Here is a 57,671-nt window from a genome sequence, read left to right as displayed (position 1 = left end):
CCACTTTAAGATTGGCGGATTGTTTACTTTTACTTCTTGTTTGTTCTTCCAATACTCCTCTTCTTTTCCAACCGGCTCACGATTTTTTACGTTATCGATCAGCCACTGCTTCTTTGTTTTATCATAGGATAAAGAATACGTGTTCACCGCTTTAAAAGAGGTATCTTCAAATTCCTGGATATTGCGGTACTTTACTTTATTGTTATAAGCGATGAGAGCCGTTACGTCAGCTGACCAGCGTCCGTCGAAATAATGGACAGAAAAGTCATCCATATTTACGACCGCCCCCGCATATTGGGCATGAATTTCATCAATATACCCTTGCACCGCTTCAAAGCTCTCCTGCAGCATGAAAGACCCTTCGAGAATCTCATCTGTTACATTAGTCAGTTTCGTTTTGTTAAAGCCTGATGTTTGATAGACGGCTATATCGTTGTTAAAGACATCCATCGCTTTCATAACATCTGCTTGAATCGCTTTATCAGCGCTTGCCAAAGCATTGCTGTCAACTACTACACTGACTTCGGAACTGCCCCATACTTCCTTTTTCTCTTTCTTCTCGAACGTACCAAGATCATTCATGAGCTTCACTTTTAAATCGTATGTTCCCGGCATAACAGGTCCATACTCATTGTTCTTTTGCTTTTTAATGGCTTGTTCCGACTTGCCAGCAGCTAAACTAACATGGTCGTCCTCATTTTGTCCTGTTATTTTAATAACAGCCGTCTTTACCTTTAGCTTATATTCTGGGAACATGCCCCACTTTTTTCCGGCTTCTGTTAAGGTCACTTGTTGAGTAGTAGTCGTATAGTCATCCTTTTTTATTTGCTCCTCAAGCCCCTCTTTAATGACGTCGTAACTGCTGCTATTTTCCTTTAAGTACGTAATGAGCGCTTGAACAGATGTTTTGTTGACGACAGCCTGCTTATGATCCGTTACGATCCGACCTTGCAGCAAGGAAGGATCATCATTAGCCACCGCTTCTTTTAACGTTTCGACAGTTTTTTCTGGTGCGCTTGCCTGCTTTAAGGCAAAAAACACACCGCCAATTGCCAGAAGCAGGATAACAGCTGGAATCACAATAAAGCTTTTTTTATTCATAGCTTTCTCCCCTATCTAGTAAGCTCTTCCTTCAGCGAACGCCTGCACAAGATAGTCAGAGTAATGATCTGCATTATTTACTGTCCATTTTCCGTCTTTTTTGATCATGCTAATTTCTGCTCCATTTTGGCTTTTTACTACTTCCAGAGATTGAACGACTGTATCAAACTTTGAAAGAGCGTATTGCTTTTCTTTCTCTGTATCATAGCCGCCCGTATTTTCCCGATATTCTTTTTGGAAACTATAGAGCTTATCGTAAAGATTGTCTGTTGAAACCGTAGAATAATCAAGCTTCACAACTGCTTTATCCCCTGCTTTAGCCATTGTTTTTGCCTCTATTTCCGCTTTCTCTCCTAAAACAGATTTGTAACTGCTATAATACTTTTCAATATCAGCATCCGTCACCATATCTGGCAGAGAAATATCTAACTCTTTCTTAAATTCGCCTTTAGCTGTTTGTTGAACTGCTTCTTTATCTGCTGTTACTAATTTCTCATAGTCGCTATTTTCTTTCCCGAAGTAAATCACGTCAATATAAGCGGTTAATGCTTTTGCAGGGTCTTGAATTTCTTCAAAACTTTCTGCATATTTCTTTGTGTCTAATACGAGTAAAATCTCATCCGCTTTTTCTCCCGGTTCTGACAAACTTGGAGTGACGCCAATTTCATACTTTTTATCTTTTTCAACGTTGAAATAAAAAGGAAGTGTTTTTACTTTGCCAGCGCCAATATCGCTGCTTCCTCCGTCTTTCAAGTCGATCCCTCTCGTATAAACACTCTTTTCTGGGCTTAATTGTTCATCCCCATCATATAAATAGACGCCATCATACGGAGATACATTAATCGTAGATTTAGAATCATTTTTTACTTTCAAATCGACAGCGAGCAATCCTGCTTCTCCGTCTTCAGATTCTCCGTCGTCTCCTGCTAGTATGTATTCTGCTTTCTCGATAGAAACTTCGGCTACTTTATTTTTGCCTGATTCTCCGCTTGTTTCTTTTGCATCGGATTCCCCACAAGCGGCTAGCCCAAGCATCATAGAAAGCATGAGTGCTAATACACCAATTTTCTTATTCATCATCGTTCTCCCCTCTACATAAGTTGCATAAGTTGTTTTTTCCTGGTATTTCTTCTCCTCTTTCCATGATAAATAATCATTCTAAATAGAACAAGATGGAATAGATAGTAATTATTTCCTGTTTTAATATGTAATTTTCGGGACATAAAGACCTATTTAATTCCAATAAAAAAAGCCTTAAAAGAGCATAAAAGCTCTTTTAAAGCTCATGATTTTTCTATTAAATAATTTGTCTTCCTTGTTGGGACAAAGCGAATAAAATACCGTGCTGCAAACTACGGAAACAATTAAATGAAGATAAGTTTGAATCAGATGAAGCAATGGCAATCCCCATCTCAGGGGATATACCAACAAGAATGGTTTCCGTTCCGATCAGCGAAGCACCTGCACTCAGCTTGCCAATAAAGTCTACTGTTATCTCGCTGACTTCTGCATCCAATCCTGTTAAATCAAGCACTAGGTATTGAGCCTTATGTTTCGGAAGATTAGTTAGTGTTTTCTCAATTAACTCTTGTGAACGCGCTTCATCATATTTGCCAAGCAGCGGCACAACAACGATGTCTTCTAACACTGGAATAATTGGAGAAGAAATCTCTTTGACTAACTCATTTAACTCTTTTGTTCTTTCTTCCACAACCGTTTCGAGCTTTTGAATCTCTTCTGCTTCTTTTCTTCTTGCTAGCGTATGGATGTTTTGATCCATAGAGTGCTCGGCCGGAAAAAACTCAAACTCACATGCCTCATCGCCTTTAATCTCGCTTTTTATGATACGATATGCCATATGTCTATCAAACAGACCGGATAGAATCCCCGCAAAGTGACCTGGTATAAAGCAGCCCGATTCCGTTTTTCCTTGCTCTACATTCATTCTATATTCCCAGCTATTCTTAATTTGGATAGTGGCAAGCTGTTCCTCTTCACATAAGCGGCTAACCGTAATTTGCCCCCAGCCTGCTGAAGCATATGTAATCGGCAGTACTTCTGCAACCTGCTCAATCGTTAACTTTATTTGCTTGAAATAATCGCTCACAACGAGGCCTTGGCGAAAACCAGCTGCTTCTAGAACGACCTCTGCTGCTTCTTCTCCAGATACTTCTTCAATTGTGTCGAAAAACACTTTCATTGCGCTCGTGATCCAAAAAAGAACAGCCTCTCCGCCGCTATAACTAAAAATCCCCTTTTCAGTATCCCACTGGAAATCAATGCCGCCCACATCAATCTGGGACTTTGTCACATGATCCTGTTTCATTCGTGAAGTCTCCTTTCAATCTCTCGGTTATAAATGAAAAGTTGTTTTTTAGATTTTTTACACCGTATTATATCATCGGTTATACATGTGACGCTCTCTTGAAGGTTCGTGGAAATTACTGTTACCTTGCCACTATTGTTATTTTAACATTCAAGAAAGATTCACTTTCATGCTGCCTCTTCAATTATAAAGCATTCTTGTATACATACAACTCTCCCCTCTCCTTCTACTGTCTATATAAGAAAAGTTTTCATTTTTTCCAGGGATGTAAAGGTTTTGTAAATTTATCATTATTCAATAGCTTTATCATAAAGACCATACTACAATCAGACATAGTTTTCGATATCGATTTCCGTAATCAATGAAATAACAGAAAGAGGTGACACCCTATGGAAGAAAAAGTATTAAGAAAATTATTTTTGGGCTTTATTCATATTCATATTTTACATCATGCTAAGGAACAGCCCATTTTTGGAGCGTGGATGGTAGAGGAATTAAGAGATCATGGCTATTCAATCAGCCCTGGAACTCTTTACCCTATCTTGCATTCAATGGAGCGGGAAGGGCTCTTAAGCCGTGAAGATCAGCTCGCTGAAGGGAAAATCCGCAAATACTATACGACAACCGAAAAAGGAGAAAGCATATTAGTCGAGGCTCGAAAAAAAGCTTATGAACTTTTTAAAGAAATTAAAGACTAATAGAGAGGAGTTTGATCCATTGAAGCGAATGAATAAAAAAATTGGAATGAACAAACTGCTGGAAATCTTGCTGATTTCCACTCGGCTTGGTTTAACATCTTTCGGAGGCCCCGTTGCCCATTTAGGTTATTTTCATGACGAGTATGTGCGTCGAAAAAAGTGGCTCAGTGAGAAGGATTACGCTGATTTAGTAGCCTTGTGTCAATTCCTGCCCGGTCCTGCAAGCAGTCAAGTCGGTATTGGCATTGGAGTCATGCGTGCAGGCATGCTTGGAGGCATTCTCGCTTTCATTGGCTTTACCCTTCCTTCCGCTCTTGCTTTAGTCATATTCGCTCTTATCTTGCAAGGTTTAGAACTTGGGCATATCGGCTGGATCCATGGTTTAAAGTTGGTTGCCGTAGCCATTGTTGCTCACGCTATCGCTGGAATGGCCGGAAAGCTGGCACCGGATTTATACCGGAAGGGCATTGTATTATTCGCCTTGATAGCTTCATTGCTTTGGCAAACCGCTTTTACACAAGTTCTCATTATTTTAATTGGCGGACTTGTTGGCTACCTTTTATATAAACAGTCAAGCAACGAGCAGCTGTTGCCGCTTTCCTTTCCAATATCCCGAGCATTTGGAGCAGCCTGCTTAGCAGTATTTTTCGGCTTGCTTATCGCTTTACCGCTGTTAAGAGAAGGTGTCTCCTGGAACTGGCTAGCCATGACAGACAGCTTTTATCGAGCGGGATCGTTAGTATTTGGCGGCGGGCATGTTGTTCTGCCTTTACTTGAAAGAGAATTTGTATCTGGAGGATGGTTAAGTACGGAACAATTCCTCGCTGGCTATGGAGCGACACAGGCGGTTCCCGGACCACTGTTTACTTTTGCTGCCTACATCGGCGCGGTCATCAGCGGCTGGAAAGGCGGCCTGCTTGCGACATTTGCGATTTTCCTGCCGGCTTTTCTTCTGATTTTAGGAACTTTGCCATTTTGGGATGCTCTTCGTCGCAACAAACATGTTCAAGGAGCCTTGATGGGCATTAACGCTGCGGTCGTTGGTATTTTGATTGCCGCTTTCTATGATCCGATCTGGACAAGCTCTATATTAAAACCGATTGACTTTGCCTTTGCAGCCATTCTGTTCAGCATGCTGATGTACTGGAAACTGCCTCCGTGGATAGTTGTGCTGACGGGTGCAATTGGAGGACTCCTCTTGCCTGTTATTCCTAGTTAATTCTTATTTTTTAAAAAGGGGGATTGTGGAAATGGGGGAACAATTTATAAAAGACTATAAGGAAAATGAGGAATTGCGGAACAGCTTCTTTCAACTTGCTCACTCTGTGTTCGGCTTAAACTTGCAAAACTGGCATGAAAAAGGATACTGGGGCAGCCGCTATATTCCATTCTCTTATGTCGCAGACAATCAAATTGTCGCCAATGTATCTGTCAATATCTTGAATACCATAATAGAAGGACAGAAAAAGAAGGCCATTCAAATTGGCACTGTGATGACTCATCCCGATTACCGCAATCAAGGCCTTTCAGCAAAATTAATGAATCAGATTTTATACGAATACGAGGATCAATGCGATTTCATGTATTTATTTGCTAATGAAACTGTACTGGACTATTATCCGAAATTCGGTTTTTCCCCAATAAATGATTACCATTTTTCTATGGAATGGCTCTCATCGAGGCAAAATCCGGTTTCTATGAAGCAGCTCGATGGGACAAACTCTGAAGACTTAAGCTTTATTTATCAATTTGCTGCAGCACGTGTGCCCGTTTCGCAAACTTTTGGGACTGTACAAGCAGAGGATTTGTTTATGTTTCATTGTATAAACGTCTTCCCGGAATATATTTATTACCTGCCTGAGGAAGACATGATCGCTATTTTCGAAAAGCAAGAGCAGCAATTGAAAATCTATGACTTGATCAGTAAAAAAACAATCAATATAGAAGAAACAATAAGCAAGCTAGCAGATGAGCATACAACCGAGGTCTCTTTTTACTTCACTCCTGACCTGGAAGCTAGCAAGCTGCGTAAACAGCTTTACACGACCAATGATCAACTGTTTATCCGTGCTAAAGACAATTTATCACTTCCAGCAGCCTTTCAGCATCCCATCACCTCGCAAGCTTGATGTTCGTTTGCAGCTGTTCAACGCTCCAGATGCTTTGCTCACGTTCGCGATCCGTTGTTTATCATTCTGGACACTTTATTCACGAATAATCGCTTATCTTCTAAAAAGCAAAAAAGCCCGATTGCGGGCTTTTTTGCTTGTTTTAATTCTTCTTTTTTCGGTTCTTTATTTTCATTAAGCTTTCGTAAACAATCGGCACAATCAGCAACGTTAATAGTGTGGAGCTTGTTAATCCGCCGATAACGGTAACACCGAGTCCCTTAGAGATTAACCCGCTTCCTTCAAGTCCAACAGCAAGCGGTGCCAGGGCGCCAATTGTCGCGATGGCTGTCATCAGAATTGGGCGAAGGCGTGTTCCGCCAGCTTCCAATAACGCTTCCCGTGTAGACAATCCTTCCTGTTCCTTGTGAATAACACGGTCAATGAGTACAATGGCGTTTGTGACAACAATTCCAATTAGCATCAACGCACCGATCATGGCAGACACACTCAGTGTTTCACCAGCGACTAACAAGCCAACAAGCCCGCCGATAATGGTAAATGGAAGCGAGAACAAGATGGCAAATGGAGCAAGTCCCCCGCCAAATGTAATCACAAGAATTAAGTACACGATCGCAATAGCGGCAAGCATGGCAAGACCCAGCTGTTTAAATGACTCAGCGATGTCTTCTGTCACACCGCCCATGGAAACCTCCACATTGGACGGCAGTTTGATTTCATCTACTTCTTTTTGGACAGCCGCCGATACTTTTGCTACGTCTTTCGTCGTAATTTCCCCGCTGACCTGCGCATAAATACGGCCATTACGACGGGTAATCGTATCAGAAGTGCTGCCTTCTTTTACTTTTGCTATTTCCTTGATCGGCACTTCCATTCCAAGTGGTGATTGAACCGTCTTCTTCGTTAAGTCATTAATAGTCTGATAATCTTCTTTTTCTGACCCAACATACACATTTACTTCTTTTCCGTTTTCTTTAATCGTTGTTAAGACTTGATTTTGTCCTGCTCCAGAAAGCTCCATTCCCACTTGAGCTGCTGTTAAACCAAGCTGGCTCAATTTTTCCTGATCGATAGCGAGTGTATATTCCTCATACGTATCAGCTAAGCTCGTTTTTACGTTAGTTAACGATTTATTTTCTTGAAGAACCTTCTCCAGCTTAGCAACGACTGGCTCAATATCTTTTGTTTCTTCACCATATACGAGCAGTGTCAAGGCATTGCTTGACCCCATGCCTGAGAAGTCCTGGCTAGCCCATTCTCCCTTGGACGTTAACTCTTGCAGATCATCAATGACAGCTTCTTTTTCTTTATCGAACCCTTTCGTATCAGGATCATATTCAATAAAGAACATCGCTGAATTGGAATCTCCCGGATTCATCGGATTTTCTCCGCCGACGGAAAATTGGTACGTTTTCACGCCATCACGGTCCTTCAGCATATCTTCTGCCTTTCCGGCGACCGCTTCTACGTCTGCAAGTGTCTGTCCAGGCTCTGGTTTATACGTTGCCACTACCATTTTTTCTTCCTCAGATGGCAGGAAGCTGACACCAATTACTGGTACGAGCGCCAAACTGCCGACTAACAACAAGATGGCGATGACTGATGTAATAATTTTGTGATTCAACGACCAATTCAGCACTTTTTTATAAAAAGCAGCTAATCTGCCTGGCTTTTCTTCTTTGTGATGAAGGCCATTAGCCAGTTCTTTCTTAAATAACGAATGGGCCATCATCGGTACAATTGTAATCGCAATTAATAAAGAAGCAAGCAAGGCAAACACGATCGTTAAGGCAAATGGCAGGAACATTTCTCCAACCGGTCCCTTTACCAGACCAAGCGGCAGGAAAACCGCGATCGTGACAATCGTTGAGGAAGAAATAGGGATGAACATTTGCTTCGTAGCTGCGACAATCAGTTCTTTGCCGCTGAGCTTTTCGTTTTTCAAAGACATCCGGCGGAAAATATTTTCAATGACAACAATGGAATCGTCAATGACCCGGCCAATAGCGACTGTCATGGCACCAAGCGTCATCATATTCAACGTAATATCCATTTGCTTCAACAGTAAAATGGCAATTAACAGTGACAATGGAATCGAAACGACCGAGATCACGGTTGTACGGAAGTTACGCAAGAACAGCAAAATAATAATGACCGCAAAAATGGCCCCGAATATCGCCTTGCTTAGCATGGTTTCTACTGATTGCTCAATTGGTTTTCCCTGATCAAAAATTGGCGTTACTTTCAGGCCATCGATCTCTTTTTCCAAGTCAGCCATTTTATCTTTTACGGCATTCACCACATCTACTGTATTGGCATCTGCTGATTTGACAATTTGCATTCCAATGGATGTTTCACCATTCGTTTTAGAAATCGAATCCGCTTTGCCAGTTAATTTAATGCTGGCGATATCCTGCAATTCAACGGTTGGAATCGCTATTGCTGCTGGCGTTGGATTAGCCATCATAGCTTGTGTTTGTCCACCGGCAGCTGGCATGGCTGGAATTTTAAGTGTTTTCAAATCTTTAAGACTCGTAATCTCTCCATCCACTACAACAGATTTTTCCGTGTCTTTAAATGTGTAAAGGCCGAGCGGCATAGTAACGGTGGAACCTTTAATAATATTTTTAACTGTTTCTTCATCAAGTCCGTACTTTTTCATTTTCTCGTCGTCAAACTTAATATCTACCTCGTACACTTGACGGCCTGAAACCTGAACGGCTGAGACCCCTTCAATGCCTTCAATTTCTGGTAAAATCGTATTTTCCACAGTTTTCGTCAGCTCTGCTAATGACTGCTTGCTATTAGAAATGCTTAAAGACATGATTGGAAAAGCATTGATGCTAAGACGAGATACGTCGGGATCACCCGCACCATCCGGTAAATCTATTTTACTTAATTCTTCTTTCACTTCAGTCTGTGCTTTTTCCATATCTTTATCGAAATTGTATTCAATTTGCACCGAGGAAGCATTTTGAAAAGAAGAAGAACTTACATTTGCCACTCCATCCATGTTCTGGACTCTTTTTTCAATGGGCTCCGATATTTTTTCGGCTACCTGCTCTGGTGTAGCTCCAGGATAAATGGTTGTAACGGAAACGAGCGGCGTGTTAATATCCGGAATTGTCTCCAGCTTCATATTTGTGCCGGCGTATAAACCGGCAACTGCCACGATGATCGTCATTAACCAGACAGCGAACTTATTTTTTAAAGAAAATTGAATGATTTTCTGCATGCACATTCTCCTTCTATTGCCATATTGACTCCATGCCCTTTCACACTATATAATTTGACTGTTTAAATGTAACTGACCAGTCAGTCAGAAGTCAATTGCTTTTACCATTTTTTTATAAAAGTTGAGAAAAGTTTTACAAAGTCGTGAAAATAGGCATAAATAGGATAGAATGCAAACGTTTATCGACCGCCTAAATAATAGTGAAAGAGGGAGCGCATTGAAGGAGAAAGAAAAATTAGTGATTGAAACGGCTATTAAGCTCTTTGCTGCGAAAGGATTTGCCTCTACTTCCATTCAAGAAATTGCGGAGGAAGCTGGCATATCGAAAGGAGCTTTTTATTTATACTTTAAATCTAAAGATGAGCTGCTATATTCCACCCTTCAATATTACTTTGATATTATCGAAAAAAGACTTTCTCTATACGAAGATCAAAAATTACTGCCTCGAGAGAAATTTGTATATCAATTAAAAGAATTAATTGAGACTTTAAGTGAACATAAAGAATTTATCATTATGCAAGCACGTGAACAGGCCATTCCTTTAAATGACGAAGTGAAAGAACTGCTCTTCCGCATGCATATGGAATCACACAAGTTTTATCGTGATAGCTTGCTGGACATCTATGGAAAACAAATCAAACCGTTCGTTTGGGATTTATCAACGATGCTTGATGGAATCTTCCATTCTTATATGAAGGTAATCTTAGTTGACAGTGACTTTGATTCTCGTGACATTGCTGAGTATATTATGAAGAGAATGGATAACCTGGCAGCTGGTCTTTCAAATGATTCGCCCCTGCTTTCCGAACAAAAAGTAGCTGACCTATTACACAAAACAAAGGCCCTCTTCTTACAAGGCAACAGTACGATCTATACCATTTTACATGCCATGAAAAAAGAGTTGGAGAACATGGAAAATCCGACTAGTCTAAATACGTCGTTAGAAGTGCTCATGGAGGAAGCCGTAAAAGAAAATCCGCGAATTCCGGTTATTCAAGGCATGCTTTCAAATTTTAAAGACATACCAGCATTTGAACCGTATCGTCAGGAAATTGCAGCCTTATATAAATTCAACTTGTGAACCAATCAATATACTGTAGCAATCACTTGATATAACTCTTTTAAAGCAGGGATTTATTAAATATTTCAATATAAGTTATGAATACACTGCTCCGGGTTTAAAGAAAAAGCCAGTTGGGAATGATATTGGCGAAGGAGGAGTGAAATGAGAAAATTCAGTTACTTATTTATCATGATGATTTTTATGTTGTTATTAGCAGCCGGATGCGGTTCTAAGAAAGAGGCTGAGCCAGCTTCAACGAATACGGATGAACCAAAGCAGCAAGTAACTTCAGAAGGGGAGAAAGAAGCGGCTGAGGAAAAAGAAGAAGAAAAGCCGGCTGACCTTTCCAGTGGTCTTGAAGAAGTGTCTATTGCTCTACAAGAACTGCAAGGCAATGTAGATACGGTGCCGCAAAATGCTGATCAGTTAAAAACTACCGGCAAAAAAGTAGAAGAAAAATGGGATGCCATTGAAGAGCAAGTTGAAGAAAAATATCCAGATGACTATAAAAACATTGAAGATAGCTTGTACCCTCTGATTGATGAGACTAAAAAGGACAAGCCTGATGCTGAAAAGATGACACCGTTAATTAAGGATACGCTAGAGAAAATTAATGCTTTTAAAGGAAAAGTATCATCTGCTTCTTAATCAGAATAAAGCCTGTTCAAGCATGTTCATGCTGGTCCAGGCTTTATTTTTTCATTTTGAGGCTTGTTCTGCAGCTTGAACAACAGCTTCTGCATCATACAATGCACCGTCTAAGTTTATGATATAGTCGGGCTTCGGCTTGCCGAGATTCACCTTATGACCAGCAATATGAGCATCGCTCTTTTCCCAGCGCTTCCAATCGTCCTCGGACTGCCAGCGAATCATTACAACCACTTTTCTTCACCGCGGCGCACTTTTTTACCATAACTGTACGATCGACAAATCCAGGATGCTTTTCAACGATTCCCTCGCCACTAAAACGCTCTACTACATGCCTGGCATTTCCTTCAGTTGTTTTGATCGTTCTCATCTGGACAAACATATTTATCATCTCCAATTAAAATAATCTTTTTTGTTTTAATTGATAATGATTTTCATTTATATCGTTTCAACTTTCCGCTCTTGAACAGAAGGAATGTATACCATTCAATTTCTCCAGCCAAAAGTTTTTACGTGTTTACTTTTTCTCTTTCTCAAGCAAAGCGGTGAACAATCTGCCAAACCTTCCAAGAGAGAAATTATGATGCTTATATTTGTTATATTGCTCTTTTACAAAATCTAAAAATTTAGGAGAAACTGGCTTGGAAGCAATCAATGGGTAGTAGAGTCTATAAGCCTCCTTTAAATGCTCCCATCGTTGATCGTTTCCCGGCTTTACATATTCCGAGACATCAATCAGCTTAATGCTATCTTCTTGCAAAATAATATTTTTCAAATGAATATCTCGTGGATTTAAGCCAGCAACTCTCGCCTCCTCTATAGCTTTATCCACTTGTTCGATCACTTCAGGAGAAATATAAGTGCCTGTTACTAGACAATCATAGAGGTTCATTCCCGATTCAAAGCTAATTACAATAAATTTGCTCCCCGCCCCGTAGAAAACAGGGAAATAGCTAGAATCAGCGAGTTTCTCATAGGCCCGTACTTCGTTGACTTTCTTTTGTTCTTTTCCTTCTGCATATACTTTAAATGCATAGCTTGGGCTAAAGGAGTGGACAAACACCGCAGCATCCGTTCCTATTCCTACACATTGTAATTCCTCAGGCACAGATCCAATCTCTACCGGTACATTTCCTTCTCCTGCTCTTACCTCAATTGCTTCAATCAATAGAACGATCTCTTTCCAATGGAATTCATTCACAAGATATACCCTTCATCCTTTCATAAGATTACTAGTTCATACTTATTGTTTTCTTTGCTGTCTTTGCTAAGTATATGCAGCAGCTATTTTCTGTTATCCCGTAATTGTGCCACTTTTAATCATAGTTGCCCTTTTTTCGATTATCTAGCCATACGAACTGGAAGGGAAAAAGTTTTATAAAAAATTTATTATTTGCTGCTAAACTAATTCGTCCAATTCTTCGACGACACAAAAACTCCCTGCAGATGACCATCACCTGCAGGGAGCTTACCTTTTCTAACGTGTTATTCTACTAGTTTAGCTTTCTTTTGTTGTTCCTCGGTTAACTTCACACCAAGAATATCAGCTGTTTTCTTATTAACAACTAACTCTAGATTCTCAGGAACTCCCACTGGAATTTCACTTGGTTTTTTGCCTTCTAGAATTTCAACAGCCATTTTTCCTGTTGAATAACCAAGGTCATGGTACTCAAATCCATAAGAAGCAAATCCGCCCCGCTTAACTGAATCACTTTCTCCAACAAACGCCGGAATCTTTTTCGCATTCGCTACTGTGATAACCGATTCAAGAGCGGAAACGACTGTATTGTCTTTCGGGATATAAAGGACATCAGCTCGTCCAACAAGTGTTTCAGCCGCCTGCTTTACTTCTGAGCTAGCCGAAACAGTTACTTCTACTGCTTCTAATCCATTCGCTTTCATAGCTTCTTTTGCTTTATCCACGTTCACGACTGAATTCGGTTCACCCGAATTGTAGATAACGCCTACTTTTTTAGCATCTGGGAAAAATTCTTTAATAGAAGCAATTGTATTTTTAATCGCATCCGGATGCGTATCAGATGTACCTGTTACGTTTCCGCCCGGCTCTTCCATGCTTTTAACAAGCTTTGCACTTACTGGGTCGGTAATAGCTGTAAATAAAATTGGGATCGTTTTTGTTGCTTGCAAAGCAGCTTGGGCACTTGGTGTAGAGATCGCCAAGATCAGGTCATTCTCATCGTTCACAAGCTTTTGGGCAATCGTCATGTTGTTATTTACATCTGCTTGTGCATTTTGGTAATCAAGTGTCAAATTCTTTCCTTCTTCATAACCAGCATCTTTCAATGCTTCAATAAATCCTTCTCTTGCTCCATCTAAAGACGGATGCTCAACAAGCTGTGTAATACCCACTTTTACTGCTTTCTTTTTTGTTTGGTCTTCCCCATTAGAGCTGCTGCCGCTCTTTTCATCGCTGCCTGAATTACAAGCCGTCAATACAAGCAGCAAGCCGATCATTACGACCATTAACCACTTTTTCATTTGTTCCCCTCCTAGGCTGACTAATCGTTTTTTATTTTTAAAATATTTTGTATATTCCGATAGTAACATGTCTTTAAGGCTAGAAACAATCATTATTTTAATGAAAACAAAAGTAAACACTATTATTTACGCTGCGAATAAATGGGGTTAACCGTTCTCAGCAGGCTTTTCAAACAAAAACTCCTCACCAAAATGGATGAGGAGAATCACAACCTTTCATATGATCAATTATGAATAGACTTTGCCATGAAATGGTTCATCTGCTAACTTTATCGATTCCGTAGGGCAGCCTTCAAATGCCTCTTCTGCATCATCAAGCAGCTCTTCCGGAATTTCTGCTACACCTTCATTATCGTCTAATATGACATAGGCAATCCCTTCCTCGTTGTAATCAAACACATCCGGTGCAGCAGCCCCGCATGCCCCGCAGGCAATGCAAGTATCCTGGTCAATAATTGTATACTTTGTCATTGCATCTTCTCCCTCTCGTAGTAAATGAGCGCCTTTTAGCTTTTTATCCCGCATTTAAAGGTGGATAAAGGAGCGGAAGGCAGCAAAATCTCATCCGTCTTGACTTCATACAGCCCATGAGGAACTAACCGAAGACCAGGAAGAAAATCACACGTTAAAAACAGCAAGGTATATAAAATATCATGGAATGGAAATCCACGTTTCTGCATAGCTGCCAACAGCTCATCATGATATTCCACTGCTGTGTCAAATGACGAATCTGTCGTCATCATGCCTGTAAATGTCAGCGGAATTTCCAAAACGATTTCATCTTTGTCTACAATCACGATTCCGCCACCCATTTCATGTACTCTGGCTGCTGCTTTTGCCATCGATTCAGGGTTTCTCCCAATGACAAGCAGCTCAGTCGTTGTATTATAGGTAGACGCCATGCCATCTAAATTGATCGCAAACCTTTCAAGAATCGCTTTGGATACCCACCCGCTGCCTCTGTCAATTAACACGGCTTGCATAAGCCCTTCATGATTCGATAAGTCTGTATAACCATTGATAGAAGGTAATTCTATGTCTTTTCTCTGTGTAATGACATTACTGCGGAAGTAAGCAACGGGTACAGGTTCACTCGGATACATGTGCGGATAACAGTATAAATTCGTATTCTCCAAAAGTTCTTTTGAAAAGGAAAATGGTTCTCTAACCACGTATTTATTCCAATCGACTTCCGGCATCATCACTTGTAATTCTCCATGTTCAGCTGCTACTTCCCCGCCAGCAATGACTATGTCTGGACGGAAATCAACAAGATCCGGAAGAAGAAGAAGGTCTGCTTTTTTTCCGGGAGCGACCCCTCCGATAAAGTCGTCAAGGCGTAAATAAGTAGCCGCATTGATGGTGACCATTTGAATGGCTTTCATAGGAGGAATGCCCAGCTCTACTGCTTGCCGCACAAGACCGTCTACAAATCCTTCCTTTTCTATAAATGCGGGATGAGGCCCGTCCGTTGTCATTAAAATACGGCTCGTATTTACATTTCCCTCTGTTATCATTTTAATAATTTCAGGAAGATCCGGGCGCAGCGAGCTGTTTCGCAGCGTCGTCCACATTCCTAACCGCAGCCGGTCAAATGCTTCCTTGGCTGTAATAGCTTCGTGACAGGCATTGACCCCCGAAGCAACAACAGAATTTAACTTTTCATAAGAGCAGCCGGCTGTATGTCCGTCTACTACTTTTCGTTTTTCTCTCACCGCCTCCATCGTATCGAGCAGAAACGGATCACCGTTATACAATAAAGGCCAGCGGGTGACTTCGGCTGTTCCCACTACTTCATCAAGCTCAAGCAACTCGCCAATATCAGCCTGATTGAACCATTCTCTTTCCCCAGGATAGTCGGCCTGAGAGACGAGTCTTGCCAGCCAGAAGAAGTTACCTGGCAGTTGTTTTAAATCTTTAACCATTTCTTTGAATCCAGCGGCCCCCATATGCAAATAAAAGAACAGGTTGTCATTGACCGTCGTCGTCGTGCCAAGCGGCAGTACCTTGCCCGTTACACTGATAGGGTTATACATGACCCACGGATGGGCATGTGCTTCGATAAAACCCGGAGAAACATACATCCCCTCCGCTTGAATAACCTTTGTTTGCTGCCCGATCGCTGCTTCACTGTCACCGACATAGGCAATGCAATCTTGATAGACTGCTACATTTTGCTTTAGAAATTCTCCGGAATATACATTGATAACGGTACCGCCTTTGATAAATAAATCAGCAGGCCGTCGCCCTTGAGCCACTTCAATTAATTCTGCTCTCGTCGCTTTTGTTTTCACTGCCATCACCCTCCTCCTTCTATTTACGTTTCATACTGTGATGCAAAAATGGTGTATAAATCTTTTCTATACACCGTTTAAGCAGACTGTAAAGGCGTCACCTATCAGGAAAGGAACCTATTTTTTGGATTTATATTACGCATTCAACCATGGATTTATCTGCTTATTTTCTCCGAATCCTTCCTGCTGAAGTAATTCTCTTACTCTAGCAGGGATAGGCACAGCAGCAATTTGATCGTTTTCTTTCTTCACCCACCCCCGCAGCTCATAGCCGAAGCCCGTTTTTGTTTCTTCTTTATATACTTCATGGGTAAGCTTAATGGTTCTATTATTTACTTCTGCTACACTCGTTCGGATGGTAATGACATCGTCATAATGCAGCGGATGTTCAAATGTGCAGCGGACATCAAGAAGAGGAAGGATGATATTTTGTTCTTCAGTCAGCTTGGCAGGAGCTAAGCCTATACTTCTAAAAAACTGGTGTCCGGCAATGTCGAACCACTTAAAATAATTAGGATAATAGACAATGCCTGCCGCATCTGTATCTCCGAAATTCACACGAACTTGGAATTCATTCTTCATTCTTTTCTCCTCTTTCTCTGATCTGCCGGGAGCTTATTTTATAGTTTTATCGTTCCGTCTTGAATTAGTTCTCTCAGTTTGTAGCGCTGGATTTTTCCTGTTGTTGTTTTAGGCAGCTCATCAATAAACTGAATGATGCGGGGGTATTTATAGCGAGCCAGCTGCTGCTTGACGAATTCTTGGATGCTTGTTTCCAGCTTTTTAGAGGCCTTCCACTGCTCTTTTAAAACGATATAAGCTTTCGGGACAACAAGGTTATTCTCCGTTTTTTCCCCTACGACAGCTGCTTCTAGAACCGCTTCATGCTCCAATAAGCAATTTTCGATTTCCACAGGTGAAACCCAAATTCCGCCTACTTTCAGCATGTCATCTGTCCGGCCGCAGTACCAAAAATAGCCCTCTTCATCTATATAATACTTATCTCCGGTATGCAGCCATCTGCCGATAAACTTTTGCTTGTTTTGCTCATGCAAATTCCAGTATCCGTGAGCAATACTGTCACCGCATATAATTAAATCGCCGATTTCATTTGGCGGAAGTGGAATACCTTGTTCATTCACTACTTTCGCCTCATAGCCTTGGACAATTTTCCCTGTGCTTCCTTCTTTAATATCCCCAATCCGATTGGATATAAAGATATGCAGAGCTTCCGTTGAACCAATGCCGTCTAGAATATCAACCTGAAAAAGCTCTTTCCATTTTTTTATGAAGGAAGACGGCAATGCCTCTCCAGCTGATGTGCATAGTCTTAACGAAGACAAGTCATATTGTTTGCCGCTCTTTTGGACATGTTCAAGCATCGCGCCATAAAGCGTAGGCACGCCTAAAAAGATCGTTGGCCGGTACTTTTCTATCGCCTTAAACATCGCTTCAGCCGATGAAGGCTCTTTAATCAATACAGTCGAACCCCCTTCAGCTAACGGAAAATACAAGCCTCCTCCTAATCCGTAAGCAAAGTAAAGCTTGGAAGCGGAAAGAAAGCGGTCTTCTGAGGTCGTTTGCAAGACCGTTTTCGAATACGTCCTAACGGCAAATTCTATATCATGCTGCAGATGAATGACGCCTTTTGGATTTCCAGTGCTTCCTGAGCTATATAACCAAAATGCTGCATCATCCTCGGTAGTATATGGAGAAGTAAACTCCACGCTCTGCGTAATAATGGAGCGTTTAAAATTGATTGTATTTTTAAATTCCTCCGTAGCATTCTCGTAGATAATAACGACATGCTCTAGAAAGATAAATCGGCTTCTTAAGTGGGCAATTTTTTCCCAAATATCGTCATGTACAATAAATACTTTGGCGCGGCTGTCGTTTAAATAATATTCATAGTCAGATGGCTGCATCTTTGTATTTACCGGGATTGATACGGCCCCCATTTTGACCGCTCCCAAAAATGAGTAAATAAACTCAGGCGTATCATGACAGCTGATCAGCACACGTTCTTCCATCTTTACTCCAATTTCCTGGAGCATGTTAGCTGTCTGATGCACTTTGTCTTTCAACATATGATAGGTAATTTCTTCATCTTGATAATAAATGGCTGTCTTATCTCCAAACCCCCGGAAAATATTTTCCTCAATAAATTGCTGAGTAAGATTGTAAGGTATGCCAACACCGCGCAAATCCATCTGATTATTCACCTTCCTGCATAAGTTTTTTAAATTTTCAAACTTATCATCTTAAAGAAACCCGCCCAAAGTATAGAGAGAAGAAAAGTCGTCATCTCTTTCCTATTCATTTGGGCGGTGGATTACAGAAATTATTCAATTATTTATTATACAAGAGTATCGATGGTAATTGTCAGAATAATAGATGTGTCTTTAGCTTATTATTGCCCCTGCCAATTAGCCGGACGTTTTTCAAGGAACGAGTTCAACCCTTCTTTCGCATCCTCCGAACGGAACAAGAGGTTTTGCAGCTCGCCTTCATAGCGGATCGCTGCGTTGAGCGGCATTTCTTTTCCATTCATAATGGACAGCTTAATGTTCGACACGGCATAGGTCGCACTGTTGACAATTTTTCTAGCATACTCTAATGTTTTTTCTCTCGTTTCTGCCTGAGGGAACACTTTGTTCACAAGGCCGATATCCAGTGCTTCTTTTGGCGATAAGGTTTCGCCGGTAATGTTCATATCAAGCGCGCGGGAGAAACCGACGAGACGGGCTAAACGCTGTGTGCCCCCTGTTCCGGCCAGCACGCCGAGTGACACTTCTGGAAGTCCAATCTGTCCTGCCTCATCTCCCATAAAGCGCAGGTCACAGCCCAGCGCCATTTCCAGGCCGCCTCCGACTGTATGGCCTTCTAGGCAGGCAATATAAATTTGCGGGGAACGTGCCATTTTATCTAATGTTTCGTTACAGAACAGGCAGAATTGCGTTTTGAATTTCGGATCAGCGGATTTTAGGAAGTTGATATCAGCACCAGCGGAGAAGAATTTTGGCATGTCACTCATTAAAATAGCGACTTTAATGTCTTTATCGAAACGGATTTCATCGATCGCTGCATTTAAATCCTGGTAGAATTCGAGGCTGTAAGAGTTGGATTTGTTGACGTGCAAATGAATTTCGGCGATTCCTTCCTTTTTTACAATCGTCAGGTTTTGTTTTTTCGTTTCTACTGCTTGTGTCATGTGTATTCCTCCTACTATTTATGATTTATTTTGGCCAATGGCTGGATAACTGTTTATATAAGCAATAAGCATTCAATACTTATTTGGTGCTAACAAGGGTTTGAACATTTAATTGATCGATTTGCGACTTGAAGGCTTGTTGAAGGGAAAGATTTTTAGCTATATATCCGGCTTCTGCTAGTTCTGTTTGCTGCTCGACATACTTTAACCATGCTTCTGCTTGAGAAACGGCTTCACTTAGAGCCTCTTTAAATTTGCTCGGGATGGCTCCTTTATCATTTAACAGCTGCCTTGCCCAGTTCTCGGAGTAAATGAGGTGCTCGTTTTGTTCATTGATTAATTTCTGGATACGCGAAGCAGCTTTTGATTGTCCCGAATCGAGGACGGCTCTTAAGACAAGATCGATGGCTACGTTCGCTGCATAAAGAGAGGCAATGAGTGCAATCCAATTATTCACATTAACGATAGCCGGAAAAGCTTTTCCGGTTTGACTTTCAATATCCGGCTTTTTTTTCAGCTCTTTGAGATCAAAGCTCCAATTATACAGAAGTCTGGCATGACCCAACTCTCCTTGAGCCATTGCAATAGCAGCCAGTGTGGCTTCTAAATTGGGACCGCTTACACCAACTTCAACGAGTCGGTCTCCCATCACATATTTGTTATCTGCGATGGTTTCAATTAATTCAATAAATGATTGTAAACCCGCTGTTTGTTCTGCCATGTTCATTATGCTCCTTTCCCGGCAAACAGCCCTTTAGGCTTTTTCACCCAATTTAACTGGTTCCGTTCAACCACACACATCTCTACCCAATCTTCTTCATCATACGTATAAGCAGCATATACTTTCGCCAGCTCCGCCGTTTCCGCATCAATTGTACCGATATGGACGAGATTGTCTCCGCGCTTAATGCGGGTGAATACATCGAATGTCGTTCTTTTTTCAAGCTGTTCTATCATCGTGAGCTAACCCCCCAGCTTTTCATTCTTTTACGCGCCTCTGGGCTTAGTCTGGCGACCGTCCAAGGTGGATCCCAGACAACCTCGATGTTGACTTGTCGTATCTCTGTTTCTTCCATGAGCCTTTTTTCGATATCCCCCTGAATCCATTCGGTGCAGGCGCAGCCTACAGCTGTAAATGTCATCGTAATATCAATTACACCGTCTTCTTCTTGAATGTCATATATGAGCCCCATGTCTACTACACTGATTGGAAACTCTGGGTCCATTACTTCCTTCAAGGCTTCCCAGTATTTTTGTGTATTGGTTGAAACTGCTGTCATGATACCGCCTCATTTCTCAATTTCTCGAGTTCTTTTGCTCCCTGCTGAATTCTTTCAACAAACTGCTGATTTTGAGGTCCGCGTGCTTTAAAACGTTTAATAACATTGTCCCAAGTGTCCGGCTGGTCAAATAACCACTTTTTATTTTCTACATCAAACTTACAAGGGAACGGGACATCTAACACAAATTTTTCTGTTTCTTCATCATAGTGCGCCGGCACCTTTACACCGATCGATTCACAAAATGGAACAGCGGTCGAAAGCCATGTTTGGCGGAGTTCGTCATTTGTTTTGCCCTTTAATTTGTATTCAATTTGCTGTGAACGGCTCTTCAAGTTATCTGCCACACCGAAAAACTCTAACGCCATAATGAACATCCAGTCGACTGCTTCTTGAACTTTTCCTCTCAACTCAGGATCCTTCATCGCTGACCTCATAATAATTTCGCCATTTCTTAAGTGGAATAACTCCTCTTTATCAACCTTTACGAGCGCCCGTCTCCAAGGGCCGTAGGAAGTGTGTTGCCCAGCATCTCCCAGCAGCGTGTAACCTGCCCGGTCAAACAATGCATTGAATACTCCGAGCTCAATCCAGTTTGATAATTGAAAGTCGAAAGCGTAAGGGTTTTTCCAACGATTCGGTTCACGGCTGTATAGAAGTCCGTCCGTATCCTCCCCTAAATCTTTCAGCAGGCGGTACGCAATGTGAGCATGACCGATTTCGTCCTGCATAATGGCTAAAGCTGTAATCTTATTGTTTAACGTTGGTGCCTGATCATAAACCGTCAGCAATGGCGGCACGCTCAAAAGCTCAGTATCTCCTACAATGGTTAAAGTTTGTTTAAGCGCTTTCAAATACTCTTCATTCATATCGTCTATCCCTTCAACCATGAAGCCTTCTTGAACCTTTTCTTTTAGAACTTCTGCTTGATCCATATTTTCCACCTCATTTACACCAAAGTTTTTATATTACGTTTTTTAAACTATCGTTTGTTATTTATAATATAATTCACCCTTGTTTTTTTGTCAATAAAAAACTAATAAAATATTCTGAATAATTTAAAAGGTTATTTGTATGGAAAATACCTTTTAATCCCCTATAACACAGCTTCCTTCTTACGGCTTCGTTTTGTGGAAACAGATAAAGAGATAATCTCCTAATGTTTAGAACTCTAAAATTCTACATCTTTTTCAAACCAACGAAAAAAATACATAACAAAAACACATAGCATTTTCTGCTATGTGCCGATAGGTGAAGGGGCCATATATTGGACAGCTGTCCTTCCATCTACTTTAGTTAATTCTCCAGTTGAAACGAGAAACTCTAAGTGGGCCAGTGTCTCCGCCATGGCAAATCTCCATTGGTGTGCATTGAGTTTTTTATGGCTGAACACCTCCTGCGCTACTTCATAAGCTGTGCAGCCGCCTTTAGCTAGCGCAGACATCTCCTTTAACCGGCTGTGATGGTGCTCTATAATCTCTTGCACCCGCTGGGAAAGGTGATCGATCATTTGACCGTGAGCTGGGAGTGTTTTGTTTACATCTAAGAAACGGATCTTTTGAAGCGAATCAAAATAATCCTGCAGCGGGTTCACGCTTGCGCCTGGCCATAAGCTAATATTAGGAGTGATTTTATCCAACACATGGTCGGCAGCCAAAAGCAGCTTCTTTTCCGGCTGATAAAAGCAAACTAAGCCGTCGCTGTGGCCTGGTGTAGAAATAACCTCCCACAAACAGCCGCCCAACGTTACTTTTGCTTCCTGCAAAACAGTCAGCTTCGGTAAAGGCAGCACATAGCGATGGAGCTGGTTCATTTGCTTCTTAATTTGCTCAGATAAATCAGCCGGCATGCCATGTCGCTGACACATCTCCATAATCTCTTCTGCTTGTACGCTCTCTCTTGACCACACCCGATGAGCCATTTGAAAATCCTTTTGGCTAATGTAAACATCGGCTTCTGTCTGCTCTTGCAGCCAGCCGGCAAGCCCAAAGTGATCCGGATGAAAATGGGTTAAATAAATTTTTTGGATAAGAGCAGGTTCTACTCCAATCTTTGCAAAAGCATCCGTCCAAGCCTCTCTCGCTTCAGAATAATTAAGACCCGTATCCACGATTGTCCAACCATTTTCCTCTTTAAACAGATAACAAAACACATACTTCATCGGAAAAGGAACAGGAATGGGAATCCGGTAAATCGTCTCTTCTATTCGTTGAATATCCAATCAAACGCCTCCCCTCAAAGCAATGATATCTATTCCACTGCCTTTATGAGTTTTTCCATACAGGCTCTCTTTTTTCTACAAATGAATGCAATCCTTCCTGCGCGTCCTCTGAAGGCAGGAGATCTCTGAAGTAAATTTGTTCCACTTTGCCAATAGACGCCGCAAAGCTGGACGCCATCGCTTCTCTGACAGCCTTTCTCGTCAAGGACAGAGCGAGGGCACTTTTGCTTCTTAAATTATTTAACAGCTGTTCAACAGCCGCTTCTAATTCCTCGTGTGAAACAATGCGATTAACGAGTCCCCATTCGCATGCTTTTTGGGCGTCAATTGTGTCTCCTGTAAGCAACAGCTCCATCGTTCTATTGAAGCCGGTCAGCCAAGGGAATACCGCGACGGACACTGGCGGAAACAGCCCTAAGTTAATTTCCGGCTGGCCAAATTTAGCTCGCTCAGTCGCGTAGACGATATCACAGAAAACAGCTAGTTCACAGCCTCCTCCAAGAGCGGCTCCCTCCACAACAGCAACGGTTGGACAAGGAATTTCCACGAGCAGATGGAACATTTTATGAAACGCATGAAGCATTGGCTCTGCTTTATCGCCTATGTGGTCTTCGACAGCAGCCCCTGCAGAAAAAGCCTTGCCTTCTGCCTGAATCACCAAGGCATGCAAATCCTCTCTTTTTCTGATGCTAATAAGGGCTTCTGAAATTTCATTCATCATTTCAATATTTAATATATTAACTGGCGGCCGGTTTAAAGTGAGAAAAGCGACTTTTTCTTCTATCTTAAACTTTATAAATTTAAAGTGATTCATCCTATTTTTCTCCCCTCTCTTTAAATAGCGACTATGTTCTTCCACCTGCTTAATAGCTTTTTACATCATATTTATAAAGGGATTAATAGCCCGGTTTCGGTCTGATACAACTTCACCGTCTGAAGCCTGCTCGAATACAGATTCAAAATACCTGATCGCAGGAATAGACAACAGCTGATGAATATTGTAAAACAGCTCGCGTGCTCTCGCCCCGCTCCAATTCTCCGGCAAAAGATCAACAGGAAAATTAGGGTCCAGGAACAAAAATTTTCGATATTCATGAACGAGTTCTGTTCGTTCAATAAAGCATTCTTCATCCGTCAATTCGTTATTCCATGCCCGGTCTTTTAATATTTCATATTTCTTGCGGTATTCTTCAATAAATCCTTCATAGGCAATACCAATCTCTTCTAAATTCCAGCCTCTGCGCACAATTTCCTCGTTATCATGCGATACGATTGAACTGGAGGTAAAAAGGATAACATAGTCCTCTAACCCATGTTCCATAATGAGTTCCATTACCTGCTTCTCCAACGGGTTAGGAGTCGCCCACGTGCTCGGAGAGATCATACCGAACCCCGTCCAGCTTAAATCTTTGCGAATTTGATTTCTTAATTCTCTTTTTTCCTCAGGAACAGAGTAAGTCAATATGCGCCAATAGCCATCCCATTTTACACTTCTCACGGAGTACACCCGAGAAACGCCGTCCAGCATGCTTCTCTTTCCTTTATTCGTTAAAGAATAATAGCTTTTATTGCCAATCTTTCTAGCATTAAAATATCCTTGCTGAACCATGCGCAAGGTAGCCCCTCTGCTGGAAGACTCAGATATACCGAAGTGGGACATGAGCTTAATCAAACTGCCAATCCAAATCTCTCCCCCATAATGCTGTATATATTCTCCATATAAGGTAAACATCAGTGATCTTGGTTTCATTTTTTACCATCCCATTTCCCATTTTCTTTACTTGACTACAATTATCACTGATGAGAACCAAAATATACAACTTTTTCTTTGCTGGCCATCGAAGAAGAGGCGTCAGTAAAAAACAATATCGACCATTCAAGGCCGATATTGTGTAAGGATGAAGCTGTTTTATCCCTTATTGCCCCTGCCAATTAGCCGGACGTTTTTCAAGGAACGAGTTCAACCCTTCTTTCGCATCCTCCGAACGGAACAATAGGTTTTGCAACTCGCCTTCATAGCGGATCGCTGCGTTGAGCGGCATTTCTTTTCCATTCATAATGGACAGCTTAATGTTCGACACGGCATAGGTCGCACTGTTGACAATTTTTCTAGCATACTCTAATGTTTTTTCTCTCGTTTCTGCCTGAGGGAACACTTTGTTCACAAGGCCGATATCCAGTGCTTCTTTTGGCGATAAGGTTTCGCCGGTAATGTTCATATCAAGCGCGCGGGAGAAACCGACGAGACGGGCTAAACGCTGTGTGCCCCCTGTTCCGGCCAGCACGCCGAGTGACACTTCTGGAAGTCCAATCTGTCCTGCCTCATCTCCCATAAAGCGCAGGTCACAGCCCAGCGCCATTTCCAGGCCGCCTCCGACTGTATGGCCTTCTAGGCAGGCAATATAAATTTGCGGGGAACGTGCCATTTTATCTAATGTTTCGTTACAGAACAGGCAGAATTGCGTTTTGAACTTCGGATCAGCGGATTTTAGGAAGTTGATATCAGCACCAGCGGAGAAGAATTTCGGCATGTCACTCATTAAAATAGCGACTTTAATGTCTTTATCGAAACGGATTTCATCGATCGCTGCATTCAAATCCTGGTAGAATTCGAGGCTGTAAGAGTTGGATTTGTTGACATGCAAATGAATTTCGGCGATTCCTTCCTTTTTTACAATCGTCAGGTTTTGTTTTTTCGTTTCTACTGCTTGTGTCATGCTTATCCCTCCTGGTTTTTATGTTTTATTATCTGTCGTTCACAATACATAATATACTTAATTTTCAAATAACTTTCAATAGTTTTTTTCATTTTTTTAACGATAATTATAAAAACGTATAAATAATGATTCTTTTATACTATCATTTCTCTCTATTGTGTACTTCATCCTGCCATCTAATAAACTCAAAAACACTTTGACAGTTATTACAGTAAAATTGGGAAACGAGTTGAGCTGTGCCAAATTGAGACAGCTTGTTCACATCTTCTGAATCACAAAATGAACAATGAGCGATTGCTTTTTGATTTTCCAACCCCAACACCTCTTTTATGTTTTATTTACTATCGTCTATTTTTCATAATAATATTACACTTCCTTTTAGATTGTCAATAAATAAAAAGAGAGCAAAACTGTTCCCACAGCTTTGCTCTCCTAGAAATTCATATACGTTTTAGCGCTTCTGAAATAGGATCCTCTCCTGAAACAAGATCAAAAGAACGATTAAACGTATGGCCTTCACTAAGTGAAGCGACAACCGTTTTTGCTACATCCTCCCTCGGGATAGAGGAACGTTCCAGGCTTTCCGCGGCCGCTACTTTCCCCGTTCCTTTTTCATTCAGCAGCCCGCCCGGACGGATAACTGTATACGTCAGTCCGCTTGATTGCAATACTTTGTCTGCATAATGCTTGGCTACATAATAAGGCTTAATCGCTTCGTTCCAATGTTCCCGGCGATGAGCCTGAAGCGCACTGACCATAATAAAACGGCTAATCCCCGCCTTTTGAGCGGCCTCTATCGTTTTTACTGCCCCGTCTAGGTCGATTAGAAGTGTTTTATCCCATCCAGTTTGTCCGCCAGAACCCGCAGTGAAGATAACAGCTTCGCATCCCTTTGCTGCTTCCGTGATCTCTTCCACACTACCTTCAAGATCGGCCACCGCCGCTTCTACTCTAGACGTTTCAAATGATTCAGCCTGTTCCTGCCTTCTTACCAAAGCTCGTGCAGTATGTTCTTCACTCTCCTGAAGAAGCTCGACAACCTGTCTGCCAATTTGGCCATTCGCACCCACAACTAATACTTTCATTCGCTCACTCCTTTCCCTTTTACCGATATTGTTTCAAATTTCAGGAAACGGTTCAAATTTTAGCGCTTAGTTATGCTTATTTTTTCCTTTACTGACAATAAATGAAGGAATGCTGACCGCTAATCTAAAAATACGAGCCGCTCCATGAAGAAGCGCTCGTACATTAAGAGACAAGCTTTAAACCAACAGCTGCTCCGAGTACCATCACAATGAAAACAACTCGTCTCCAGTCTTTTGACTCTCCGTATAGCAGCATACCTAAAATGGCGCCACCGGAAGCACCAATTCCTGTCCAAATGGCATAAGCGGTTCCCATTGGCAATGCTTTCATGGCGAGAGCAAGAAAGAGAAAACTACCGCCAAAGCCAGCCAGCATCAGAACGAAGGATTGCCAATTTTTATTTTTATACAGACTGTTGATCATGGCGACACCGATCATTTCAAAAATACCGGCAAGTATAAGATATACCCAGCTCATGACGACTTCTCCCCTTCCTTCTCATCTGTAACGAGCTTCAATCCAATGACTCCAACGAGCAGCACGACAATCAACAACAGCTTGGCGATTTTCACCGGCTCGCCGAAAAAGATGATTTCTGATAAAACGGTTCCTGCTGTCCCCAGCCCGACAAAAACCGCATATACCGTACCAACTGGCAGTTTATTGCCCGCTGCAATTAATAAATAAAAGCTGACGATAATAGCTACCACTGTACCTGCCCACTCCCAAGGGTTATCGGCATGCTTTAAGCCGACTACCCAAAGAACTTCGAAACAGGCTGCGACGAATATCTTCATCCATTCTTTATTCATCTATTTCTCCTCCTTTTAAAAACAGAAAAGCCCGAAAGATTCCACGATCATATTGTGGTAATCTCCCGGGCTTTTATCCCTCCGTGTCACAGCATTTATCTGTGTGCCTTCTCTCGGACCAGGCCGGATTTGATTTACCCGCGGAACCCTAGAAAGCATGAATTATTTAAATTGATATGCCCTTACTTTAGCAACAAATGGCGCCATGGTCAATGATTTATGTCGGCTCCGGCATCCCTTTCCAATCTCTTTTCTCATCATCTTCAATGATGCCGAGTGTCACATCGGCTACTTCCGGTTCCCGAAGCAGCCGGTCCATCACTCGAAATTTAATATCATCTGCTTGAGCAAGCGAGAGACCTTTTCTTAATTCAACAATACCGTCAATGTGGTATACCCGCCCCTCCTGAATAATTCTCATCTTGTAAATGTCTACTACATCAGGATCAGCCAGTAATACATCTGCCATTTTATTTTCTACATCGCTCGGGGCAGCAACACCGATTAGTCCCACCATGTTATCGTAGCCGACGCGGAAAGCGACAAAAATCATCAGCAAACCGATTAGGATCGTAATGACACCATCGGCAGCAAGCACACCAAAGAACTGGGCGAGGATGATCCCGATTAAAGCAAGGACGGCTCCTGATGTGGCTACCAAATCCTCGTAAAACACTAACCGCGTAGCGGGAGAAGCCTTGTTTACATTTTTAAAAGCAGTAGCCATGATATTGCCTTTTTCCTTTACGCCGGCTTCTTCAGCAATTTCTTTCATCGCTTTAAATAAAATAAATCCATCGACTGCAATAGCCGCTACCAGTACAAAGAAGTTCAATAGAAAATCGCTTGATTCGGCCGGATGCTTTAAAAGCTTCCATCCTTTCATGATCGTTTCATAAGCCATAATGGTTACAACGATCACAGCTATCATGCAAAAAATATTGATCAGCCTGCCAAATCCGGTCGGAAATCTTTTTGACGGCTTCATTTCTGCCAAAGCGCTGCCAAAGTAAACAAACCCCTGATTAACAGCATCCGCCAGTGAGTGCACGGCAGACGCAAACATCGTACCGCTGCCGCTAAATGCAGCTGCTATCCCCTTCAAAATCGCCAATACTGTATTGCCAATGGCCGCAATGCCTGATGATGTATTCCCTTTTTTTAATAATTGAATAAAACCCATATTCCGCCTCCCTGTTTTTTTATTGTTTTACCCTGAAACACCTATTATTTATCCACTAAATTATAAAATGCATATTTGCGGCAATCTGACAGTCCTATTTCTGCAATGATCGATTAGTAAAATAAATTAGGAAGCGGCTTAAGACAATGGCTTTGTTATACTTAGTTGTTAATTTTCGCTCCAGGCGGACGCTTTCCGCTACAATCAACTATATTAAAAAAACAACATTTACCTTTTATAGAGCCAAAACAATAAAAACTCGGAAGATTGGACACATCATCGTGTGAATCTTCCGAGTTTTTGTTCTGTCATTCACTTGTTTTTAAAAGACCATTACACTTTAAAACGGCTAACTACTTCTTTTAATTCTCCTGCAATGTTATTCATCTTCTCTGTCGATACTGCGACTCGTCCCATTTCCCTTTTTTGTTCGGCAGCGGAAGCGCTGACTTGTTCAGCAGAGGCGGCCGTTTCTTCTGAAATAGCCGATACACTTTGAATCGATTCCATCGCTTGTTCTTTATACTCCATCATCTCGTCTAACTTTGTGGATAGCTCGGCAATCGATTCACCTAGTTGTTTGGCTAGTTGGGCATTTTCCTTAAACGCCGATTCCGTGCTGACAACGGACTGGTTCTTCACTTCGACTAACTCAATATTTTTTGTAATGATCGCAACCGTTTGTTTTGATTCTTCTAATATTTCCTGAACCGTTTTTTGAATAACATCTGTTTCCTGGCGTGATTGCTCTGCCAGCTTTCTTACTTCCTCCGCTACAACGGCAAAGCCTTTTCCATGTTCTCCTGCGCGGGCCGCTTCAATGCTCGCGTTCAGAGCAAGCAGATTCGTCTGTGCAGTAATACCATGAATAGAAGCAATAATCATATCAATATTCGCGATTTTATTCGACAGCGTCTGGATCTGTTGTTGGACCTTTTCATTCATCCGATCGGTATCTTTATTGTGTTCACGCAACAATTGGACCTGGTCCATTCCTTGCTTCGTCGACTGCCCCGCCTTTACCGACAATTGATTCATGCTGTTGGATAGAGCAGCTAACGAATCAATTTGCTCTGACAGATCTGCTATTCGTTGATTCACATCTTCTGTGTCCATGGACTGTTGGGAAGCACCTTGGGCAATTTCGTCAATAGCCGCTGATACCTCTTCACTCGCAGCTGACACCTCTTCAAATGCTTGGTGCACTTGGGAAGCAGAATCATTTAACTGCACAGAGGAACCTTTTACAACATTTATAGCTTGATTTGTTTTATCGAGCATATCATTGAAAGCGGAGGCTACCATCCCAATCTCATCCTGGCGAATGTGTGACGGATCCACTTTTCTCGTCAAATCACCGGATGCGGCTGTTTCAATTGACTTTCTTAAGTAAACCAAAGGCTTTAACTGCCTGTGAATGAATAGGGATGAAGCAACTGCCATCAAAATAATCATTAATACTGCCGCTACGATTGTTAAGAGTAAAATGGCTTTAAAAGTCTGTAAAATACTAGACTTTGGTACGACCGTCTGAACGGACCAAATCTCATCAATTCCTTGAACTGATACAGGAGCAAATGTATTAAATGCTTTTTCTTTTAGCTGCTTTGAATCGACATATAGAGTAGAGGTTTTCCTCTCTCCTAAATCAGATCTAATCTTCTTCCAATCCAACGCTTCTTCTATGTTTGTCCCAATTAATTTTTCATTAATACTGTTAGCTACTACAAAACCTTGGTCAGTGACGATACTTGCGTAACCGCCATCCGGTTTCATGCTTCTCACTACATCATTCAAGAATTCAATGGAAAAGTCAGCTGTCATGACTCCAATAAATTTATTTTCTTTTGAAAATAAAGGCACAGAAATGGTCGCCATTGGAATGGTCTCGCTTCCAGCCTCGTAATCGTATGGTTCTGTTAAAATCGGCCGTCCTTCTTTCTTAGGGATTTGATACCAGTCTCCGTCCCCCTCTGTCTCATATCCATTGATTGCCTCGGTATGAATAGTATCTCCTTCTTTGTACAAGTAAGGGATAAAACGATGCTGCTGATCGATTAGCGTTTTATTCATCGTACTCTCAATAGGAACTGAATTGCTTTCAAGTATGAGCCCCATGCCAAAAATATTCGGGTTTTCGGTAAGGTTCTTCTCGACCATCTTTAAAGCAGATTGTGCTGTCATCTTTTTTTCATCATTTAAAGCTTCGAACATATGCTTTGCAGTCATTAATGTTTTGCTTGTGTGTTCAAAGCGCTGGCTTAGACCAGCTGCATATAATTTCGCATGTTCATTCGCATAATTTTCCGAATCCTCTACGCTTTTATTGTATAAAATGGTATTCGTCACAATAGAATACACTACAAAAAGCAATAAGAACAAACCGATAACCAATCCCGACAGTTTCCATGCAATACTTTTTGTTTTTCTCATCTTCCTCATCCTCTTCGCTCCCTTTCCATAAGCTGCCCCATCATTTAATCGGCTAAGTCTAAAAATAGTTAATAGGTCGGAATACTTTTTTACAAAAATAAGTATAAAATTAACATTTAGTTGTTTACTTAATAAAATTAGTTAAAATATTTATAATACTCCAATTTTTGATTAAGTCGAAAAGCGGCTCAAAACAATAAAAATCGGAAGATTGAACACATCATCGTGTGAATCTTCCGATTTTTTGTTCTGTTATTCACTTGTTTTTAAAAGACCGTTACACTTTAAAACGGCTAACTACTTCTTTTAATTCTCCTGCAATGTTATTCATCTTCTCTGTCGATACTGCGACTCGTCCCATTTCCCTTTTTTGTTCGGCAGCGGAAGCGCTGACTTGTTCAGCAGAGGCGGCCGTTTCTTCTGAAATAGCCGATACACTTTGAATCGATTCCATTGCTTGTTCTTTATACTCCATCATCTCGTCTAACTTTGTGGATAGCTCGGCAATCGATTCACCTAGTTGTTTGGCTAGTTGGGCATTTTCCTTAAACGCCGATTCCGTGCTGACAACGGACTGGTTCTTCACTTCGACTAACTCAATATTTTTTGTAATGATCGCAACCGTTTGTTTTGATTCTTCTAATATTTCCTGAACCGTTTTTTGAATAACATCTGTTTCCTGGCGTGATTGCTCTGCCAGCTTTCTTACTTCCTCCGCTACAACGGCAAAGCCTTTTCCATGTTCTCCTGCGCGGGCCGCTTCAATGCTCGCGTTCAGAGCAAGCAGATTCGTCTGTGCAGTAATACCATGAATAGAAGCAATAATCATATCAATATTCGCGATTTTATTCGACAGCGTCTGGATCTGTTGTTGGACCTTTTCATTCATCCGATCGGTATCTTTATTGTGTTCACGCAACAATTGGACCTGGTCCATTCCTTGCTTCGTCGACTGCCCCGCCTTTACCGACAATTGATTCATGCTGTTGGATAGAGCAGCTAACGAATCAATTTGCTCTGACAGATCTGCTATTCGTTGATTCACATCTTCTGTGTCCATGGACTGTTGGGAAGCACCTTGGGCAATTTCATCAATAGCCGCTGATACCTCTTCACTCGCAGCTGACACCTCTTCAAATGCTTGATGCACCTGACTAGCCGAACTATTTAACTGTAAAGATGATTGTTTTACTGTATTTATTGCTTCATTTGTCTGAGTGAGCATATCGTTAAAAGCCGTGGCCACTAAACCAATTTCATCCGGCCGAATTTCAGATGGGTCAACCTTATTTGTTAAATCCCCCGATGCAGCTGTTTCAATTGACCTTCTTAATGACGTTAACGGCTTTAACTGCTTATGAATAAACCAAGATGAAGCAGTANCACCTGACTAGCCGAACTATTTAACTGTAAAGATGATTGTTTTACTGTATTTATTGCTTCATTTGTCTGAGTGAGCATATCGTTAAAAGCCGTGGCCACTAAACCAATTTCATCCGGCCGAATTTCAGATGGGTCAACCTTATTTGTTAAATCCCCCGATGCAGCTGTTTCAATTGACCTTCTTAATGACGTTAACGGCTTTAACTGCTTATGAATAAACCAAGATGAAGCAGTAGCCATCAAGCCGATCATAAGCACAGCAGCCGCAATCGTTAAGAGCAGAACTGCCTTAAATGTTCGGAGGATACTCGATTTTGGAACGACTGTTTGTACAGACCATGTTTCATTGATTCCTTCAATAGATATAGGAGCAAAGGTATTGAATGCTTTTTCTTGCAGCTGTTTTGAGTCTACATAGAGGGTAGAAACTTTTCTGTCCTCCAAACGAGACTTAATCATTTTCCAATCAACTGCATCTTCCATATTCGTTCCAATTAACTTTTCATTGATACTGTTAGCTACTAAAAATCCTCTATCTGAAATAATACCCGCATAACCGCCATCTGGCTTCATATTTTTCACTAAGTCATTTAGAAAATCAATGGAAAAATCCATTGCCATAACCCCAATAAACTCATTTTCCTTAGAAAACAAAGGGACAGAAATCGTTGCCATGGAGATTGTCTGACCTCCAGCCTTGTATTGATAAGGTTCAGTGAAAACAACTCTTCTCTCATTCTTGGGTATTAAATACCAGTCACCGTCTCCTTCACTTTCAGACACCTGTATAGCCTCAGTTTGAATAGAGTCTCCCTCTCTATACGAGTAAGGGACAAAACGACCCTTTTCATCAATTAGTGCTCTATTTACCTCCCCCTCAATAGGTACGGTGTTGTTCTCAAGCAAGAGTCCTATCCCAAAGATATTCGGGTTTTCCTTAAGATTTTTTCTAACCATCTGCAAAGCCGTCTGGGCGGTCATCTTGCCACTATTATCTAAAGACTCTAACATATGCTTCGTAGTCAATAAGGTATTATTCGTTTGACCGAAGCGCTGGCTTAGTTCAGCTGCATACAGTTTGGCATGATCGTTTGCATACTTTTCTGAATCTTCCACACTTTTGTTATATAAGATCGTACTTGTAACAATTGAATACACCAGAAACAACAGTAAAAACAGACCAATAATCAAGACAGACAGCTTCCACGTAATACTTTTTGTCTTTTTCACCCATCCTACTCCTTTCTTTATAAACCATGTTTTCTCTTTTCTTTAATCGGCGCCATTACATGATAATTAATAGTTCGAAAAATTTTTTTGCATCCAAAGACCTATTTCCTATCATTATGACTTATACACCACCTTTCCTCAATCATACTTTTTTGATATATAATGGAATATAAAAACAACAAAAGCATTTTAAGGGGAGAACAAATGAGACATTTAATAAAGCGAGGAATTCTTCTCATCTTCATTTTGTTAGTCACCGGATGCAAAGAACAAGCACCGTCAAGTACGAAACTGACTGTTGAGCCTTATCTGTTAACTGAAAAAGAAGAGGAACTAATCAGCAAAACGGACGCAGCGAACACTAAGTTTTTCAAACTAAATGGCACCTTGAAGAAAGGAGACGCTATTCAGTATGCAATCGCGCTATACGAAAAAGGGAAATTCAAACAAAACCTCCTTTTGTCGTTTGGAGAATTGGAGAGTAGATTTCAAGATGAGATCATTTCTTTCGGCACGAGCGACATAGGCACAGACAATCAATCCCTTAAACTACTTGAAGGAGTGCCAAACGGGTTAAATACAACCGAATTTGAACACAGCATGACAAGCTGGTCGTTCAGCAATTTCATTGGTGATAAGATAACTTTAGAGAAAAACAAACCAATCTATTTAGCTGGCTGGTCCGGCACAACCAAAGATAGTATGCGATCCCTAAGCAGCGAAAACGGGGAGCTTCCAGAAGGGATCAAGGAAACAGAAATTGCCTTGCTGTACAAGATTGAATGGACAGACGCCCAAGAGCCTAAAAGTACAGAAGATGCAGCTAAGTAAAAAAGATCATTATTTTCCCTTCTTTTACAAAATATTTTTAAAACGACGAAACCTTTTTTATCACTAGCCGTACTACCTGTTGTGAAAAGGAGGAATTTTGATGAATAACCATGAAATTGATTACAAAATTTATGGAGATGATATGCAATTTGTCGAAGTCGAGTTGGATCCGCAAGAAACTGTCATCGCGGAGGCTGGCAGCTTAATGATGATGGAAGACGGCATTGAAATGGAAACCGTTTTCGGCGATGGCTCTTCTGGTCAGGGCGGCGGATTAATGGGGAAGCTGCTTGGTGCAGGTAAACGTGTCCTAACTGGAGAAAGCTTATTTATGACGATGTTTACGAATGAAGGACAAGGAAAAAAACATGTTTCCTTTGCTTCTCCTTATCCAGGTAAGATTATTCCGATGGACTTAAGTGCTCTAAACGGAAAAGTGATTTGTCAAAAAGACGCTTTTCTCGCAGCTGCAAAAGGCGTTTCTGTTGGTATCGAATTACAGCGTAAACTAGGTGTCGGCTTTTTTGGCGGCGAAGGGTTTATTATGCAAAAGCTTGAAGGTGACGGCATGGCATTTGTCCACGCTGGCGGAACGATTCACCAAAAGACATTAGCTCCGGGCGAAGTATTGCGAATTGATACAGGTTGTCTCGTTGCGATGACAAGTGACGTTCATTATAGCATCGAAGCAGTAAAAGGTATTAAAACAGCCCTATTCGGCGGCGAGGGCTTATTCTTTGCGACGCTCCGCGGTCCGGGAACTGTTTGGGTTCAGTCCCTTCCATTTAGCCGCCTCGCAAGCCGCGTCTTCGCGGCGATGCCACAGAACGGTGGTGCCAAAGGAGAAAGCGGCATCGGTGGGCTATTTAACATGTTCAGTGATAACGATTAATTGTTTTTAAAAAAAGAGGTATCCGAAAAATAAAGATTTTCGGATACCTCTTCTTCTCTCTTTTATTGCATTCCACTTTTTATTGCTTGAGCTACTGTCACCGTTCGTTTTGCCTGGTGCTTCACAGCTTCTTCAACGTTTTCTTTCATGTTGCCTTCCTGGTCGACGGAAACAGAGGTACCATAAGGATTTCCTCCAGCAGCAAATACTGCTTCTCCCGTATAGCCAGGCGCTGCAATAATCGCTCCCCAATGATACATCGAAGTATACAATTGTAAGATTGTCTGCTCTTGGCCGCCGTGTGCATTTTGAGCAGATGTCATCGCGCTCACTACTTTGTTTGCTAACTTTCCTTTAGCCCATGCCCCGCCTGTTGTATCTAAAAATTGTTTCATTTGACCAGGCACGTTTCCGAAACGAGTCGGTATACTAAAGACGATCGCATCTGCCCATACCAAGTCATCGACCGTTACTTCAGGCACATCTTTCGTTTCTTCATGATGGGCTTTCCAGGCAGCATTCGATTCAATCGCCTCAGGCGGAGCTGTTTCTGGCACCTTTAATAATTTTACTTCAGCACCTGCCGCTTTGGCCCCTTCTTCCGCCCATTTCGCTAATTGATAGTTTGTTCCAGTTGAGCTGTAATAGACAATAGCTGCTTTTACATTTGTCATGCTTTTAGTCTCCTTTCTCTCTCGTTATTCACTAGCTAAAACACTCCATAGTCTTGACTTATTGTCGACCAACTATTCTCAGCATTACCCCACTGGCAAAAATCTAAAACGATTGAATTCGACTAAAGAGAGTTGGTGCAGCAGCTAGCACTAGCCCTTATTTCCTGTTTCTTCTCGAATGAAGCAGTTCCTTCGCTCCATTTTCTATTTCCAGTAGTGTGTTATTATTTGGAATTAATGAAAGAGTTTGTGAGGTGAAAACTTGAAGAATATTCGAATCATCTTGATGACCATGCTATTTTTTTTAGCTTTTAGCACGCCCGTTTTCGCTGACTCTTATACAATCGATAAAGTACATATTCGCGCATGGATCCAGCCGAACGGCGACTTGCTTCTAAACGAAGTGTTTAAGTATACGTTTAAAGGAGACTATCATCGGGTTAGACGTTCGATACAGACAGATCATCACGAGGGAGTAACCAGCTTCTACGCATACGAACTCTTAAATCCAGATGCCGAACCAGGGTTTGTAAAGGAACAAGATTTACGAGCACTTAAGGTTACACAAGAAGACAACAGTTATTACGCTGCCCTCCCCGCCGAAGACGAGGAAAAAACTGTGTTCTTCGTTTACCACCTAAAGGATGCAGTAAAATCCTATGAAACATACAGTGATCTTGTTGTCCCCTTTTTTGGAACTGGCAGCAATCACGATCAAGACCTGCATGACGTAACGATCGACTTTGTTTTCCCTGAGGAGATAGAACCTGGCCATTATGATGCTTTTCTGCATGACCGGGAAACAGGAAACATTCAAAAGGACCGAGTAGTCGTACGCTTTACCACACCGATCTCCCCGATGTATTCTCTTACGGAAACGAGGCTGCTGTTTCCCTCTTCCGTCATGACCGAACAGAAAAAAATAGCGGCTCCTGTTTCGCTTGAAAAAGCAATTGAACAGGAAAAAACGCTAGCAAAACAAATGGCTAGAAATAAACAAAAACGGGAACAGCTGCAGCACGCACTACCTTACCTGACGATTGTGATGGGGGTGGGGTGCCTTATATTGATGACCCTTTCACTCCTGCGGCGTCTAAGAAGCAGTGGCAGTATGAAGGAATTACTGCACACTGATCCATTAGTGCTGTACTTCATCCATCGCCTTGGAAAAAAAGATCGTTACGGCTACTTTGCTGCTTTGTATTCACTCGTTGAAAAAGGGGCTGCTAAAGTGAAGCTTGATAAAACATCAAAACGATTTCAACATGATCCTGAGGCTCCCGATTATCAGCTCTTATTTACACTAAAAGACACATCCGTTTCACTTAAGCCCCATGAAAACAAGCTGATCTCCTGGCTTTTTAAAAAACTAGGAAAGAAAAGCAAGAATTCCTTCTCGATGATGAATGCAGCAGGAACAACCAAAAAAGAAAAGGATGAACAGCGGCAGCTGCTCGGTTACCAGGGAAAACAGCTGTTGTTTAAACAAGGAGAAAAAGAATGGTTGGATGCCGCCCTTCACCATATGAAAGCAGAAGGACTAATGAGTGACAAACTCATCCGCCTGCTCGTTCCTTTATTGCTGGCTATAGTGTTTTCAGTTGTTCTTTACAGCTACATGCTGGATTCTCTTTCTAAAGGGGCGATGCTCACTTATTCAATCATCGCAGCCATACTATTTTGGCTTGCTTGGCGAAATCCCGCAAAGAGATGGCGATCACTGCTCTTTTTCTTTGCGTCATTTATTGCAGCTCTCATGCTTTATGACGCCGCTTTAGTAAAACAGGTGGCTATTTTGATCCCTGCCGCTGCTTTGCTGTACCTCCTAACACCGCGAATGACCTTATCAAGTGAAGCAGCCATGCTTTACGAGGATATCCGGCAGTTTCGCAAGCAAGTTAGGAAACAAGGACTGCCGCTTCATCTACCGGAAGCAGAGCTGGAGAAATGGGCGGTTCGTTCATTAATTTTAAAAACTCGGCAATCGCGCTCTTCATTTGGAGAGATAGCCGCTGTGAAAGCAGACTTATTCTCATTTGCCCCTCTCGCTTTTCTTTTATCTGAAGATCATGATCCGGTTTCTTATTTAGAAAATACGTGGAAATGGAGCAAAGCAGTCAGCACTGACAGCTCATCCGGAGGTGGGTCCTATGATAGCGGCGGCTTTTTCAGCAGTGATAGCGGCGGTGGTGGAGGAGATGGCGGTGGTGGAGGCGGTGCCGATTAAACCAAAAAGTCCGGAAAGCAGCTGCTTCCCGGACTTTTTTAGCTATTTCTCCGGCACAGAAAGAAATAAGCAAACAGTGCTGCCAAATGACAGATAACCATGATGATTCCCATTGGCAATGTTGTACTCCCAGCCCCAATGCCAGCTAATGGAGCGGCGGCAGAGCCAAAAATATAAGGCATGAGGCCAAGGAATGCGGATGCACTTCCCGCCGTTTTTTCCTTGTTGTCCATCGCCAGTGAAAAACATGTTGTTGATACTACTCCTACACTTGATACCGCAAAAATCAATGGAATAAGGACAGCGATCAAATGAGCCCCTGCTGCAAGCATACAAAGCAGCAGCGTGCTTCCTGAAAACGCCATAAAAAGGCCAGCCTTCAATAAAGTGGATTCGCTTATTTTCCCAGCGAGCCGGCCGGTAACCTGAGTAGCGACGACAATTCCCAAGCCATTTACAGCAAAGCACAGACTAAAAGCTTGCGGGGATAATCCAAAAGAGTCTTGCAATACAAATGGTGAACCCGCTATATAAGCAAACATAGCTGCCATCACAAACCCTTGCACAAGACAATAGCCCATGAACACTTTATCGGTCATTAATAGTTTAAACGTTAACAGTGTTTGTTTTAATCCCCCTGCCGATTTGCGCTCGATGGAGAGGGTTTCCGGCATACCCGAAAAAACAGCAAACAGCGTCACCACCCCCACTATGGCCAGCACACCGAATACTCCAGGCCAAGACACGAAAGAAAGCAGCTGCCCGCCAATCACTGGTGCAGCAATTGGCGCCACCCCATTCACAAGCATCGTCAAGGCAAAGAATTTCGTCAGTTCCGAACCGGAATAAAGATCACGAATAACTGCCCGCGAAATAACAATTCCCGCTGCAGCTGCCGCACCTTGAACAAACCGCATCGTGATCAGCCCCCAAATAGAAGGCATTATAATACATAGAATAGAAGCAGCAGTGAAAATCATAAGACCCGCCATCAGCGGCTTTCTTCTTCCGTTTGCATCACTCAACGGCCCCGCGATGACCTGACCAAAAGCAAGGCCAATTAAAAAAGCGGTCAAGCTAAGCTGAGCAACGGATGCTGAGGCATTCAAATCATTTGCCAAAATGGGCAAAGCCGGCAAATACATATCCACCGATAACGGACCAAATGCTGACAGCGATCCAAGCAAAAGAATCATCCATAACCGATTAGGCTGTCGTATCGCCTCCTGTCGCGGCAATGGTTGCAATGCAGATTGTTTCATTCACTCTCCTCCTCTTCCTCATGACAGCAGTTACGTCATTTTTTTCCATCATACACCATGTCATTGTTATACACTAACTGCCCTGATTATGACTCCTTCTTCCTGACTATTTTCAGAATGGTGTATAATAAGGACGAACAAACAGCGAAACAGGGGTGACGAAATGAAAACGATCGCGGATATTGCCAAGCTGGCAGGTGTTGCTAAAAGTACTGTATCAAGATACTTAAATGGCGGTTCAGTCAGTGAAAAGATGAAACAACGGCTTGAAGCTATTATTGAAGAAACTGGGTACACGCCAAATACTTTTGCGCAAAGCCTGAAAGCAAAAAGAACAAACATGATCGGCACCATTGTCCCCCACCTTGATTCTTATGAAATATCCCAAACGTTGACGGGCATTGATAATGAACTGCGAAAGTGGAATTGCCACATGCTTGTTACGAATACAAATCAAAATATAGAGCGTGAAATTGAAATTCTTTATATGCTGGCAAAACAAAGAGTCGCCGGCATTATTTTGTTAGCACCGCAAATTACGGACGCACATTTACAGGCATTTAACGAAATAACTGTTCCCGTACTTTTAGTCGGCCAGCAGCACGAAGAAGTGCATAGCCTTGTCCATAATGATGAAGAAGCCGGTTATGCCATTGGAAAATATATTATTGAACAAGGCCACCGCCGTCTAGCCTTTTTAGGTGTGGGCGAGGAGAATGAAGCAATTGGCATAAAAAGAAAAGAAGGCTTTAAACGAGCCGTTAGAGAAGCAAATGGCTGTGAAGTCCACTTTTTCGAAACCGGCTTTACAATGGAGGAAGCAGCAGAAGGAGCCTTAGCCGTTTTTGAAGGCTACTTCCCTTCTGCCCTTATTTGTGCAACTGACGATATTGCGATTGGGGCGGTGAAAGCTGCCTATAAAAAAGGGATGCACGTGCCCGCAAACATATCCGTTACTGGATTCGGCGGTTATGCGATTACAAAAATGATGAATCCCGCTTTAACAACTGTCAAACTTCACTTTATGGAAGCTGGTGAAACAGCTGCCCGAAATATCATTAAACTGGCGAATGGAGAAGACATTCCTAAGCTTACTTATTCTAATTTCGAGATCATCGCAAGAGAAAGTGTCGACAAACGATTTGTCCCTGGCTGATCGCTGCATTCATTCGATGGGTTATCCATACACTCCGAGGAAACAAGCAACCATTCTATTAAAAAAGAATTTACGCTCCTTTAAAGCCGGCCAGGGCTTATTTTTATCCACCTTTTCGGAACCGGTTCCTTAATTTTGGAACAAAAATCGCATTTTTACACTATTTTAGGGAACCGGTTCCAAATTGAGTAATATTAAGGCTTTTTAGATTGCCGAACCAGCTCACATTTCCTCTTTTCTCCCTGTCTATAAATGTTGGATGTTTGAAGCGATTAGACAGATCTTGATGTTTTCTTTAACAAAATTCGACAAGGTGATTCTAGGATTCTTTATTCTAAAATACTAATGGTATTGCGTGATAATGTTGCCGACTGAACCTTTATAAATTTTTATGCATATTTTATGCATAAACCTATTTGTATCAATACTTCTCCCGCTGGAGATTTTGCCCTTTTTTCTTCTCTCCCTCTCTAAAAAAACTGGAAATCAAGACTCTATTTTTGCTTATTCCAGCGACTTTTCACCTCTTTTTTACGTGATTTACCGCAAAATATTTTTGCTATTTTTCACAATTCGACTTTTGACTTTTTTCATTTTTGGTCATTTATAAAGCAGTCAGTTGATCTAGTTAAATTAAAAAAGCCGCCTGGCAGTCATTCTGATCATGACTCCAAACAGCTTTTCTTTTTTCCATTATGATGGTTTCCTTTTAAATGGCCACCAGACTCCGTTATTAAAAGAAACTGTAATAGCGGGAATGAGAAGCGGCAAAATAATTAAGCCATATAGCAGCAAACCAGTAATAACAATCGTAGCAATTTGCACCAGACTGAGTACACCGGATGGCATCATCGCTCCAAATGTACCAGCGAGAATCACAGCTGCAGTAATAATAACCGTTCCCATTTTAGCCATTGATTTTGCCATTGCCTGTGGCACCGTCACACCATCCGCCGCTTCTTCACGGAATCGATCAAGCAGGAAGATGGAATAATCCACTCCAAGGGCTACAAGCATCACAAAGCCAAAGAATGGGACCGCCCAGCTGATGCCGTCATAACCAAGTCCATTAACGAAAATCAACTCTGCCACCGCGACAGAAGTGAAATAAGTTAGCAGTAACGAACCGATCATGTAAAGCGGCATAATAACGGAGCGGAATAAAAGGGTTAAAACAACAAATAAACTAACAAGCATAATCGTGACAGTACGTGTAAAATCATCAGATGCAATCTCTTTTAAATCACTGTTCATACTGGATACTCCGCTATAGGCCGTTTCAGCTTTTTCAAAAGGAGTTCCGATTGTCGCACGCTTAACTGCTTCTTTTACTCTTTCGACCGACTGAATCGCCTCAGATGAATACGGATCGTCGGAGAGAATGACTTCAAACAACACACCCGTTTGATGATCGATCGTATACCGATCTAACACTTGTTCAAAGTCTTCATTTTCAAGTGTTCCCTTTGGAATAAAGATGCCTGTATCGCGCAGACCTTTTGTTTCACTCATGTCCGTCATCATGGAAGCCACAGTTTGCAATCCTTTTTTAATTTCGGATAGCCCGCTATTTGCAGCCCCGACACCTTCAGACAGCTTTGTTAATCCGCCCTTTAGCTCGCTGATTTGGCCTGCTGAGTTTTCCAGCTGGCCGGCAGCCTGGCCGATTCCCTGCTGTACTTGGCCGAGCTGTTGCTGAAGCATGCCCAGCTGCTGCACAGTTTGCGGGATGTTTTGTGACTGCTGAAGCCCTTGTGAAACAAGGCCAATTTGTTCATTAATCTGTCCAAGCCCCTTAGCTGCTTCCCCAAGTCCACCCGCTCCGGCAGCAGCCTGATCTCCAGCAGGCAGCTGTTTCGTCACGTCATTAAGCCCGTTTTGTACTTTCGTTAATCCGCCTTGAACCTCTCCAAGACCTTTTTGCGCTTTTGTCAAACCTTCAGCCAGCTTTCCGAGCTGCTGATCTACATATAAATCTTCAATAACCTTGCCAGTCGGCCGAGTGATCGCTCTAACTTCCTCGACACCCTTCACTTTTTCGATTTCTCGGCTAATGGATTCTACATACGGGACCGTTTCTTCTGTTACGATGTCTTTCTCTTCTTTTAAAATAACCTGCACCGGCAGGGAATCACCTTTCCCAAATCCCTTTTCAATCGCATGTAGCCCTTTGACAGATTCATAGCTGCTGCCAATCTCTTCTACGGTATTATAGGATTGTTCATTGTTGTACGTAAAAAGCAGCGGCACAGTAACGATTGCGACGACAAGCATCGATAACAGCGGCCGTTTAACGGATAAAGAACTCATGAAGATCCACAATTTACTGTCATGATGAGCGGCTGATTTTTTCGAAGGCCAGAATAATTTGTCTTTCAGCACCGCCATAAAGAACGGCATAATCGTAAATAACACAAATAGCAATACAATGATTCCAACAGCTACCCCCACAGCTGATTTAAAAATAGGAAACTGTGCAAACCCGATAGCAGAAAATCCGATAAAGACTGCTAACCCGCTGATTAAGAGCGTTCTTCCTGCTGTTTTGTACGTGTTTACGATCGCATCCTCGACTGTATGCCCAGCAACCAGCTCTTCTTTATACCGGCTCAGTAACAAAATACAATAATCTGTACCAATACCAAAAAGAACGGCTACTAAGAAAATTTGCGTATAGTTGGATACCGGAAAACCGAACCAATCAATAAAAAAAGCGACAAAGGATTGGCTAAGCAAATACGTAATACCGACAGCCAGCAACGGGATAAATGGAGTAACGAGTGAACGGAATACCGCTAATAGCAAACCAAAAATCAGGACAACGGTAATAACCTCTGTCCGTTTTAGTCCTTCCTGGGCACTCACATTCACGTCATGATTAATAATCGCTTCCCCTGTTAAATAAACAGTCCGGTCTTTCGGCACGACCGTCGAACGGATCTTCTCTGCCAGTTTATTAATCTCTTCATCTGTGCCGTCCACCGTAATTGGAACGAGCACTGTTTTTTTATCTTCTGAAACAAGCTGCTCTTCCAAGTCTTTGTTTTCAAAAGGATTGAGCACATCTTTTACAGGAGCGCCTAAATGATTGAGATTCTCCACTGTTTTTGCAATGACTTTCCTGGAGTGATCATCCAGCTTCTCCTTTAACGGAAAGACGAGCGATATCGTATTTTCTCCGGCTCCTGCTTTTTCTAATATCTCAGCAGCCCGCTGGGAATCAGCCTCTTTCGGCAGCTGAAACGTGCCTGCGTCCTCCGCCTGCTTTGTTAAGTTAGGCGCCAGCATAAAAAGAACCGCTGTCAGGACGAGGATCACCGCCATAATCGGCCATTTCCATTTGATCACACTTCTCATTCACTACACTCCCTTCACTTTTAAAACATCCTTCAGTTTTCGGAATGTCTTAACAAATTGTTCGATCTCCTGCTCTTCCACCTCATCAGACAATAGCTGCTCAATATAGTCGTACAATACCTTGTCTGACTGCTCAACAATGGCCCTTCCTTCCTCTGTTAATTCCACAAGCTTTGTCCGCTGATCTCCCTCCGCTTTCACCGTCCGGATCAGTCCGTTTTCATCTAGCTGCTTTAAACGGTGAGAAATCGCACTTTTATGGACCCCTTGCATCGCTGCTAATTGGCCTAAAGCGATAGGACCATGTTTATTAATAATCTTCAGCGATTGCATCTGTTCCGGTGAATACTCACGCCAGAGCGGATTATCGACCGATTTGATCACCCGCTCCGTTCCATAAATAATGACTTCCTCAAATAATTCCACCGCTTCTCTTAATTGCTTTTTCACATTAGTTGACCCCCTAAACATTATATAAGTTTAGGGGGTCAACTAATGAATGTCAATTTAAAAGTTTGCTAACGAAAAAGGTCTCTTCAAAGCCGCTGCTAGCTGACTTTTAAAGAGACCTCTTCCTCATTATTTTGGTCTTTCTAAAGAGAATATTTCGCCTATTTTTGCATAATCAGCACCCGCTAACCGGCTGACAGCTTTCAACTCACTGTAATCAATTTTTCCCTCTTTATAAATCTGTTCATCAAAATGAAAAAGAACGATTCTTCCAATTAAGAGATCGCTGGATGGCGCCTCTCCCCCTCCTAATTCTAAGGCATGCTCGAGCACACATTCCATCCGAACACCCGCCTCTTGAACACCTGGCACGGAAATTTTTAGACTCTCGACCGGAGTTAAGCCTGCTAGCTCAATCTCACTTTCCTCAGCTGGAAGAAGGGCTGCTGTCTCATTCACCTTTTCCACATTGGACTCTGTTACAATGTGAACAACGAATTCCTTCAACTGAATAGCATTGCGGGCGGTATCTTTTTGCTTTTCTCCAATTCTCTGGATCGCCAAAGATACCATCGGCGGATTGGCGGATATGATGTTGAAGTAACTGAATGGGGCACCGTTTAACGTTCCCTTTTCAGTTTTCGTCGTCACAAAGGCAATGGGTCTTGGCACGATGCTCCCAATTAAAAGTTTGTAATTATCCTTTACACTGTTGGATGCTGGATCAATGGAAATCAATCTAACCCTCTCCTTTAAAATGATTTCTTTTTCTATCTGAGTGCTTAAAAAAATAAATGATAACTCTCGAATTTGCCGTTGACTCTCTCGTTACGTCATACTTTATAGTACACATATAAGGGAGGCAATCACATGGTAATGAAGATTAAAGAAGTCGCGAATATAGCCGGAATTAGTGTGCGCGCACTACACCATTACGATCAGATCGGCCTGTTGTCCCCGACTAATACGACAGAAGCAGGCTACCGCCTTTACACAGATGATGATCTTGAATTACTGCAGCAAATCTTGTTTTTTAGAGAGATCGGCTTCCCTTTAAAGAAGATAAAAGAAATTATTTATAGCCCTTCATTTGATCGCCAGGAAGCGTTAGAATTGCATCAAAAAATGCTGGTCGAGAAACGGCGTCGGCTTGATCAAATGATTGCCACTGTCGAAAAAACCATTCAACATATGAAAGGAGACATTCCGATGTCAAACAAAGAAAAGTTTGAAGGCTTTGATTTTAGCGAAAATCCTTATGAACAAGAAGCACGAGAACGCTGGGGAGATCAAGCGGTAGATGAATCAAACGCTAAACTAGCAAACATGTCGAAAGAAGAGCAAAGTGATCTCTCTAAAAGCATGAATGCGATTTATACGAAACTTGCCGCTCTCCGCCATGATCCGCCTCATTCCGAAGAAGCCCAAACAGCTATTCAGGAATGGTACGTTTTTTTAAATAAGATGGGAAGCTATTCGCTTGATGCTTTTAAAGGGCTCGGCCAAATGTATGTCGCTGATGAACGCTTCACTAAAAACATCGACCAATTCGGCAAAGGGCTTGCTAAGTTTATGTGCGAGGCAATGGCTATTTATGCCGATACACATAAAAAGCAGGATTGATAAATAAGGCAGCGTTGGATTCATGATCCAGCGCTGTGCGTTTATCTATTGAACAGCCTGCTAAAAAACCCTTTCTGTTCTTTTTGTTCAGGTGCTGACTCGGGTTCCGGCTCTGCTGCTGCCACTTCTTTTACAGCATTTTCTACTAAAATCCCCTTCTGTTTCGCTTCCTGCAGCCAGCTTGGAAATTCATTTAAGAGCGCATCATAAAGCTCGTCATCAGAGATTTTTTCGATTTCTTCGATATGAAGGAAGTTGGCATTGTCTGTCACTCTTCCTTCTAACGTGTCGAGCTTTCTCAAAAAGTCAAAGTTGCCGTTGCCAATGCCGACAAACTGCCAGAATAACGGCTTGTCTGCTGATCCTTCAATAAGCGACTTAATATTTTTCCGACAGCCACCGTCATTAATGAACACAATAAAAGCTGGTTCCTCTGCAGGCTCCTCTTGCAAATACTTTGTCAAAACATCTTTCATAACAGGCAGCTCTTCATTTCTGCCAAATTTGTGCACACTGTCGTTATGTAAAATTTCACGGTCAACATATCCGTCAAAGTCCTTCTCTGTTACTGGATGAAGCCGGGAAAATTCGTTGTCGTATACCCAAATATCAAGCAGTCCATCATCATCAAATTCGGCAGCTACAGCTAAAATCCGTTCCACCACTTTTTGAACTGTGCCATTTTTATAAAGCGCCCTCATCGACCCGGTAATATCAAGCACCAAACCGACACGTGCTGTCACTGTCGTTAATTGCTTTTTTTCGAGAACGACTTTCAAACTTTTTTTCTGCAGGTCAATAGTACCCATTTTATTCCTCCATCTACTTTTGTTAGTATAGTTATTATTCCATTATAATTATACAGAATATTTCGCCTCATTTAAACCAATAGCTGCTTGGCTAATTGAAAAAACTAACATTTGCTATCTTGCTGAAAAATTGTTTAAATAGTAATGTATGTTTAAAAATAAAACAAAAGACTCTTTTGTTTTTCACGATAAAATTATTTTAATAAAAGGCGGTAAGAACATTGATTACCACAAAACCATATAGAGTTTTATTGTATTACCATTATGTTTCTATAGATAATCCGGAAGAGTACGCTGCCAAGCATTTGGAGTTTTGCAAAGAACTTGGATTGAAAGGGCGCATTTTAGTTTCTCATGAAGGGATCAACGGAACCGTATCAGGAACTGTGGAACAAACAGAGAAATACATGAGCGAAATGAAAAAAGATCCTCGCTTTGCCGACATGGTATATAAGATTGACGAGGAGGAAGGCCATGCGTTTAAAAAGATGAAGGTTCGCCCGAAGAAAGAGCTTGTGACACTTCGCTTAGAGGAAGATGTGAATCCTTTAGAGCTTACTGGGAAGTACTTAGAGCCTAAAGAATTCTTTGAACAAATGCAGCAAGAAGACACCGTTATTCTCGATGCTCGCAATGATTATGAATATGATCTCGGCCACTTTAGAGGAGCCATCAAACCGGACATCCGAAATTTCCGTGAGCTTCCGGACTGGGTTCGTCAAAATAAAGAAAAATTAGAGGGCAAAAAGATTTTAACGTACTGCACAGGCGGTGTCCGTTGTGAGAAGTTTTCTGGCTGGTTGTTAAAAGAAGGCTTTGAAGATGTTGGCCAGCTGCATGGCGGAATTGTCACTTACGGAAAAGACCCAGAAGTACAAGGCGAATTATGGGACGGACAATGTTATGTATTTGATGAACGCATCAGTGTTCCTGTTAATCAAAAAGAACACGTGATTGTCGGCCGCGACTATTTCTCCGGAGAGCCTTGCGAGCGCTACGTGAACTGTGCAAATCCGGAATGTAATCAAAAAATTCTAGCCTCAGAAGAAAATGAACATAAATATTTACGCAGCTGCTCTCATGAATGCCGCGTCCATCCACGCAACAGATATGTCGCAGAACATGGAATTTCGGAAGAAGAATGGCAGGAAAGAGTCAAACAGCTGAACGAGCAGCCACAACAATAAAAACCTGAGGGTGTCCCAAAAGCCTACTTTTGGAACACCCTCTTTTTATTTTATAAAGCAGGATGTACTTGTTGGTGCCACGCTTGCAGGAGTTCCTGCTCCCTCTTTCTGCTCATTCCGGCTTTGCGCTCTTCATCAGAACGAGAAGTTTCCCATTCTAATACGTCTTTGATTGTATTAGCAAGCGGCCGGAAGGTTAATCCCTTCTGTATCGCTTTTGTATTATTGACAGTAAAAAAGCCGTTCCAAGGCTTTTCCTCCCCCGGCAAAGGATAGTCTTCCGGAAGCCAAAGCGGCATCTCTCCCCACGCTCCTACTTGGTGATGCTCTAAAAATCCCTCTGATACCCAGGTAAACACCGCATCACTTTGACTAGCCCGCTTGCATTCTGCTAACAGTTCTCCCATCGTTAAAAAACCTTCTGGACCGTTCGCATTAAACGTACCGGTGATGTTTTTTTCTATACAGGAAATAATCCATTTGGCTAAATCTTGGGCATCAATAAGCTGTATAGGACGCTCAGGGCGCCCAGGTGCGAGAACTTCTCCGCCCTCTGCTACACGTTTCACCCAGTACGGGAGCCGATCCGTATAATCATACGGTCCGACAATTTGGCCAGCACGTACAACCAGCACTTTTCCCGGCAACTTTTGTTCCGCTGCCTTTTCACTCAGCGCTTTTAATGGACCGTAATATTCATATATAGGCCCTGCTGTCTCCCCTGTAATCTCTTCTACTTTATCGTAATCCATTGTTAGTACGGCATCCTTCTCATCCAAGCCTGGCTTTGCCATATCTTCGTAGACGGACTGACTTGAAATGTATGTATAGTGATCTGTGTGCTGAAGCATCTGGCACGACGCCTTAACCGCTCTCGGAACAAAGCCGCACGTATCAATCACTGCATCCCAACGCCGGCCTGCAAGTGCCTGCAGATCTCCGTTACGGTCACCTACTAGCTGCTCCACCCCATTTATTAGAGCTGAATGGCTGCCCCGGTTAAACAATGTTACCCGATGTCCCTTTTTTAGAGCCTCTTTCACTAGAAATCTGCCAACAAAACGCGTACCCCCCAAAATCAAAATATCCAATTTTCTCCCTCCTTTACTTTAGCGTATTCGCCGGTTGCCCAAATATCTCTTTTTATTCTCCGGGGAATAGGAACGTTTTCGTACTTAACGCAAAACAACAGGAATTTCTTTTACACCGCGGACAATCATTCCCGGTCTCCACTCCAGCTCATCAGGATGAACACTTAGCTTTAATTTAGGAAAGCACTGAAGCAGGCTATTAATGGCAATTTCTCCTTCCAGCCGGGCAAGCGGTGCACCGAGACAAAGGTGAATGCCTTTTCCAAACGCCAAGTGCGGGCTCTTTTCTCTCGTAATATCAAGAATGTCAGGGTCCTTAAATTGGGAAGGGTCATGATTGGCCGAATTAAGGGCAATCATGACCACTTCGCCCTTTCTCATGAACTTCCCTTTGAACTCTAAGTCTTCGCCCGCCCAACGAGAGGTACTAAATTCAACAGGCCCATTAAAGCGAAGCAGTTCCTCAATTGCGGTGTGAATCAAATCCGGATTATGCTGCAGCAGCTTGAATTGATCAGGATGTTCCAATAGGGCAAGAATGCCATTTCCAATTAAATTGACGGTTGTTTCGTGGCCGGCAATAATGAGAAGCGATACGACTCCATATAGCTCTCTTTCTGTCAGTTGGTCACCCTCATCCTCGGCATGAATGAGCTGGCTAATCAAGTCATCTCCAGGATGCTGCCGGGTTTTCTCAAACCATTGACCGAGATATTCAATAAATTCATTCATATGCTGGTAAATATTCTGAGCGTTCTCTCCATTTGCTCCCTCAATTAATGAATTAGACCAAAGGCGAAACTTATCACGATCTGATGAAGGAACGCCGAGCATTTCACAAATAACGATAATGGGCAGTGGAAAAGCAAAATCATCAATTAAATTCATCTTTTCCTTGCTGGCTGCTTGATCTAAAAGTTCATTTGTAATTTCTTGAATCCGTCCCCTCATGCCGGCAATCATATTTGGAGTAAAGGCTTTTTGAACGAGCCCACGCAGCCGTTTGTGATCAGGCGGATCAGAAAATAGCATATTTTGAGTAAACACACTTCCGTGGTCCATACTGCCGCCGAACAGCTTAGAAAAGTCTTTAATAAATCGTTTATCCTTTAGGGCTTCAACGGCTGCTTCGTATGTCGTAATCATCCAGCCATTCTGACCGTCAGGCAGCATAATCCGGTACACAGGGTCTGTTTCTCTTAATTTTTTATAAGCAGGATAAGGGTTCTTCGTGAATTCTTTTGTAAATGGAATAAAGCTGCGATCGTTCTGAGAATGATTCATAGATAATACAACCTCTCCCTCTTCGCAAACAATTTATTTTTTTACATAAAATAACTTATTTACTAAACGATAGCACAAAGGGTGAAAGGTCTCAAAATTTAACAAATAAAAAACTTTGCCCTTTTAGACAAAGTTTATCCAAAGACGCTTATTCTCTTTGACCAGCAGCCTAGCCTAACACCTTAGTAGTAAGCTCTGCGCCGTATTTCCTTCACGAGCAAGACGGCTGCTATAACAAGAACAAGCATAACAAAAAGGACAGCTGTCGTTGAAATGGTAGACATAAAAATAATAATGCCTGCCACTTGCAGAACGGCAATGCTTAACCCAACTGCAAAACCTCTCTTGTTCTCTTTACGGCCCGCAATAAACATCTGCAGGGTAATCAAATTAATGATAAAAAAGAGACCGACCACTCTTATAAAAGGAGTGGAAAACACACCTGCCTCGTCTTCTGGACCGTATAATATAAAGGCTGCAATGGGAAGAGTAGATAGATTTATAATGAGAAAGGCAAGTCCCCAAGAAAGCCAAAATAAAACTTTATTCATCACAAAAACTCCTCTTTTTATACTTTAACAGAGAGAAACCTGCTTATCGGTTACATGGAGACGAGACGTCGTCCATACACTCTCTTATTTTGAAGCATTTTATGCAAAGACTCAACAATTAAAGATAGAAATACGTCAAAAGCCATAAGCTGCCTTGACAAAACTTTAGACGAAAAGAAGAATAGTAGAAAGGACAACAAGATAGGAGCGGCTAAAATATGCGTATTTTCGTTTATGTGATTATTTTCTTCTCGTTTTTTGATTTGTTTACCCAGCTGCCGATCATGAGCCCTTTTGCAGAATCTCTCGGCGCCACGCCCTTTTTAACAGGACTGGCTGTCGGTATGTATTCTTTCTCTAATACAATCGGAAACATCCTTTCAGGTTTTCTCACCGACAAAAAAGGAGCCTTTCGGGTTTTACTTGCCGGCTTGTTATTAACGGGAGCTTCCCTATTGCTTTATCACTTCGTTGTAGATGCCTGGTCGCTTCTGGCCATTCGCTTCCTGCACGGTTTGCTCGCTGGGCTCATTGTCCCTGCTGCATTCACTTATTTAGCTAATGCAGCCGAGGAAGGAAAGAAAGGAAAAGGTGCCGCTATTTCAGGTGCATTTGTCGGCATGGCCGCCATCATCGGTCCGGCATTCAGCGGGATTGTTGCCAGCAGAACGAATGAAACGACCGTATTAACCGTGACCGCTTTGGCACTTCTTCTTCTTGGAGTACTAACACTATTTCGGCTGCGCACAAACGTAAAAGCAGAGAAAAAGGCAGAACAGGCCGATCGCATGAAAGTACGGGATTTTTTCAAGAGCACTAACGTGGTAAAAGCATTTATTGGTGCATTTTTGCTGATGTTTTCTCAAGGTGTGCTTGCCTATATGCTGCCATTGAAAGTTATTCTTCTCGGCTATGATTCCCAAACAAGCGGAATGCTGTTGAGTGTGTTTGGAATCGTGGCAGTTCTAATTTTTCTGTTGCCAACTAATCGAGTGTTTGACCGGATTCAATCAACCTCAACGCTGGCATTCGGCATGACGATGATGGGGATAAGCCTTGCTTTAGCCAGCCAAGTTAAAGACATTTCATTCCTTTATGTATGTATGGCACTGTACGGTATTGGCTTTGCTTTCTTATTCCCTTCTCTTAATTCTCTGCTAGTGGAGGCTGTAGCTCCTGCCCACCGCGGCAAGGCATATGGCTACTTCTATGCTTTCTTTTCATTCGGAGTCGTTGCCGGCTCAGGTGTAACCGGCCTGCTTGCCTTGACTATAGCAGAAGGTTTTCTTTTTACAGGGATACTATTAATCATTGCAGCGATTGGCAGCCTTTTGAAAGAGCCGCCGGTCATCAAAGAACATCATTAAAGCTGTCTTTTAAGCAAAAAGACAGCTTTCTTTATGATAATTATAATGATGTCAAGATAAGATTAGCGCGACACCAATGTTTGCTGCCACTACAGCAAATTGCGCAAGGCCGATTCCGGCGGCCAGCCCTGTTACACTGCGTAGAATATTATTGCTTACACGTATTTTCCATCTTTGCGTAAAACCATCTGCGAGCAGCGGCAAGCAAGCTAGAATAGCGACAGCAAAAGACTGCGGGAGCGGCCAAGATAGCCCATAAATAGACAGCGGTCCAGACAAAAGCAGCCCAATTAATAAAAACATACACCGAAAGCAAACAGGAAATTGCTTTTCTTTTATTACAAGCGATCTCTCTGGCTTGCGGTGACAGGGCATAAATTGCAACGTGAAAAGATCGATGAAAAAACTTTTCATGATGAACAATCCGGACTGCAATCACAGTCCCCATCCTTATCGCAATCAAACCCTTTTAAGTTAAACGTGCTTGGTGGACAATCACAGCAGTCCGACAGATCATCTATTTTCCCCTGTCTCCTCCTTTTGCGATACCAAAAAACAGTCACTATAAATAGGACAATGCCAAATACAAGCCATCCAATTAAGATGGTTCTTTCACTATTTGTTGGGTTGGACATTAATCCTGTAATGCTGCCAATCAGACAGATAATCGTTACTAAAAAACTTAGAAAAACCATTTTCTCCCCCTGCTATCTCTTCGTCTTATTAATCTAATTTAAAAAAACTGTTATTTATCAGTTTATTCATTTAAACTTTATCTTTTCCCTTAAAAAATGGCTATTCTTTTTTAAACCCATCGAATATTTCCCACTAAAAAAACAGCCCTGATCCAGGACTGTCTAATAAAGCTTAATTCACTTCTTCGCCGACAATTTTAGCCTCTAACTCAAGTTCTACTCCGAACGTTTCCTTTACTTTCTTGCGAACCATTTCAATAGTGGCAATGTAATCCGCTGCTGTCGCATTGTTCTTGTTAATGATAAATCCAGCGTGCTTCGTTGATACTTCAGCTCCGCCGACTCCTTTGCCCTGCAAACCGCTATCTTGAATTAATTTCCCTGCAAAATAGCCTGGAGGCCGTTTAAATACGCTGCCGACAGAAGGATACTCAAGCGGCTGTTTTGATTCTCTCTGGAAAGTAAAATCATCCATCTTCTCTTTAATGACAGCTTGGTCGCCCTCTTCAAGAGCGAAAACAGCTTCAAGTACAATGTCTTTATTTTTACTAATGATACTTGTACGGTAGCCAAGTTCCAGTTCATCTTTTTGTAACGTACGAAGCTCACCTTGCTGCGTCACCACTTTCACGTGGTCAATAACATCCTTTACTTCACCGCCGTAAGCGCCGGCATTCATCACCATGGCTCCGCCGATTGATCCCGGAATTCCACAAGCAAACTCTAATCCAGCCAAACTATGTTCGTACGCTAAACGAGAAGCATCCTTGATATTCGCACCGCCTTGGGCGATTAATGCATTTCCTTCAACACGCAGTTCGGTTAAATGTTTAAATTGCAGCACGATGCCACGAATGCCGCCATCTCGGACGATTACATTTGAGCCATTTCCAAGCAGAGTAAACGGCAATTGGTGCTTTTCCTTTAGACGAATAACTTGTGCGACGGTTTCATATGTGTCAGGCATCACTAAAAAGTCTGCCTTGCCGCCGATTTTTACTAAAGTATGATCTTTCAGCGGCTCATCACGAAGCACGTTTTTCTCACCGCAAATAGCAATCAGCTCTTGATAAATTTCTTCATTCAGCATATGTTCATACCTCATTACGTTTATCGTATTATTAAAAAACCGAGCGGGAAGACTTTTCTTCCCTTCTCCATTCTAGCCAAAAAAAACTGTTTTGGAAAGGGAGACCGCCTGTCTGCTCCGATCAGCTCCTTTCTCACCGTAAGATAAGAACCTCTATTATCGCCTTTATTACATTCCGCTTATACTATATATTTAACGATCCATTGTTTCATGCCTTTTTTGCATTAGGTTTGCTTCTTCTTATCGAACTGTTTTAAATCCACACGCCCATCTTCCGTAAACAAAATCCCTTCCTGCTCCAGCAGCATTCGCTGTACTTCACGAGATTCCTCATCTGGAACAGCGATCTCTCCCTTGGCATTTACCACCCGGTGCCAGGGCAGCTTATATTTCCTGCTCATCGAATGTAGAATCCGCACTACTTGCCGAGCCGCACGCGGGCTGCCCGCTATTCGCGCAATTTGTCCGTATGTTACAACATATCCAGATGGTATTTCCTTCAACACTCGAATAACTTCAGCTGTGAATGGCTGTAGTTCTCCCTCATTTCCCACTCCATCACCTCCATGTTTAGCGATCAAACTTTAAATATTTATCATTATTTTAACAATTTATTTCCCAAGAAATCTGCTTACGAACTCTTCTTTATAACCTTAAGTTTAGTTAGTCCATTTACTTTATAAACGGGTACAGTAAGTAGAAGGTACCTTCATCCAAGAGTTAAATTTCCTAGCAGTCCGATTCTGTTTGCTGAATTTTATTTTTAAAAGACTTGTCCACCTTTGATAAATATAAGAGTTCCTCGTATTGCTCTCTTTGTTTTTTAAACTCAGTATACTCGCTCTTCTGTAAAGACAAACAATCCAAATGTGTATCGTGGAAGGATAAATTCACTGTAATGGGAAGAAAATCACTTTCCTTTTTACAATGAGGACATGACAACTCTGTTTTATGAAGGACACCCCTATTAAAAAGCAAATCGTAGCGGGCAAGTTCTCTTTGATACGTTCGACTTAGCCGCCCGCAGCTGCTGCATTCCGCTAATTGATTTAGTCTATTCAGTTCTGACTTTATTTCTTCTTTATCATTCAGGCGACTCATAAAACGCTCAAGTGAAGTATAAACAAGAAAACCAATCATAGGCATGCCGATCAAACAAATCAAAAGGGTCATGAACTGGTTCAACTCTATCGACTCCTTTATTCAAGATGTATAGAAGAGCTAGGAAGTTGTCCGAATTTTTATTACTTCGATCATATCATATGACCGCTGCCAAAAGAAAAAGTGTCAGCTCTTTATTAACGAGCTGACACTCTTTCATACATATTAAGCAAGATCAGATACTCTCTTTCTAAGCCGGTCACAAGTGATTGGATGTAAAGCTTGGTTCAGCCTTTCAATGTCTTCGGAAAATACGCGGTCTTTCGCCATGCTTGGCACGATGCTACGCAGCTGTTCCCACTTAGTACGCAGCTTCGGCGAAGCTTTTTCGATCCCTTTGTATTCTAACGCCTGCATAGCGCAAATGCACTCGATAGCCAACACGCGGCGAACATTCTGGATAATCATACCGGCGTGGCGAGCAGCGATTGTTCCCATGCTGACATGGTCTTCCTGATTGGCAGAAGAAGGAATCGAATCAACACTTGCCGGGTGGGCCAATGTTTTGTTTTCTGATACAAGCGAAGCCGCTGCGTATTGCATAATCATAGCTCCAGATTGCAAACCAGGCTGTGGGCTTAAAAATGGAGGAAGATCATTCAATTGCGGATTAACGAGCCTTTCAATCCGGCGCTCGGAAATATTAGCGAGCTCCGCAACCGCAATTTTCATAAAGTCCATCGCTAGTGCAATCGGCTGACCGTGGAAGTTACCGCCTGAGATAACAAGCGCCCCATCTTCAAAAATAAGCGGATTATCTGTCGCTGCATTCATTTCGATTTCCAGCTTTTCTTTTACATAATCGAGTGCCTGCCACGAAGCACCATGCACCTGTGGGATACAGCGGATCGAGTAAGCGTCCTGTACACGCTTTTCCCCTTGTCGTGTAATCAGCTGACTCCCCTCTACCCATTCGCTCACCCGTTTAGCAACAGCGAGCTGCTGTGGATAGCCTCGTGCTTCATGAATAGCCGGATGAAAAGCATCAATGATTCCTTCTAGCCCCTCCATCGTTAAAGCAGCAATCCATTCACTGTCGTAAGCGAGTTGCTCTGCCTCTATATAATTGATTACACCCATAGCCGTCATAGCCTGTGTACCGTTAATAAGCGCCAACCCTTCTTTCGCCTGCAAAACAATCGGCTGGATGCCTTTATCTTTTAACACACTAGCTGCATCAACGGGTTCACCATGTTCTCCATGCACCTTGCCTTCACCAATTAAGACTAGAGCCAGATGGGAAAGCGGTGCCAAATCACCCGATGCCCCTAAAGAACCTTGTTGAGGGATATAAGGATGAACAGACTGATTAATAAGCTCTGCCAGCGTATTAACTAACACCGGACGAACACCTGAAAAACCTTTTAATAAAGCGTTAAGACGCAGCACCATCATAGCGCGGGATACCACTTCCGGGAAAGGATGGCCCACACCGCAGGCATGAGAACGGATTAAGTTGAGCTGCAGCTCTTGTACGTCTGTTTCATTGATCACGACATCACTAAACTTCCCAAAGCCTGTCGTAATCCCATAAATCGTCTTCTTTTCTGACACAATTCGGTCTACTGCTAACCGGCTTTTCTGTACCCGTTCCATGCTTTCCTCTGAAATTTTTATTTTTTCCTGCTCTAAACAAACTCTTTTTAACTGCTCAACTGTTAAAGAATTTCCTGTTAATTCGACTGCCATTTGTAATTCCTCCTTTTTTAGCTCAAAAACATAAAAAGAGGTGACGATGGCATATAAAAATAAGCCATCATCACCTCCTAACGTCTCGTTACTATAGGTCATGATTTAGTTTATTCAATTGGATGGTTTAAAGGTACAGCCCTCAACAAGAAGGTCGATGCAACTAGTTTCCCGCATCAGCTGCCTTCATTTGTGGCTTGTGTTATAAATAAGCATGCTTTATGATTCACTGAATGAAAACGCTTGTCTTTTAAGGTACAAAACCTGGCGAGAAGCAAAGTGACTACAGAGTCATGAACACTATAGACAGGTGAACACCGAAAAAAGCGTGCGTTTGCCAACAGCCGAATCAAATGTGATTAATCCCAAGGCCAATTGCCTCATGTTCTAACCCTTTTACAGGAGCACCGATTGTGCCGTAAAAAGCAACCGCAATCCATTCACCCTCGTTCGCTTCCTTATACGGCTTTCCCCGTACAACAGCAAAGCGAAGGCCAACGGTTCTCATCATTTCACCAATGGCGAGGCGTCCTCTCGTTACCCCTTCTAACGCTTCGAGAATCGCATGATATAAAGCATGAGTTTCCCTATATACATCTTCTTCAATTAACTGGTGTCTTTTCACTGCTGTTTCAACAGCTGAAATGACCTTTTGGGTATTCATCGATCCTACTTTTCCCTGGCAAAATGACACTTGACTAAATGCCGCTTCAAACATGCGGCTCT

Annotated in this window: 55 protein-coding genes, 2 pseudogenes and 1 riboswitch (2 of these 58 cut by a window edge); of the genes and pseudogenes, 12 read left to right on the top strand and 45 right to left on the bottom strand. The window is 42.1% G+C overall.

All coding sequences use genetic code 11. The features are described from left to right. The 3 genes from A8F95_RS22780 to A8F95_RS20980 all read right to left on the bottom strand — a co-directional run. Positions 1–1,101, bottom strand: the 5' portion of a protein-coding gene (locus A8F95_RS22780; RefSeq protein WP_077247483.1) for a TcaA second domain-containing protein. Its footprint begins 39 nt before the window's first position; only the first 1,101 of its 1,140 coding nucleotides appear in the window; the start codon lies at positions 1,099–1,101; its stop codon lies beyond the left edge, outside the window. Positions 1,102–1,116: 15 nt separating this feature from the next. Then, positions 1,117–2,181, bottom strand: coding sequence for a DUF5105 domain-containing protein (locus tag A8F95_RS20985; protein WP_077247482.1), 1,065 nt, complete (start codon positions 2,179–2,181; stop codon positions 1,117–1,119). Between the two features lie 217 nt (positions 2,182–2,398). Further along, positions 2,399–3,427, bottom strand: a complete 1,029-nt coding sequence (locus A8F95_RS20980; RefSeq protein ID WP_065412327.1) for an anti-anti-sigma factor — start codon at positions 3,425–3,427, stop codon at positions 2,399–2,401. A 389-nt stretch (positions 3,428–3,816) separates the two neighbouring features. Between A8F95_RS20980 and A8F95_RS20975 the strand changes: the two genes are divergently transcribed. Genes A8F95_RS20975 through A8F95_RS20965 form a run of 3 tightly spaced genes read left to right on the top strand, consistent with a single transcriptional unit; the run spans position 3,817 to position 6,254 of the window. Continuing rightward, a complete protein-coding gene (locus tag A8F95_RS20975) occupies positions 3,817–4,125 on the top strand; it encodes a PadR family transcriptional regulator (RefSeq protein WP_065412326.1) in 309 nt (102 codons plus the stop codon). A 28-nt stretch (positions 4,126–4,153) separates the two neighbouring features. Next, complete coding sequence (locus tag A8F95_RS20970; protein ID WP_065412408.1) at positions 4,154–5,344, top strand: chromate transporter; 1,191 nt, start codon at positions 4,154–4,156, stop codon at positions 5,342–5,344. Positions 5,345–5,375: 31 nt separating this feature from the next. Next, on the top strand, positions 5,376–6,254 hold the full coding sequence (locus A8F95_RS20965) for a GNAT family N-acetyltransferase (protein ID WP_065412325.1): 879 nt from the start codon (positions 5,376–5,378) through the stop codon (positions 6,252–6,254). Between the two features lie 142 nt (positions 6,255–6,396). Here A8F95_RS20965 and A8F95_RS20960 read toward each other — a convergent pair whose 3' ends face one another. After that, on the bottom strand, positions 6,397–9,489 hold the full coding sequence (locus A8F95_RS20960; protein ID WP_065412324.1) for an efflux RND transporter permease subunit: 3,093 nt from the start codon (positions 9,487–9,489) through the stop codon (positions 6,397–6,399). A 217-nt stretch (positions 9,490–9,706) separates the two neighbouring features. On the opposite strand from A8F95_RS20960, the gene A8F95_RS20955 reads away from it, so the two are divergent. Continuing rightward, positions 9,707–10,570 carry a TetR/AcrR family transcriptional regulator gene (locus A8F95_RS20955; RefSeq protein WP_065412323.1) on the top strand — a complete coding sequence of 288 codons (864 nt, stop codon included), beginning with the start codon at positions 9,707–9,709 and terminating at the stop codon, positions 10,568–10,570. A 144-nt stretch (positions 10,571–10,714) separates the two neighbouring features. Further along, positions 10,715–11,200 carry a hypothetical protein gene (locus tag A8F95_RS20950; protein ID WP_065412322.1) on the top strand — a complete coding sequence of 162 codons (486 nt, stop codon included), beginning with the start codon at positions 10,715–10,717 and terminating at the stop codon, positions 11,198–11,200. A 51-nt stretch (positions 11,201–11,251) separates the two neighbouring features. Here A8F95_RS20950 and A8F95_RS23455 read toward each other — a convergent pair. The 25 genes and pseudogenes from A8F95_RS23455 to A8F95_RS20835 form a co-directional block, all read right to left on the bottom strand. Further along, positions 11,252–11,582, bottom strand: a pseudogene (locus tag A8F95_RS23455) (antibiotic biosynthesis monooxygenase). Positions 11,583–11,717: 135 nt separating this feature from the next. Then, a complete protein-coding gene (locus A8F95_RS20940; protein WP_065412321.1) occupies positions 11,718–12,401 on the bottom strand; it encodes a serine/threonine-protein kinase in 684 nt (227 codons plus the stop codon). Between the two features lie 284 nt (positions 12,402–12,685). After that, positions 12,686–13,699 (bottom strand): ABC transporter substrate-binding protein, encoded by a 1,014-nt coding sequence (locus A8F95_RS20935; protein WP_065412320.1) that lies wholly within the window; start codon positions 13,697–13,699, stop codon positions 12,686–12,688. Positions 13,700–13,927: 228 nt separating this feature from the next. Next, positions 13,928–14,170, bottom strand: a complete 243-nt coding sequence (locus tag A8F95_RS20930) for a ferredoxin (protein ID WP_065412319.1) — start codon at positions 14,168–14,170, stop codon at positions 13,928–13,930. A 35-nt stretch (positions 14,171–14,205) separates the two neighbouring features. Next, positions 14,206–15,999 (bottom strand): adenine deaminase C-terminal domain-containing protein, encoded by a 1,794-nt coding sequence (locus tag A8F95_RS20925; RefSeq protein WP_065412318.1) that lies wholly within the window; start codon positions 15,997–15,999, stop codon positions 14,206–14,208. A 129-nt stretch (positions 16,000–16,128) separates the two neighbouring features. Further along, positions 16,129–16,575: an acyl-CoA thioesterase gene (locus tag A8F95_RS20920; protein ID WP_065412317.1), complete on the bottom strand. Its 447-nt coding sequence runs from the start codon at positions 16,573–16,575 to the stop codon at positions 16,129–16,131. Between the two features lie 38 nt (positions 16,576–16,613). Beyond that, positions 16,614–18,203 carry a benzoate-CoA ligase family protein gene (locus A8F95_RS20915; RefSeq protein ID WP_065412316.1) on the bottom strand — a complete coding sequence of 530 codons (1,590 nt, stop codon included), beginning with the start codon at positions 18,201–18,203 and terminating at the stop codon, positions 16,614–16,616. 200 nt (positions 18,204–18,403) lie between these two features. Then, positions 18,404–19,204: an enoyl-CoA hydratase/isomerase family protein gene (locus A8F95_RS20910; protein ID WP_049659576.1), complete on the bottom strand. Its 801-nt coding sequence runs from the start codon at positions 19,202–19,204 to the stop codon at positions 18,404–18,406. Positions 19,205–19,283: 79 nt separating this feature from the next. After that, complete coding sequence (locus tag A8F95_RS20905) at positions 19,284–19,925, bottom strand: Phenylacetic acid catabolic protein (RefSeq protein WP_065412315.1); 642 nt, start codon at positions 19,923–19,925, stop codon at positions 19,284–19,286. 5 nt (positions 19,926–19,930) lie between these two features. Then, entirely contained in the window at positions 19,931–20,161 is a 231-nt protein-coding gene (locus A8F95_RS20900; protein ID WP_049659572.1) for a hypothetical protein, read from the bottom strand. Then, positions 20,158–20,484 (bottom strand): metal-sulfur cluster assembly factor, encoded by a 327-nt coding sequence (locus A8F95_RS20895; RefSeq protein WP_065412314.1) that lies wholly within the window; start codon positions 20,482–20,484, stop codon positions 20,158–20,160. Before A8F95_RS20895 ends, A8F95_RS20900 begins: the two co-directional genes overlap by 4 nt. Further along, the gene (locus A8F95_RS20890; RefSeq protein WP_065412313.1) at positions 20,481–21,419 is read right to left on the bottom strand and encodes a Phenylacetic acid catabolic protein; all 939 of its coding nucleotides are present in this window, start codon (positions 21,417–21,419) and stop codon (positions 20,481–20,483) included. Before A8F95_RS20890 ends, A8F95_RS20895 begins: the two co-directional genes overlap by 4 nt. Before the next feature lie 302 nt (positions 21,420–21,721). Then, a complete protein-coding gene (locus A8F95_RS20885) occupies positions 21,722–22,705 on the bottom strand; it encodes an MBL fold metallo-hydrolase (protein ID WP_065412312.1) in 984 nt (327 codons plus the stop codon). 43 nt (positions 22,706–22,748) lie between these two features. After that, positions 22,749–23,519 (bottom strand): enoyl-CoA hydratase/isomerase family protein, encoded by a 771-nt coding sequence (locus A8F95_RS20880; protein ID WP_065412311.1) that lies wholly within the window; start codon positions 23,517–23,519, stop codon positions 22,749–22,751. A 60-nt stretch (positions 23,520–23,579) separates the two neighbouring features. Beyond that, positions 23,580–24,455 (bottom strand): PaaX family transcriptional regulator, encoded by an 876-nt coding sequence (locus tag A8F95_RS20875; RefSeq protein ID WP_065412310.1) that lies wholly within the window; start codon positions 24,453–24,455, stop codon positions 23,580–23,582. Positions 24,456–24,621: 166 nt separating this feature from the next. Beyond that, on the bottom strand, positions 24,622–25,422 hold the full coding sequence (locus tag A8F95_RS20870) for an enoyl-CoA hydratase/isomerase family protein (RefSeq protein ID WP_049659576.1): 801 nt from the start codon (positions 25,420–25,422) through the stop codon (positions 24,622–24,624). Positions 25,423–25,564: 142 nt separating this feature from the next. Beyond that, entirely contained in the window at positions 25,565–25,735 is a 171-nt protein-coding gene (locus A8F95_RS22775; RefSeq protein ID WP_176713782.1) for a PaaD-like zinc ribbon domain-containing protein, read from the bottom strand. 127 nt (positions 25,736–25,862) lie between these two features. Further along, a complete protein-coding gene (locus A8F95_RS20865; protein WP_065412309.1) occupies positions 25,863–26,507 on the bottom strand; it encodes an SDR family oxidoreductase in 645 nt (214 codons plus the stop codon). Positions 26,508–26,670: 163 nt separating this feature from the next. Continuing rightward, the gene (locus A8F95_RS20860; RefSeq protein WP_049659558.1) at positions 26,671–26,985 is read right to left on the bottom strand and encodes a DMT family transporter; all 315 of its coding nucleotides are present in this window, start codon (positions 26,983–26,985) and stop codon (positions 26,671–26,673) included. Beyond that, positions 26,982–27,320: a DMT family transporter gene (locus A8F95_RS20855; protein WP_065412308.1), complete on the bottom strand. Its 339-nt coding sequence runs from the start codon at positions 27,318–27,320 to the stop codon at positions 26,982–26,984. Before A8F95_RS20855 ends, A8F95_RS20860 begins: the two co-directional genes overlap by 4 nt. A gap of 60 nt (positions 27,321–27,380) precedes the next feature. Further along, positions 27,381–27,483, bottom strand: a riboswitch (guanidine-I (ykkC/yxkD leader). 54 nt (positions 27,484–27,537) lie between these two features. Next, the gene (locus tag A8F95_RS20850; RefSeq protein WP_065412307.1) at positions 27,538–28,503 is read right to left on the bottom strand and encodes a cation diffusion facilitator family transporter; all 966 of its coding nucleotides are present in this window, start codon (positions 28,501–28,503) and stop codon (positions 27,538–27,540) included. 333 nt (positions 28,504–28,836) lie between these two features. After that, complete coding sequence (locus A8F95_RS20845) at positions 28,837–30,936, bottom strand: methyl-accepting chemotaxis protein (RefSeq protein ID WP_065412306.1); 2,100 nt, start codon at positions 30,934–30,936, stop codon at positions 28,837–28,839. A gap of 277 nt (positions 30,937–31,213) precedes the next feature. Further along, positions 31,214–32,182, bottom strand: a complete 969-nt coding sequence (locus A8F95_RS20840; protein ID WP_065412305.1) for a methyl-accepting chemotaxis protein — start codon at positions 32,180–32,182, stop codon at positions 31,214–31,216. Between the two features lie 24 nt (positions 32,183–32,206). After that, a pseudogene (locus A8F95_RS23345) lies at positions 32,207–32,257 on the bottom strand (hypothetical protein); the annotation flags it as partial. A 26-nt stretch (positions 32,258–32,283) separates the two neighbouring features. After that, a complete protein-coding gene (locus tag A8F95_RS20835; RefSeq protein ID WP_245671478.1) occupies positions 32,284–33,276 on the bottom strand; it encodes a cache domain-containing protein in 993 nt (330 codons plus the stop codon). A 477-nt stretch (positions 33,277–33,753) separates the two neighbouring features. Between A8F95_RS20835 and A8F95_RS20830 the strand changes: the two genes are divergently transcribed. Both A8F95_RS20830 and A8F95_RS20825 read left to right on the top strand, forming a co-directional pair. Beyond that, positions 33,754–34,380, top strand: coding sequence for a hypothetical protein (locus tag A8F95_RS20830; protein WP_065412303.1), 627 nt, complete (start codon positions 33,754–33,756; stop codon positions 34,378–34,380). Positions 34,381–34,480: 100 nt separating this feature from the next. Next, the gene (locus tag A8F95_RS20825) at positions 34,481–35,272 is read left to right on the top strand and encodes a TIGR00266 family protein (protein ID WP_065412302.1); all 792 of its coding nucleotides are present in this window, start codon (positions 34,481–34,483) and stop codon (positions 35,270–35,272) included. Positions 35,273–35,334: 62 nt separating this feature from the next. Here the strand turns inward: A8F95_RS20825 and wrbA are convergent, their stop codons facing one another. Beyond that, complete coding sequence (gene wrbA / locus A8F95_RS20820) at positions 35,335–35,946, bottom strand: NAD(P)H:quinone oxidoreductase (protein ID WP_065412301.1); 612 nt, start codon at positions 35,944–35,946, stop codon at positions 35,335–35,337. A gap of 262 nt (positions 35,947–36,208) precedes the next feature. Here wrbA and A8F95_RS20815 point away from each other — a divergent pair, with 262 nt between their 5' ends. Then, positions 36,209–38,173: a DUF2207 domain-containing protein gene (locus tag A8F95_RS20815; protein WP_065412300.1), complete on the top strand. Its 1,965-nt coding sequence runs from the start codon at positions 36,209–36,211 to the stop codon at positions 38,171–38,173. Positions 38,174–38,211: 38 nt separating this feature from the next. Here the strand turns inward: A8F95_RS20815 and A8F95_RS20810 are convergent, their stop codons facing one another. Then, positions 38,212–39,435 (bottom strand): multidrug effflux MFS transporter, encoded by a 1,224-nt coding sequence (locus A8F95_RS20810; protein WP_065412299.1) that lies wholly within the window; start codon positions 39,433–39,435, stop codon positions 38,212–38,214. 163 nt (positions 39,436–39,598) lie between these two features. On the opposite strand from A8F95_RS20810, the gene A8F95_RS20805 reads away from it, so the two are divergent. Beyond that, positions 39,599–40,591 (top strand): LacI family DNA-binding transcriptional regulator, encoded by a 993-nt coding sequence (locus A8F95_RS20805; protein ID WP_065412298.1) that lies wholly within the window; start codon positions 39,599–39,601, stop codon positions 40,589–40,591. 693 nt (positions 40,592–41,284) lie between these two features. On the opposite strand, the gene A8F95_RS20800 is transcribed toward A8F95_RS20805, so the two are convergent. The 3 genes from A8F95_RS20800 to A8F95_RS20790 all read right to left on the bottom strand — a co-directional run bounded on the left by A8F95_RS20800 (position 41,285) and on the right by A8F95_RS20790 (position 45,136). Then, positions 41,285–43,948 carry an MMPL family transporter gene (locus tag A8F95_RS20800; protein WP_065412297.1) on the bottom strand — a complete coding sequence of 888 codons (2,664 nt, stop codon included), beginning with the start codon at positions 43,946–43,948 and terminating at the stop codon, positions 41,285–41,287. 3 nt (positions 43,949–43,951) lie between these two features. Continuing rightward, positions 43,952–44,398, bottom strand: a complete 447-nt coding sequence (locus A8F95_RS20795) for a MarR family winged helix-turn-helix transcriptional regulator (protein WP_065412296.1) — start codon at positions 44,396–44,398, stop codon at positions 43,952–43,954. 129 nt (positions 44,399–44,527) lie between these two features. Then, complete coding sequence (locus A8F95_RS20790) at positions 44,528–45,136, bottom strand: flavin reductase family protein (protein WP_065412295.1); 609 nt, start codon at positions 45,134–45,136, stop codon at positions 44,528–44,530. A 132-nt stretch (positions 45,137–45,268) separates the two neighbouring features. Between A8F95_RS20790 and A8F95_RS20785 the strand changes: the two genes are divergently transcribed. Further along, positions 45,269–46,021, top strand: a complete 753-nt coding sequence (locus A8F95_RS20785) for a MerR family transcriptional regulator (RefSeq protein ID WP_065412294.1) — start codon at positions 45,269–45,271, stop codon at positions 46,019–46,021. A 41-nt stretch (positions 46,022–46,062) separates the two neighbouring features. Here the strand turns inward: A8F95_RS20785 and A8F95_RS20780 are convergent, their stop codons facing one another. Then, the gene (locus A8F95_RS20780) at positions 46,063–46,830 is read right to left on the bottom strand and encodes a vWA domain-containing protein (protein ID WP_065412293.1); all 768 of its coding nucleotides are present in this window, start codon (positions 46,828–46,830) and stop codon (positions 46,063–46,065) included. A gap of 221 nt (positions 46,831–47,051) precedes the next feature. Here A8F95_RS20780 and trhO point away from each other — a divergent pair, with 221 nt between their 5' ends. Beyond that, complete coding sequence (gene trhO / locus A8F95_RS20775; protein ID WP_065412292.1) at positions 47,052–48,017, top strand: oxygen-dependent tRNA uridine(34) hydroxylase TrhO; 966 nt, start codon at positions 47,052–47,054, stop codon at positions 48,015–48,017. A gap of 50 nt (positions 48,018–48,067) precedes the next feature. Here trhO and A8F95_RS20770 read toward each other — a convergent pair whose 3' ends face one another. The 3 genes from A8F95_RS20770 to A8F95_RS20760 form a co-directional block, all read right to left on the bottom strand. Beyond that, positions 48,068–49,108, bottom strand: a complete 1,041-nt coding sequence (locus A8F95_RS20770; protein WP_065412291.1) for an NAD-dependent epimerase/dehydratase family protein — start codon at positions 49,106–49,108, stop codon at positions 48,068–48,070. An 84-nt stretch (positions 49,109–49,192) separates the two neighbouring features. Then, complete coding sequence (locus A8F95_RS20765) at positions 49,193–50,392, bottom strand: cytochrome P450 family protein (protein WP_065412290.1); 1,200 nt, start codon at positions 50,390–50,392, stop codon at positions 49,193–49,195. 182 nt (positions 50,393–50,574) lie between these two features. Further along, entirely contained in the window at positions 50,575–50,943 is a 369-nt protein-coding gene (locus A8F95_RS20760; RefSeq protein ID WP_065412289.1) for a hypothetical protein, read from the bottom strand. Positions 50,944–51,161: 218 nt separating this feature from the next. On the opposite strand from A8F95_RS20760, the gene A8F95_RS20755 reads away from it, so the two are divergent. Then, positions 51,162–52,310, top strand: a complete 1,149-nt coding sequence (locus tag A8F95_RS20755; protein WP_065412288.1) for an MFS transporter — start codon at positions 51,162–51,164, stop codon at positions 52,308–52,310. A gap of 51 nt (positions 52,311–52,361) precedes the next feature. Here A8F95_RS20755 and A8F95_RS20750 read toward each other — a convergent pair whose 3' ends face one another. From A8F95_RS20750 to hutP, 7 genes are all read right to left on the bottom strand, one after another. Next, complete coding sequence (locus A8F95_RS20750) at positions 52,362–52,685, bottom strand: DUF2085 domain-containing protein (protein ID WP_245671476.1); 324 nt, start codon at positions 52,683–52,685, stop codon at positions 52,362–52,364. Between the two features lie 35 nt (positions 52,686–52,720). Continuing rightward, complete coding sequence (locus tag A8F95_RS22215; RefSeq protein ID WP_141676310.1) at positions 52,721–53,005, bottom strand: hypothetical protein; 285 nt, start codon at positions 53,003–53,005, stop codon at positions 52,721–52,723. Between the two features lie 172 nt (positions 53,006–53,177). Continuing rightward, the gene (gene murB / locus A8F95_RS20745; RefSeq protein WP_095407502.1) at positions 53,178–54,095 is read right to left on the bottom strand and encodes a UDP-N-acetylmuramate dehydrogenase; all 918 of its coding nucleotides are present in this window, start codon (positions 54,093–54,095) and stop codon (positions 53,178–53,180) included. Positions 54,096–54,319: 224 nt separating this feature from the next. Then, positions 54,320–54,649: an MGMT family protein gene (locus tag A8F95_RS20740; protein ID WP_065412286.1), complete on the bottom strand. Its 330-nt coding sequence runs from the start codon at positions 54,647–54,649 to the stop codon at positions 54,320–54,322. 175 nt (positions 54,650–54,824) lie between these two features. Beyond that, entirely contained in the window at positions 54,825–55,280 is a 456-nt protein-coding gene (locus A8F95_RS20735; protein WP_065412285.1) for a hypothetical protein, read from the bottom strand. Positions 55,281–55,421: 141 nt separating this feature from the next. Continuing rightward, a complete protein-coding gene (gene hutH, locus A8F95_RS20730; protein ID WP_065412284.1) occupies positions 55,422–56,945 on the bottom strand; it encodes a histidine ammonia-lyase in 1,524 nt (507 codons plus the stop codon). Positions 56,946–57,294: 349 nt separating this feature from the next. Beyond that, positions 57,295–57,671, bottom strand: partial view of a histidine utilization transcription antiterminator HutP gene (gene hutP / locus A8F95_RS20725; RefSeq protein WP_049659511.1) — the 3' portion only. Its footprint extends 61 nt past the window's final position; 377 of the gene's 438 nt are visible here — the last part of the coding sequence; its start codon lies off the right edge, out of view; its stop codon occupies positions 57,295–57,297.

The organism is Pseudobacillus wudalianchiensis (assembly GCF_001685015.1).
GTDB lineage: Bacteria > Bacillota > Bacilli > Bacillales > Domibacillaceae > Pseudobacillus > Pseudobacillus wudalianchiensis.
The sequence above is the reverse complement of the archived record's forward strand: the minus strand, read 5'-3'. Positions and strand labels throughout refer to the sequence as shown.

Excerpts from the sequence above, each read along its gene's own strand:
- A8F95_RS20985 (WP_077247482.1), bottom strand. The coding sequence starts at position 2,181 with ATGATGAATAAGAAAATTGGTGTATTAGCACTCATGCTTTCTATGATG.
- A8F95_RS20980 (WP_065412327.1), bottom strand. The coding sequence starts at position 3,427 with ATGAAACAGGATCATGTGACAAAGTCCCAGATTGATGTGGGCGGCATT.
- A8F95_RS20975 (WP_065412326.1), top strand. The coding sequence starts at position 3,817 with ATGGAAGAAAAAGTATTAAGAAAATTATTTTTGGGCTTTATTCATATT.
- A8F95_RS20970 (WP_065412408.1), top strand. The coding sequence starts at position 4,154 with ATGAATAAAAAAATTGGAATGAACAAACTGCTGGAAATCTTGCTGATT.
- A8F95_RS20965 (WP_065412325.1), top strand. The coding sequence starts at position 5,376 with ATGGGGGAACAATTTATAAAAGACTATAAGGAAAATGAGGAATTGCGG.
- A8F95_RS20960 (WP_065412324.1), bottom strand. The coding sequence starts at position 9,489 with ATGCAGAAAATCATTCAATTTTCTTTAAAAAATAAGTTCGCTGTCTGG.
- A8F95_RS20950 (WP_065412322.1), top strand. The coding sequence starts at position 10,715 with ATGAGAAAATTCAGTTACTTATTTATCATGATGATTTTTATGTTGTTA.
- A8F95_RS20935 (WP_065412320.1), bottom strand. The coding sequence starts at position 13,699 with ATGAAAAAGTGGTTAATGGTCGTAATGATCGGCTTGCTGCTTGTATTG.
- A8F95_RS20930 (WP_065412319.1), bottom strand. The coding sequence starts at position 14,170 with ATGACAAAGTATACAATTATTGACCAGGATACTTGCATTGCCTGCGGG.
- A8F95_RS20925 (WP_065412318.1), bottom strand. The coding sequence starts at position 15,999 with ATGGCAGTGAAAACAAAAGCGACGAGAGCAGAATTAATTGAAGTGGCT.
- A8F95_RS20920 (WP_065412317.1), bottom strand. The coding sequence starts at position 16,575 with ATGAAGAATGAATTCCAAGTTCGTGTGAATTTCGGAGATACAGATGCG.
- A8F95_RS20915 (WP_065412316.1), bottom strand. The coding sequence starts at position 18,203 with ATGGATTTGCGCGGTGTTGGCATACCTTACAATCTTACTCAGCAATTT.
- A8F95_RS20910 (WP_049659576.1), bottom strand. The coding sequence starts at position 19,204 with ATGACACAAGCAGTAGAAACGAAAAAACAAAACCTGACGATTGTAAAA.
- A8F95_RS20905 (WP_065412315.1), bottom strand. The coding sequence starts at position 19,925 with ATGGCAGAACAAACAGCGGGTTTACAATCATTTATTGAATTAATTGAA.
- A8F95_RS20900 (WP_049659572.1), bottom strand. The coding sequence starts at position 20,161 with ATGATAGAACAGCTTGAAAAAAGAACGACATTCGATGTATTCACCCGC.
- A8F95_RS20895 (WP_065412314.1), bottom strand. The coding sequence starts at position 20,484 with ATGACAGCAGTTTCAACCAATACACAAAAATACTGGGAAGCCTTGAAG.
- A8F95_RS20890 (WP_065412313.1), bottom strand. The coding sequence starts at position 21,419 with ATGGATCAAGCAGAAGTTCTAAAAGAAAAGGTTCAAGAAGGCTTCATG.
- A8F95_RS20880 (WP_065412311.1), bottom strand. The coding sequence starts at position 23,519 with ATGAATCACTTTAAATTTATAAAGTTTAAGATAGAAGAAAAAGTCGCT.
- A8F95_RS20875 (WP_065412310.1), bottom strand. The coding sequence starts at position 24,455 with ATGAAACCAAGATCACTGATGTTTACCTTATATGGAGAATATATACAG.
- A8F95_RS20870 (WP_049659576.1), bottom strand. The coding sequence starts at position 25,422 with ATGACACAAGCAGTAGAAACGAAAAAACAAAACCTGACGATTGTAAAA.
- A8F95_RS20865 (WP_065412309.1), bottom strand. The coding sequence starts at position 26,507 with ATGAAAGTATTAGTTGTGGGTGCGAATGGCCAAATTGGCAGACAGGTT.
- A8F95_RS20860 (WP_049659558.1), bottom strand. The coding sequence starts at position 26,985 with ATGAGCTGGGTATATCTTATACTTGCCGGTATTTTTGAAATGATCGGT.
- A8F95_RS20855 (WP_065412308.1), bottom strand. The coding sequence starts at position 27,320 with ATGAATAAAGAATGGATGAAGATATTCGTCGCAGCCTGTTTCGAAGTT.
- A8F95_RS20850 (WP_065412307.1), bottom strand. The coding sequence starts at position 28,503 with ATGGGTTTTATTCAATTATTAAAAAAAGGGAATACATCATCAGGCATT.
- A8F95_RS20845 (WP_065412306.1), bottom strand. The coding sequence starts at position 30,936 with ATGAGAAAAACAAAAAGTATTGCATGGAAACTGTCGGGATTGGTTATC.
- A8F95_RS20830 (WP_065412303.1), top strand. The coding sequence starts at position 33,754 with ATGAGACATTTAATAAAGCGAGGAATTCTTCTCATCTTCATTTTGTTA.
- A8F95_RS20825 (WP_065412302.1), top strand. The coding sequence starts at position 34,481 with ATGAATAACCATGAAATTGATTACAAAATTTATGGAGATGATATGCAA.
- wrbA (WP_065412301.1), bottom strand. The coding sequence starts at position 35,946 with ATGACAAATGTAAAAGCAGCTATTGTCTATTACAGCTCAACTGGAACA.
- A8F95_RS20810 (WP_065412299.1), bottom strand. The coding sequence starts at position 39,435 with ATGAAACAATCTGCATTGCAACCATTGCCGCGACAGGAGGCGATACGA.
- A8F95_RS20805 (WP_065412298.1), top strand. The coding sequence starts at position 39,599 with ATGAAAACGATCGCGGATATTGCCAAGCTGGCAGGTGTTGCTAAAAGT.
- A8F95_RS20800 (WP_065412297.1), bottom strand. The coding sequence starts at position 43,948 with ATGAGAAGTGTGATCAAATGGAAATGGCCGATTATGGCGGTGATCCTC.
- A8F95_RS20785 (WP_065412294.1), top strand. The coding sequence starts at position 45,269 with ATGGTAATGAAGATTAAAGAAGTCGCGAATATAGCCGGAATTAGTGTG.
- A8F95_RS20780 (WP_065412293.1), bottom strand. The coding sequence starts at position 46,830 with ATGGGTACTATTGACCTGCAGAAAAAAAGTTTGAAAGTCGTTCTCGAA.
- A8F95_RS20765 (WP_065412290.1), bottom strand. The coding sequence starts at position 50,392 with ATGAATCATTCTCAGAACGATCGCAGCTTTATTCCATTTACAAAAGAA.
- A8F95_RS20760 (WP_065412289.1), bottom strand. The coding sequence starts at position 50,943 with ATGAATAAAGTTTTATTTTGGCTTTCTTGGGGACTTGCCTTTCTCATT.
- A8F95_RS20755 (WP_065412288.1), top strand. The coding sequence starts at position 51,162 with ATGCGTATTTTCGTTTATGTGATTATTTTCTTCTCGTTTTTTGATTTG.
- A8F95_RS20750 (WP_245671476.1), bottom strand. The coding sequence starts at position 52,685 with ATGCCCTGTCACCGCAAGCCAGAGAGATCGCTTGTAATAAAAGAAAAG.
- A8F95_RS22215 (WP_141676310.1), bottom strand. The coding sequence starts at position 53,005 with ATGGTTTTTCTAAGTTTTTTAGTAACGATTATCTGTCTGATTGGCAGC.
- murB (WP_095407502.1), bottom strand. The coding sequence starts at position 54,095 with ATGCTGAATGAAGAAATTTATCAAGAGCTGATTGCTATTTGCGGTGAG.
- hutH (WP_065412284.1), bottom strand. The coding sequence starts at position 56,945 with ATGGCAGTCGAATTAACAGGAAATTCTTTAACAGTTGAGCAGTTAAAA.